Source organism: Arthrobacter sp. ISL-5 (genome assembly GCF_018613835.1).
Lineage (GTDB): Bacteria > Actinomycetota > Actinomycetes > Actinomycetales > Micrococcaceae > Arthrobacter.
The window spans coordinates 1-54782 of the sequence record NZ_JAGGPM010000028.1; the positions used below are offsets into that span (position 1 = coordinate 1).

Sequence of the window (54782 nt, forward strand, 5' to 3'; positions counted from 1 at the left end):
CCGACCCGAAAATCCTCGCGCTCCCCGGACCAGCGTGGATCAACCAACCCAAGGAAATCACCGAACAGTTAGCCGCCTAACTCCCGTTGGTACCGTTCAGCTTGAAAAATTCCGGGTACCCACGGATGACATGGACAGGGCTGGGGGACGGACTCACTGGACCAGCTCAGGACATGGCATGGACGAGTCTTGGGGCTTCAGCCCTTCCCTTCTCCGCTGACGGCAACCAGCCAAGGCTATGGCTACATTCCTAGTGCTAGGAGCAGGCGGATGGGGCTAGAGGCAAGCCGAACAAAGCCGACGTTCGAGAAGACCGAACACTGGTCGTCGCCGCTCTCCCCCGAGTCAGTGTCGAATGCGATCTCCAGAGCCTTTGCGTCGGAGAAGGCAAGGATCCGGCAGAACGATGACCTCCTCGAGGTGCGAGTGGGATCCAACTGGCAGTACCGCCTATGGGGCAATCTCTTCTCCTGGAGCCGCAGGGAAGTGCCCGTGGCGTTGACAGTTCGGGTTCGAGCAGCGGGGGAAGGCGCCCACATTGATGCGCACGCCTTCGACACCTTTGGTTTCAGAGTGACCGACCATGCCTTCTTCGGGGCCGACAAAACTTTTGAGCACAGGCTCGACGTTCTCCCACACAAGGCAGCTGAGGCGGATGTTGCCAAGGACTGAGGCTTCCAGCGACTAAGGGAGGCTCAGGAATGCAGCCACGCTTCTCCTCATGATGCCCACCCATCAGCAGCTGATCGGACTCCTGGCCCGCGCCGACCCGGGGTTTCTCGCCGGCGACTTTGCCACGAGGTTCAGGAGCGCTTCCGGGCCGGAAGGCGAGACGGGGTCTTTCCGGTACTTCCCGGGCGGTTTCTGGGAGGTCAGCAACGACGGCGCCGGCCGCTTCCTCATGGCCCCGTGGGGCATGCGTGCTGAGCTGGAATCAGGTTATGTCGAGGAAGCCCCTGGCAGGGGCACACCGCCCCGCCGTCCTCCGTGGTCCCTCGTGCTGCCACGGTACTCGACATTTCTCGGCCGGGAACATGATGACTGGCAGCTGGACGCCAGCCGGCCGCTCGTGGAGGAACCCGGCGTACTGATCGCTGCGCTGACGAATCTGGAGGATCCCCAATTCAGGGGCACCCTGACAGTCAGTACGGAAACGTACACGATCGCTTCTGTCGACCTGGACTACATGCTGCAGACACTCGCCATCGGCCGTACCGAGCCCAACGATGACGACCTGGCCGTCTTGGGGGACATCAAGACCAGCATCACGGGCGGCGGTGGCTGACCCCGATTCAGAAGTGGAAGGTTGGGGCCGGTGGGTAGAGGACGTCTTCACGACTGTAGTGCCCCACGACGTCGAAAACTCGCTTCGCTGACATGGAGCGATCTAGGTCGACGTCTGCGACAACGATCCCTTCCTGATCGTAAAGAGGACCTGCTATGGCGCGGCCATCAAGTGGCTCGAAGATCGCCGCTCCACCTCGCCCGAGCGCCTGACCATCGTCTGGCAACTGAACGGGGAAGTCATCGGGAAACGCAGAGCGAGGGATGTATTGAGGGGCCGAGACCACGAACGCGCCGGATTCGATCGCTATGTGACTCATCGTGGAGATCCAGCCGTCAGAGTCATCGGCCGTCGGGGCCGCCCAGATCTGCACGCCTTGACGATAGATGGCATATCGAGCGAGAGGCATGCGGTTCTCCCAACAGATGAGGCCGCCAACCTTGCCGACTGGAGTCTCGATGACATTCAGGTCCTGTCCGTAACCGACGCCGTAGAATAGGCGTTCGTGCATCGTGGGCATCAACTTGCGATGTTTCCAGAGCAAACCCCCAGGACCAAGCAAGGTCATTGTGTTGTAGAGACTTCCAGGCCTAGCGGATTCCCGTTCGTTCACTCCAAGCACGCAGTAGATTTCGTGCTCGGCACATGCCTTGATGAAACGGTCGATTTGGGGGCCGGGGACGTCGACAGAGTTGGCCCAGAGACGGGTCCACATCTCATCAAATCCGTCGAAGCGGGCCGCTTGGTAGGCCCATTTCCCTGACGGGTACAGGGGGATGAACGTTTCAGGGAAAACCGCGAGTTTCACGCCCTGGCCTGCTGCCTCGCCCAGGAGACGGAGCGCCTTTGACACCGATGCCTCCGCATCGAGGATTACCGGGGTGGCCTGAATTGCAGCGATTCGCACAGTTCCTGTGGACATGACGCAACGTTGGCACCAACCCAGCTCCTCGTCAACACCCGAGCGTTTCATTGGTCAGCAAGCCGGCTAGGGGCCCTCGAGTACCTCCAGGCCGCTGGCGCGTATAGGCTCCGATAGCTCGGTCGCGTTCGTGGTGGCGAAATCGCGATAGCAATTGTTCATCAGGATGTGGGTCCTGTCTGCTTCTTTGTTGAGCTTCGCGACGCGCGGAACCCATTGCTCGAGCTCCTCGGAGCGTCCTCTACTACGGCGACTGGATGGCGCGCCACGAGCGCAGCCACCTCAGGCACATCGCGCGCAGTCTGAAGGAGCTCGCAGGCTAGCTGGGGTTGGACCAGCTTTGCAGCTCGACGAGGTTGCCCTCCGGATCGCTCACATAGCACCACGTGACCCGCCGTCCGTCGGCCGTCTGGAGCGTCACGGTCTCGCCGACGTCCGCCCCGCCGTTTTCGCGGACGGCTTCCCGGGCGGCGTTGACGTCGTCGACCACGAAGGCGATGTGGCCCCAGCCGGTGCGATTGGCAGCCGGCGTACCGCCCGCCACGTTCTCGCCGTAAGTATAGATCTCGAGCGTCGTCCGGTGTCACCGTGGCCGGGCAGTCGCATGTGGGCGCCGCGCAGGGTCGTCCCGGGCACGGCCGTGCCTCGCTCCAGATCGGAACCGCCGTAATCGCGCTCGGGCGGGAGGAGCTCGCAGCCGAAGACACGCCCATAGAAGTCGGCGAGTCGTCGCCAATCGGTGGCAATCACGTTGATGTGGCCGAACCGGGCGCCCGTGGGGAGCCTGTGTCATGACCTCGATGCTAGTACCTTGCGCAACCCTGCGGGAACGCAGCTCCACTGCGTCGTCTGCTTGATGGGGGCCCTAGTGGCAACGTTTTCCCAAGGTGCTAGGACTACCGATTTAACCCTTACGGGTGACTCCCAGAATCACCCAAGCCTTTGAACGATGACGGGCGTCCAATTCGTCCGATTATATTTGCGAAAGTCAAGCCCGAGCCCCGGGCTTGAGTGTTCGCCAGAGCGACGATGGGGGGCGATCTGCACCAGTGGGAACGCTATTGAGCGATTCCGAATCGCTAGGAAACTCTGTAGGCGCCGCCTACACGAAACTGAAGGGAAACTCACAATGACAACCATGACACGTAGGATTCTGACGACTGCGGCAGCCTTGGGACTGGCAGTCTTTTCTGCAGTACCGGCCGTGGCTTCCACGGAACAGACGCCGGAACTAAAGCTGAGCGGCGATCCTCATGTAACCGGGAGCAGCCCGCTGACACTGAAGGCTAAGAAAATCGCGTCGGGCACGCTTGAACTTGTCTGTTGGACTTTCACTTTCACGGGCGATCTATTGGACCCGGGCGAGGGGCTTACCATCACTCCGGACAATCTCGATCCGGGCGCCGGTCCGGGCTTCGAGAATGTGGGCACTGAACCAACCGTGACACGCACCCTGTGTGTCGACGACCCGACGTTCCTGCCGGAAATCGCGGACGGCAACAGCGCAGAACAATTCGTTGTGGGAGCTAGCCCTGGCAGCAGCACCTTCACCGTGGCGTCAGTGACCATGACGCTGACCTACGCGTAACCGATAGAACACATGAACACTTGACGCGACGGTACATGGAGGGTTCGAAACACGCCGCTCGCGACGTGAACGCGCCCAAGAGTGCTCTTAGTTCTGACCTTCAGGCGCTCTCGGAGGTCACCGGCAAAGCCAACCCAAGGCGGCACGAGTCGGGAGCTCAAGGGCGTCCCAGACCCGACCATGTGGATGGGCTCCTACTTGCGCTGAGTGCGCCCACGACGTGATAAGCACAGCCTATTGACCCAAAGAGAAACCGGTCGCCGGTTTGCATCAAGGGTCTGCCTCGAAAGTGCGACGTCGTGCAGCCCAGCGAAGCCCTCCGGGTGGCTGCCGCCCCGCTTTAGGCCGGCAGCGCGGCGGAGCCTAGTAGAAGGAAATGAGTATTAGGTATCTGCTTAGCTGAAGTAGGCTGAGGTATGGCCGATTTGTCGCCTCAGATGCCGCGAGCGGGCGTGGACTATCCGAGGACCTTCGCGCAGTTCCAGGACTGGTTCAGCTCCGACGAGGCCTGCTTCGAGTACTTGGCGAAGCTGCGCTGGCCGGACGGGTTCGTCTGCCCGCGGTGCGGCGGCCGCGAGTATTGGCGCACGGGCGCTGGGCTGTGGATGTGCAGGGCGTGCTCCCGCCGGACGTCGGTAACGGCCGGGACGATCTTCGACCGCACCCGCACCCCGCTGCGGACGTGGTTCGCTGCCGTGTGGTTCGTGACCGCACAGAAGAACGGCGTGTCCGCGCTTGGCCTGCAGCGGGTCTTGGGGATGAAGTCGTATGAGACGGCGTGGGCGTGGATGCACAAGCTCCGCCGAGCGATGGTGCGGCCTGACCGGGAGATGCTCTCCGGGCTGGTCGAGGTCGACGAGAGCTTCATCGGCGGGGTCCACCGAGGCCTGCCCGGCGTCGGCCCGGACATGATCTCGGTCCTGGTCGCCGCCGAGCACCTGGACCACAACCGGATCGGGCGCATCCGCCTCGAGCCCGGACCTACCGACCGCAGGCTCGCGCTGGTGAAGTTCGGCCAGCGCGTCGTTGCGCCCGGCTCGACGATCCGGACCGACGGGGCGAGGCAGCTGCGGCGCTTCGCCGACCTCGGCTACCAGCACGAGTACTTCACCCAGCTCGGCTCAGACATCCCCGCGCACGTGAACATGCCGGCAGTCCACATGGCCGCCTCCCAGCTCAAACGCTGGATCGACGGCACCCTCCATCAGGGCATCTCACGTGAACAGCTGGGCTACTACCTCGACGAGTTCACCTTCCGCTTCAACCGCCGCACCGCCAGAAGCCGCGGGCTGCTGTTCTACCGGCTCCTCCAGCAGGCCACCAACACCGACCCCGCACCGCTGAAAGACCTCGTCATCCCCCAGGACAGCGATCCCCGCCCGCTCCACGAGTGAAAGGACTCTGGGGTCTGTCAATTATTCGGTGTAACTGGGGTTGTTTCTTGTTCTAGTTCCTGCCGGCGGACAGGCGTCCGTCGAAGGTGATCTCGAAGGCGTTCAGGGCGGCCTTCCAGCGGTTGCTCCAGCGTTTTCGGCCCTTGCCGGTGGGGTCCAGGCTCATGATCGCCAGATAGACGCACTTCAGCGCGGCCTGTTCGGTGGGGAAGTGGCCTCGGGCGTTCACGGCTCGGCGGATCCGGGCGTTGATGCTCTCGATCGCGTTGGTTGTGCGGATCACTGTGCGGATCTCGTTGTCGAATTGCAGGAACGGAACGAACTCCGCCCACGCGTTGGTCCAGAGTCCGATGATCGCCGGGTACCGCTTCTCCCACTTGCCGGAGAACTCCGCAAACCGGTCCAGCGCGGCCGCCTCGCTCGGCGCGGTGTAGACCGGCTTGAGGTCCTTGGCGATCTGCGACCAGTCCTTCTTCGATGCATAGCGGAAGCTGTTGCGCAGCAGGTGAACGATGCGTGTCTGCACGACGGTCTGCGGCCACACCGTCGCGACCGCGTCCGGCAGGCCCTTGAGACCGTCGCAGACCACGATGCAGCAGTCGGCCACGCCGCGGTTCTTGATCTCGGTCAGCACCCGCAGCCAGTACTTCGCGCCCTCGCCGTCGCCGTGCTCGCCGGCCCACAGTCCGAGGATGTCCCGGGTCCCGTCCACGGTGACGGCCAGGGCGACGTAGATCGGGCGGTTCGCTACCTGGCCGTCGCGGATCTTCACGTTCACGCAGTCGATGAAGATCACCGGGTACACCGGGTCAAGCGGGGCGGTTCTGCCACTCTCCCATCCCCTCGAGCACCCGGTCGGTGATCGTGGAGATGGTCTGCTTGGACACCTCGGCGCCATAGACCTCGGCCAGGTGCGCGATCGCCATGGGTCAGGCCCTTGGCCGAGAGTGAGATCACCAGGTCGTCCACCCCGGTCAGCCGGCGCTGCCGCTTGGCCACGATCCGCGGCTCGAACGACCCGTCGCGGTCCCTGGGCACCGAGATCTCCACCGGCCCGGCCTCGGTCAGCAGCGTCTTGGACCGCCGGCCGTTGCGGGAGTTGCCGCCGTCGCGCCCGGCCGGATCGTGCTTGCCGTAGCCGAGATGATCGTCCAGTTCGCCATCCAGCGCCGACTCCATCACCAGCTTGGTCAGCTTCCGCAGCAGCCCGCCCTCCCCGGTCAGCTGCAGCCCCTCCGCCCGGGCGCGCTCCGTCAGCTGCCGAACCAGTTCCTCATCCACCGCATCGATCGCAGCGCCTGTCACATCCGTCACGGGTGTCTCCTTCTTCCTCAGGAGTTACACCAGAAAATGTACAGTCCCGGACTCTGGCGGCGCTGAGGAAGTCGGCCCTTCCAACGCTCCTGGCCAGGTCCTCCGGGGAGTGGTTCAAGAGGGGGAGGCCGCAGAATCGGTGAAAAATCGTACACTAAGGCCTTCGGGGTGGTTTGCGTAGGGGTCGGTAGCGCCCGGGGCCGCGGGTGTTGGGACGCCAGGTGTAGTCGCCGGTGAGGTTGATGTGTTCCCAGCCCAGGGGCGAGAGGTGCTGTTCGAGGCCGGGATCGGGGTGGGCCGTGGTGGCTCATTCGAGGTAGACGGTGTTCCACAGGACGATGGCGGCGGTGACGAGGTTGAGGCCGGAAGCCCGGTGGCGTTGGTGCTCGAAGGTGCGGTCGCGTATCTCGCCCTTGCGGTTGAGGAACACGGCTTGGGCGAGGGCGTTGCGGGCTTCTCCCTTGTTCAGCCCGGCGGTGACGCGGCGTCGTGTCGGTGGTCGCGGTGGAATACGTCCGAGTCCGCGTCTTCGCTCGTGTCGCTATGCCATGAGGACCGACCGACGCTTCCATCACACGCGGCGATTGCTCTGGTGGCGCGACCCGCTCTCGAGCCAACACGCGCAGCAACGACAACCACCAGAAGATGGCCCCGGCCGACCTTGTCGCCACGGCGCGCATGGTCCATAATCGTATCGATCGGTCAAACGTCTGTATAGTCGCAAACGTTCGAAGGAGGAGCAATGCGCGGATTCCACTGTGTAGATCCCTCGCACGATAGGATCGAGTTCACCGGCGCGGATGACGAAGAGCTGTTCCAAAGCATCAAGGCGCACACCGCCGACGCCCATCCTCAGCTCACTGACAGCCAGGTCAGGGAGATGATGGCAGGCGCGGCGTGGTGGAAGGAAATGGCAACATCTGGGAACAACGCTGGATCGTCGCCGTCCGCCTACGACAAGTAACGCGACCGGCCTCTAAGACTCCCAGCCCGCCAGAGCCGGCCGCGTCCCTCGCGACGACGCCAAACCACCCCGAACGCCTTAGCGTACGATTTTTTGCCGATTGTGCGGCTCCCCCAAGAGCCACCCAACGGACTCCAGCAGCGCGCCCGTACCGGCCTCGGACGAGTGAATGAGCCGAACAATTCCCCGCATGTACGGGCTACTTCAGCTAAGCAGATACCCAATAAATGAGTTCTACGAGTTCTCCGACGCGGTCCTCGGGGTAGTTCCGGGCAATGTCTGCCTGCGTGACGATACCGACCAGGTCATGTCCGTCGATGACTGGCAACCGGCGGACCTGGTGTTTTTCCTTCGGTTCAAACATGGATGCTTGTCAGATGCTAAGCAGGCTGATCATACTCAGAGTATGACCGGTGATGACCGGCCTGCACCTAGCTGACAAGAAAGAAGCGCGTCATGGGAATCCTCGGATTTCTCATTCTCGGCCTGATCGCGGGAGCCATCGCGAAGGCCATCCTTCCCGGACGGCAGGGCGGCGGGTGGCTGGTAACCCTGCTCCTGGGGGTTGTCGGAGCGATCCTCGGCGGGTGGATCGGCTCGCTCATCTTTGGCGGCGGCCTCGGAAGTTTCTTCAACCTCCGTACCTGGCTGCTGGCCATCCTGGGATCCGTCATCGCACTGGGAATCTTCGCCGCCACAACGGGCGGAAGGCGGGGATTTTTTTCCCGGCGGAGGATCTGAACGGGCCCACGGCGGTCCCTACAGCGAATGGCGCCGCGGCCACACCTCGCAATGGGGGCCACGGGTCAAGCAGTGGTTTTCTTCCGATCCATCAGCACGGCACGGTAGTGTCCAGAGCGCCGGCATTTACTAGGTCGAGTCGGCCGCGGCGCAGCTTGAACCGCTGGGTGTGCAGCCAGATGCCGAGGCCGTGCCTCTTCTCCGGTGATTTCTGCGCGGGCCAGAGGTGAAGGAAGAGGCTGCAGGTCTTTTTATCAAGCGCCCCGTCCGGCCAGGTAGATGCCGCCGAGCCCATTTCAAGAGGGCACTCCTCACGCGACGGTTTGGCCTGAAGCTCGACTAAGACCGCCGCTGTGCCATTCCAAGCCGGGCGAGACACGCAACGGTACGGCCCTCGTTCGTTGTGCTCCCACCCCGATGAGAATCCTTCAACGCGCTGCGAGCCGGTACGCCGACACGTGACTGCGAGATTCCGCGGAGAATTCATTCCGGTCCCAGTCTGCCCATCTGGATTCCAGCACGAATCCGGCCGGGCCATGAGATCGAGCTCGCTGGGCCAGATGTATCGGTGCGGTGTCCGCGATCCGGGCATCCCGGCCATCCGACAGCTCCGGGCCGAACCGCACATGGTGCGAGATGACGTACTGGTGGAGCAGGTCGTAGGTATCGACCAGGAGATACCCGGGCTCGCTCACCTCGACGGTTCCGCCATGTCCGGGTGGTAACGAACGCAATTGGGGCACCCAGAGTTCAACGACGAAGCACCCGCCAGGCGCAAGATGGCGGGCAGCATTTTGGAAGCAGCGGATTTGTTCTTCCTGCGTCAAGAGGTTAGAGATGGTGTTGAACACAAGGAATGCAAGGGAGAAGTTGTCACCCGCCCGGGCCTCGGTCATGTCACCCTGGAAGCTCCAAGGGCGGGAAGAACCTCCAGCTCTACTCCCCGAAGAACCCGGACAAGATCAACGACTTCGACAGCCATGAGAGGGTCAACTCTTGGAGCTTCCCGGGCGCCCATGGCATCCTCTGGGATCCGCGCACTAAGAACGAGGTTTCCAAAGGAGTGCTGTGGGTGCTCGGCGACGGCAGGCTCGTCGGATACAAGGTCAAGGGATCCGGCCAGAACACCGACCTCGACGTCTGGCGCGAAGTGGTCATCGACCACCCCGGCGCGAAGATGGGTCACGACCTCCAACCCGACTACACCAAGCGCGGTCACCTCCTGCTGACCGACAGCAAGGGCGTCTACCGCTACGACGTCAACAGCAACGACAAGGTCGTCGGCAAGCCGATCTGGGCCAAGGAACGGGTCAAGTCCATCGCCCGGCACCCCACCACCAAGGAGTACGTCTGGGTCGTCGGTTCACCCGACACCGGTGAGATGGGCACCAAGGTAAGCATCGGCAAGGACCTGGAGTCGCCGACCGACGAGCGCGGCTGGTCCGACGCGCGCTTCTACAAGGCCAGGATCTTCAGCGCCGCCTACGAGTGACTGTGTGCGCTGGTTCCGTGCCCGAAAGGCCCTGGACGGTCACGGCGATGACGTTCTGCTTCGACGTGAGTCATCCAAGCAACCCGAAGTGTCACCGATGTCCCGACTCACCGGTCCCGCGTCAACTGTGAACGATGTCCCGACTCATGTGTGAACTATGTCGTGAAACTAGACACCCTTAGCTCCACAATTTTTCTGCGTCTGGAATGGTTTCGGTCCGGTTCGCGGCTGCTGAGGTACTCCCGCTCCAGAAATAGGGGCCTGGTTGATTAGAGTACAGACCATGGACTCCTCCGCCGCCTCGCCCACTGGCCTCGTGAGGCGCAGCAGGCTTCGCTTCGTGATCATGGTCGTAACGGGAGTGGCGGCCGCGGTGGCCGCCGGTCTTTCGGGGCGCTGGATCGACGCTCCCGCAATCGGGTGGGCGGTGGCTTCGCTGACGTATGTCCTCTGGGTGTGGGCTGTGATCGGCAGGCTGGATCCCGCTGGGACACGCAAGCACGCCATTGCCGAGGATCCCGCCCGGGGTGTCACCGATCTGCTCATTCTTGCTGCCAACGTGGCCAGTCTCGCGGCAGTTGCCGCCGTTGTGGTCGACTCCCACCGTGGTGCCGCCGGCGCCGATGACGCGCTGGGTCGAGGCCTCTTGGCGCTGTCCTGCGTGGCGTTGTCGTGGATGCTGGTGCAGACGCTCTTCACCCTGCGCTATGCAGAGTTGTACTACGACCCGGAAAAGCACGGCCAGGAGCCCGGCGGAATCAGCTTCAACCAGGAGCGCCCGCCCCAGTACTCAGATTTCGCCTACTTGGCCACCAGCCTGGGCATGACTTACCAGGTCTCGGACACCAACCTTGAGAGCCACAGAATCCGTGCAGAGGCGCTGAAACACGGGCTCCTGTCCTACCTCTTTGGAACCGTAATCCTGGCCACCACCATCAACGTGGTGATCGGTCTGGCGAGCTAGTTCCTCAAGTCTTGTCGTCGCCTATCGGCGTTCGAATCCGGTTGGTCCCACAGACTGTGGTGAGCCGTGACATCTTCAGTGTTTGGGCCGTGCTCGGACGTGGATGCGTTCTCCCTGCTGGCCGAACAGAGTGAGAAACTCCACTGGCTCCTTATCCGCACTCGCGAACCAGTGCGGCGTACGGGTGTCGAATTCAGCAACCTCACCGGGGGACATCACGAAGTCCTCTTGGCCCAGGACAAGCCGCAAGCGTCCGTTGAGGACGTAAATCCAGTCGTATCCTTCGTGAACCTGCAAATCGGGCACGCGCGCGCGGCTGCTGCCCGGGAGCACCATCTTGAATGCCTGCATTCCCCCCGGGCGCCGGGTAAGAGGAAGGATCGTGCCCCAGGCGTGCACCACGGGTTTGATGTGAATGCGGGGATCCCCGGTGGCCGGGGCGTCGATGAGCTCCTCCAGCGGAAGCCTGTACAGTCTGGCGATCGGCAGGAGTAGCTCAAGAGTGGGTCGGCGCTGCCCGGATTCCAGGCGCGAGAGGGTGCTCACCGAAATCCCTGTGGCGGCGGACGCGTCGGCCAGAGTCAGGTGCCGCTGCGTTCGAAGGGCCCGCATCCGCGGCCCCACCGCATCAAGGCGTTTTCCGAGCTCATCGTCCATGCCTCCATGTTGCCATAACGGCAAAATTCTTTGCCGATCCTCCACGCTGTGCCGAACTATGGAAGCAACGGCAGCAAGGCCGTTGTACGGGCGGAGGAATTGGGTATGGCAAGCGAAATAAGTCGAAAATACGAGGTTGTGGTTGTGGGCGGTGGCGCTGCCGGGCTGAGTGCGGCGGTGACTCTAAGCAGGGCGCTACGATCAACCCTCGTCGTTGACGCCGGAGAACCGAGAAACGCCCCCGCGGCCGGCGTGCACGGATTCCTGTCCAGGGACGGAGTGAGCCCCGGGGAACTCCTTGTCGAGGGCAGGAAGGAAGTACGACGCTACGGGGGAACAGTCACAAGCGGGGAAGTCGTCGCCGCCCGCACCTCCGCTCACGGGTTCGACGTCGTTTTACGAGATGGGCGGACGGTGGCAGCCAGGCGCCTGCTGATAGCCACCGGGTTGTCCGATGAGCTTCCAAGGGTCGAAGGGCTCAGGGAACGATGGGGCCGTGACGTGTTGCACTGCCCGTATTGCCACGGGTGGGAGGTCCGGCACCGGGCAATCGGAGTGCTGGCGTCCGGGCCAATGGCCGTTCATCAGGCGCTGCTGTTCCGGCAGTGGAGCGCCAACATCACACTGTTCCTCAACGACGCAGTAGAGCCATCGGAAGAGGAATGGGAGCAGTTGTCCGCACGATCCATCGCCGTCGTTATGGGCAGCGTTCTGTCGCTGGAAGTCACCGATGATGCAGTGACTGGGGTTGCCTTGTCCTCCGGCAAGGTGCTGCCGGTGGAGGCTGTAGTGGTGGGCCCAAGGTTTGAGGCGCGCTCAGCACTGCTGGAATCACTCGGAGTTGAAACTGTGGAGCACCCGCTGGGTATAGGGAAGCGTGTCGAAACCAACGCCCAGGGTGCCACATCCGTGGCCGGTGTGTGGGCGGCAGGGAACGTCTCCGACCTGACGGCGCAGGTCATGGCTTCCGCTGCCGCGGGGGTGGCAGCAGGCGCGGCCATCAATGCCGATCTCATCAGCGAAGATACGCGGAGGGCTGTCTCCGCCGCGGTAGGCCCGTTTACAGCGGAAATCGAAGCACGTGTCAGCGAGAAGATACTCGGAAACAGGCGCCACGGACTCGATGCCGCGTTCACGGGTCGGATAGAGGGCCGTGAAGCAGGGTAGCCGTACAGTTACCGCGAAGGTGCCGTTGCATCTAGCAGCCGGCGGTTAGTTCGTCTTCCAGCTCTTCGTCGGATTCGATCCGGCGCAGGGAGGACAGCCGCTCGGCAATGCGGGCAAGCACCGACGCCTCCTCAGCCGGCAAGGCCGCGGTCCGTGCGGCAGCCGCCCAATCGAGCGGACCGGCGCCGACCAGGAACAGCACCCTGTCCCGGTCGTGGAGCACATCCACAATGTCCAGGAACCGGTGCCAGGCAGCAGCAGAACCGGTGGCGGCCGGCACGGCCGGGGACGGGACGCCATCGATCACCCACGAGGGAAACTGTCCGGCAAGCGCCATGTGGTCGGCGTCAGTACGGGGCCTGGCACACAACTCGGCGAAGCTGACCCAGAGTACGTCCGGATCGGCGCTCCTGACAGTCAGCGGCCCCGAGGGGAGGGCCAGCACCTGCTGCTGCGGGGGCGAGGGCCGGAAAAGTCCGTAGGCGCCCAGCTGCCGTTCGGTTCCCGGGGAGATGATCAGCCCGCGCTGGAATTCGGTCATGACGCTAGAGCCAGCCTTTCTTCTTGAAAATCACGTACATCAGGCCGGCGGTTCCGGCCATGAGGAGCATCGCCATGGGATATCCGTAAACCCAGTGCAGCTCCGGCATGTGGTCAAAGTTCATGCCGTAGATGCCGGCAACGAAGGAGGGCGCGAAGAAAATGGCCGCCCACGACGAAATCTTCTTCACCTGTTCGTTCTGTTTGGCGCTCGCTTCGTTTTGCCGGTTGGCGGTCAGCGTGCCGTCCAGCGTGAGAGCGTTCTGCAGGAGGTCACGGAACGAGTTGGCGCGGGAGATGACCCGCTGCACGTGGTCCTCCACGTCCCGGAGGCTGTGCTGGAGGTCCTCCTCCACTTCATACTTCTCGAAGCCCTGCTTGAGTTGCTGCATCATGGCGGGAAGCGGATGGATGGCCCGCTGGAACTGGATGACTTCGCGGGCAAGTTCGTAGATGCGGCGGGACACCGTGGAATCGCCGGAGAACAGCTGGTCTTCGATTTCGTCGATGTCGTTTTCCAGCCCGGCGACCACCGGAGCGTAATCATCCACCACCTGGTCCAGAAGTGCGTAGAGCACAGCTTCAGGCCCGTGGCGGAGGAGGTCGGGGCGTGACTCCAGCCGGCGCCGGACCTGCCCCACGCCCGTCATTTCCGCGTGGCGCACGGTCACCACGAAGTTCATGCCCGTGAAGATGTGGAGCTCGCCGAACTCCACCGTTTCCGTGTCGTCGCGGTACCTGGCGGGCCTGAGGACAGTGAAGAGGTTGTGGCCATAGCGCTCCAGCTTGGGCCGCTGGTGCGCGGAGATGGCGTCCTCGACAGCTAGCTCGTGTAGGCCGAATTCCTCCGCGACGGCGGCCATCTCGGTTCCCGACGGCCGGTACAGCCCGATCCACGCCATGCCGCCGTGCTTGGCAAGCGTCTCAAACGTCTGCTCAAGGTTCTCCGGCTCGGCGCTGCGGACGCCGTCAACGTAAACGGCGTTGTCGATGATGGTCACAGTCTGCAGATCTCCGTCAGGGGGCTCAGGACGTCAGGGGCCATCAGGACATTGCGCCGATGATGACGCCGGCGGCTGTCATCGCAACCACATCGTGGCCGGAATCAATGAGCGTCACGGCTACCGGCCGGCCGGCGAAGCCGTTGTGGATGACGTGCCCGCCGGTGCGGAAGACGACCGCCAGGACCAGGGCAAACCACCCGCCGGCCACAGCGTTGTCCAGCCCCAGTTTGCCGATCAGCACAGCGAGCAGGACGGCGGTCAGTGCCGCGGCCACCATCATGGGCAGCCAGATGCCGGCTCCGCCCTCGGTGTTTTTGAGGTCCTCTTCGGTCTTGCCGATTGCTGCCATCCATCTGTTTCCCAGCACTGCGGGCAGGTACCAGACAAAGCCGATTGCCATGCTGGCGATGAAGGCAAGCAGCACGGCGAGCCAGTTGATCTGCGGTATGTAAGAGAGCCAATCCATCTTCGAATCCTATTCCCCAAGCAGGGTACCGGCCGCCGGATCAGCCGCCCGGCCGTGTCGGCAGGGCTGACGGCGCCTGGACTGAAGCACCCTGAACTGAAGCCCCCTGGACAAGGCGGCTGATCAGCGGTTCCGTCCGGTACTGGATGTGTGTGTGGAGCGCCAGCACGGTTTCGGTCCGGATGACCCCCTTGATCCGCAGAATCGAGCGCAGGGCGGCCTGGAGGTTGTGGGTATCCGTTGCCACCACGCGGCACCAGACGTCGCCGCGGCCGGAGATCTCGTGCACCTCGAGGACCTGGGGAAGGAGCCGCAGGGCACCCACCACACCGTCGAGTTCCCGGTGCGTTACCTCGATCGTCACGAAGGCGACCACGTCGTAGCCGACCGATTCGAGGTCGATCTCGCGGCCGCCGTCGTGCAGTACGCCCGAGCGAAGCATCCGCCGGACGCGCGACTGGGCCGTGTTCCGCGCGATGCCGAGCTTGTCGCTCAGCTCGCCGATCTGGATGCGCGGATCGCGGACCAGTTCGAGCAGGATCTTGAGGTCGGTGGGGTCCAGGCTGTTCAAATCATCACTCCGGTTCATATTTTGGGTCCAAGATTGACGGTTTTGATCAATTTTCCCACGAAACAAGGTGCTGGTACGCACTCCTGCCTCATTCTGTAGGTATCAATTTCCGTCCGCGGGGCAGCTCCCACAAGGGGCCGGCGACGCGGAACACAGGCAAGGGCACGGGCATGACCGTCTTTAGCGAACTTCGGATGCGTCCGGCCGTCGCCGGCCGCCGGGGTTGGAATGCGTCCAACACCTCACGGCTGGCGATGGCCGGCGTCGTCATCTTCACGCTTTTGGTGGGGGCAAACCTGGCGACGCCCCTCTACCCGCTGCTGCAGGCCCGGCTGGGCATCGGCTCCCTCGGCATCACGGTGGCTTTTTCCGCTTACGTCCTGGCTCTCGTCACCACCCTCGTGCTGGCCGGCCACTGGTCCGACCACATCGGACGCCGGGCGGCGCTGCTGCTCGCCGTCCTGACGGGGCTCGCGGGAGGCTTCGTTTTTGCGCATGCCGACAGCCTGCCCGCGTTGTGTGCAGGCCGCGCGCTCCAGGGCATCGCCGTGGCCCTTGCCACGGGTGCCAGCTCCGCCGCCCTGCGTGAGCTCTTGCCGGAACGGCCCGAGTGGGCCTCACGGTTCACCCTGCTGGCCTCTGCCGGGGGAGTGGCGGCCGGTCCGGCGATCGGGGGAGTGCTGTCCCTGCTGCCGGGACCCACATCCACGCCATACTTCATCCATTCCCTGGTCCTCCTTGCGCTGCTGGTCCCGCTCTACCTGCTCCGCGCCCGTCCCGCCATCAAGCCGGCCGTCGGCCCGCGCCCGCTAAAGGCCCTGGCGCCGCGCCGTCCGTCGGTGTCGCGCGAGGCGCGCGGGGCATTCTGGCTGGCGGCCGCCGTCGGATTCCTCAGCTTCACCGTTTTTGGTTTCTGCCTCTCCCTCGCGCCGGGGTACTTTGCCCGGATCGTCAGCGTTGATTCCCGTCCCCTCATCGGCGTGCTCTCCGGACTGACGCTCGGCGCCTCCGCGCTGAGCCAGCTGGTTGGCGTCCGCGGCAGGTTTGCCGTGCCGGCCGGCCTGGCGGTGCTGGGAGGCTCAGTGATGCTCATCGCCGCCGCGGCGGCCTGGACAAATCCTTGGCTGCTGATCGCTGCCAGCCTCGCGGCGGGCGTCGGCCAGGGCATCGCCTTCCGGACCGTCTTCAATGACGTCGCCGGGAAGGTGGAGGCGTCGCGCCATGCCCAGATCATCAGCACGGTTTACGTGATCACCTACCTGGGAAGCGCCGTTCCGGTTATCGGGCTGGGACTCGCGACGGCGGCCTATGGGCTCGAGGGGGCCGTGGCGGGTTTCGTCGTGCTCTGCGGCATCGCCGCAGGCGTGCTGGCGGCGGTGACGCTGCGCCAAAGCCTCCGCGCCGCGTGAGGCCCCGTCCGCCAACCAAGGGTCCCGGGAAAGGCCCGCGGCAATATCCGCAGAAAACCTGCGTTGCAAAGAACAGGCTGCAAAGAAAGTGTTGCAAACAAATCATTGCAAAGGTTTCTTTGCAAGCGTAGCCTTGCCGTATGGAAACCACTCCGCAGCCCGGCAGGAATGACGCCAGTGACGTCGAGGAATTCCCGTTCCCGGTGCGCAAGATGGACACCGCGTCCCTGAAGGCCCTCGCCCACCCGCTCCGGGTGCAGATCCTGGAGATGCTCTCCCGCTATGGTGCACAGACTGCCTGCGGCCTTGGTGAGCTCCTGGGGGAGTCCAGCGGTTCCACGAGCTATCACCTGCGCCAGTTGGCCAAACACGACTTTGTCCGTGAGGTTGAGGGCAAGGGGACCGCCAGGGAGCGATGGTGGGAAAGGCCCCGGGGCGCCCTGCAGGTCTCGTCCCCGGAACTGGCCAGCTCGCCTGCCACCGAGGAGGCCTCACGACTCGTCAGCCGCGAGTTTGAACATGGCCGCCAGGCGGTGCTGGCCGACTTCATGGCCCATGGCGTGGATGCCCTGGACAGCGACTGGCTTCACGCCGCGACCATCAACACCTCCAATGCGCGGATGAACGCCGAACAGCTGGGCCGGTACGCCCGTGCTGTCGAGGCCTTCGGGCACCGGCTGCTGGAGGAGATCCGCGACGAGGGCGAGCAGGACGACGCCCGGCCGGTCCAGATCCATTTCAATGCGTTCCCGATCCTTGGCGTTCCCGCCACGGCAGCGAGCCGCGGAGCACGCAAAGCAGCGAAAACTAACTCCACCAAGAGAACAAGTCCCGAAAGGAAAGAGCCATGAGCGTTCTATCGATCAGCCGGTCTGTCCCGGGCTCCGCCTCCCGGCGCGCGTCCTTCATCGAAGCCGCGGCCGTCCGCGTGGGATCGGGGCTGGTTGCCTGGGCGGAAAGCCGCCGCGCCCGCCCGGAGGAGACGGTGAGGCAGCTGGAGGCCGCCGCCCTGCGCCGCGACGAACTGAATGTGCTCCGGGCCGACATGCTGGGCACCGCCCACTCTGGCCTGCCGCCCCAGGGCTGAGTAGCCCTGGCGGCGTGCCTGGCCGGCCACGCGGCCCGGCCAGGCGGCCCGGCTAGTGCGGCCAGGCCGCTGGCCGGTTAGTCCTGTTCCGGCAGCGGCCCGTGGTTGCCCTGGATATGGTCGAACACGAGGGTTGTTTCGGTGTGGCCCACCACCGGGTCGGTCGCCAGATTGTCCAGGACCCAGTCGCGCAGGTCCTCCGTGGTGGCGACGGCGATGTGCAGCAGGTAGTCCACCGAGCCTGAAGTGTGGAACGTGGACAGCACGGCAGGCAGCTTGGGCACGCGGGCCGTGAAGCGGTCGATCTGCTCGCGGTCATGGGCGCGGAGCCGGACGGCGATCAGGGCCTGGACCGAGCGTCCGATCGCGGACAGGCTCAGCTTGGCCTCAAAGCCCTGGATGATGCCGCGTTCGGAGAGCGCGCGGGTGCGCATCAGTGCGGTGGAGGGGGCGATGCCCACCATTTCGGCCAGCTGCTTGTTGGAGATCCGGGCGTCGTCGACCAGGGCGGCCAGAAGCCGTTCGTCGATGGCGTCCAACGGCTCGTTGTTTCCCGCTCCAGATCGAATATTCTTCGCGATGCTGCTCACGGACCCTCCTTAAAGTGTTCTGTGTTCATCATAGTCGCCACTTTCCCGTCGATCCATTCATGAGCACTGTATCTATCCGAATATTTGCCAGATACTTGCGGCATTCAATGGCGAATAATTCACAAGGAGTACCGTGCTTTCTCTTGACTCGCTGGCAGTTCACGCCGGCCGGAACGGCCTCACGGACCAGGGCGTCCACGCCGTTCCGATCGACCTTTCCACCACCGCCCCGCTTCCCTCCGTCGCGGACGGAGGCCTTGCCTACGAGCACCTGGCAACCGGCGGCCCGCACGCGGAGGGACAGAGCACCGTTTACCAGCGGCTGTGGAATCCCACCGTGGCACGCTTCGAGGCCGGGGTGGCCCTTCTGGAAGGAGCCCCCGAGGCAGTGGCTTTCGCCACCGGCATGGCCGCCCTGAGCGCCGTGCTCCTGGCCGCCGTGGCGGGCGGAAAGAAGCACGTGGTGGCGGTTCGGCCCCTGTACGGCGGCAGCGACCATATCCTTGCGTCCGGTGTGTTGGGAACCGAGGTGACCTTCACGGACGCGGAAGGGGTGCACGCTGCGCTCCGGCCCGATACCGGACTGGTTGTGGTGGAGACTCCCGGAAACCCGAGCCTTGACCTGGTGGACATTTCGGTGCTCGTGGCCGCCGCGGACGGCGTGCCTGTGCTGGTGGACAACACCTTTGCCACGCCCGTCCTTCAGCGGCCGCTCGAGCACGGTGCCGCCCTGGTGCTGCACAGTGCCACCAAGTTCATGGGCGGCCACGGTGATGCCATGGGCGGGGTGGTGGCGGCGTCGCCGGAGTGGGCCAGCCGCCTTCGCCAGGTAAGGGCTATCACCGGCGGCATCCTGACGCCGCTGCCGGCCTACCTTCTGCACCGCGGGCTGGCCACGCTTCCTGTCCGCGTGCGCGCGCAGCAGGCCACCGCCCACAAGGTGGCCTCCGGGCTCGCCGGGCATGAACTGGTTCGCACCGTCCGCTACCCGGGCCTCCCCGAATGTGATCCGCACGGTCTGGTCGGCACCCAGATGTCAGGCCCGGGATCGCTGCTCGCGCTGGAGCTGCACAGTGCCGACCATGCGGGGCGCGTCCCTTCGGCTGTCCGGATGATCACCCACGCCGTGTCACTGGGCGGAATCGACACCCTCATCCAGCATCCGGCCGGCCTCACCCACCGCCCGGTGGCGGACGGCGCCAAGCCGCACGCCAGCCTTCTCCGCGTCTCCGTGGGGCTCGAAGACGCAACGGACATCCTCGAAGACCTCATCCAGGCAATCGAGGGAACGCGCTAGCCGCCTGCCGGGTTTTGCTGTCCTGCCGCGTTCGGCTGCCCAGCCGGGTTCCGCCGGCGTGCGGAGCGCGGGGGACGCGGGCCCGGTTCGCCCGCTGAGGCGGGATGCACGACGGCGGTGATCACCGCCGTCGTGCATCCCAGGGCAATCACGGTTACGGCCAGGGCCGTCCAGCCGAGCGACTGGAACACCAGTCCGCCGGCCCAGCCGATGATGCTGGACCCCAGGTAGTAGGCAAGGTTGTACAGTGACGCGGCCTGTGCGCGGCCGGAAACGGCGATGGCTCCTGTCCACCCCGCGCCGATGCTGTGGGCCGCAAAGAAGCCGCCGGTAAAGACCACGAGCCCGGCCAGGATCAGCACCAGGACCTGGGTGAGCGTCAGGGCAAGGCCTGCGGACATCAGCAGGATTCCGCCGAGCAGCACGTTCCGCCGGCCGAACCGCTGCGTCAGGCCGCCAGCCCAGCGGGAGGTCGCCGTCCCGGAAAGGTAGGCCAGGAAGATCAGGCTGATAACAGTGGCGGGGAGGCTGAACGGCTCCCCGGAGAGCCGGAATCCCAGATAGTTGTAGACCGCCACGAAGCCGCCCATCAGCAGGAACGCCTGCACGTAGAGGGCCAGCAGCCCCGGATTGCCGAGATGCCCGGCCAGTGTCCGGGCTGCTCCACGGAAGCCGCTGGCCTTGGCCGGGCTGAAGCCCCGGGCTTTGGGCACAAGCACCAGGAACAGCACTGCGGCGAGGGTGGCCAGGACGGATACCGCGAAGGCGGCGGCGCGCCATCCCCACAATTCCCCGACCGGACCGGCCACGAGCCTGCCGGCCAGGCCGCCCAAGGTTGTGCCGGCAACGTAGCTGCCCGCAGCCACCGCCGCATGAGCCCTGTTGATCTCCTCGTTCAGGTAGGCGATGGCGATCGCCGGGATGCCGCCCAGCGCCATGCCTTCGAGCATCCGGAGACCCAGCAGCATGGGAAACGAAGTGGCCAGCGGAACCATCAGGCCCAGCACGGTCGCGGCCGAGATTCCCCAGGCCATGGCCCGGACACGCCCGATCCGGTCCGCCAGGAAGGACCACGGGATAACGGTCACGGCCAGCCCCACGGTGGCCAAGGAAATGGTCAGCGCCGCTTCAGCGGCCGTGACCCGGAGTTCCGCCGCCATGACCGGCAAAACCGCCTGGGTCGAGTAGAGCTGCGCGAAGGTGGCCACGCCTGCGAAAGCGAGCCCGCCAAGGATCTTGCCATACGCCGGCGAACCTTTGGCGTGCCCTTCCCACCGCGCCTGGTCCGGGCGGCCGGGCATGGGCTCGCTTGACGCCGGCTTATTTGGCACTGTCTTGCGTGGCAGCGTCTGGCCGGACGTTGGCTTGGTGGGCGTTGGCATTTTTCCAGCGTAGATCTATGCTGACTGAGCATCCAATGCATGATTCAGCTAGAAATCATAGCAAAAACGGATGAATAGAGCCGGGGAGCCATGGACCTACAGCACAGGCAGCTCGTGCAGCTGTTGCCGATACTTCCGCTGCTTGCCGAGCTTGGCCGCACGCAGCACATCACGGAAACCGCCGAACTTCTCGGTGTTCCGCAGTCCACCGTGAGCCGGGCACTGGCCCGCGCCAGCGCCGTCGTGGGCACGGAGCTGCTCATCCGGGAAGGCAGGGGTGTCCGCCTGACGCCGGCGGCCAAGGCCCTGCTGCCGTACGTCGAATCTGCGCTCGCGGACTTCCGCACGGGCCTTGACCTGGTGCGGCATGAATCCGAAGTGGTCCGCGGCCGGATAGCCGTGACCTTCCAGCACACGTTCGGCGAGGCGACGCTGCCGCTGCTGATCAGCGCATTCCGGAGCCGCCACCAGCAGACGGAGTTCGACCTCAGCCAGGGCTCCCGCGACAGCTGCCTTGCCGAGCTGGCTTCCGGCCAGGCCGACTTTGCCCTGACCGCCCCGGTGGCGGCGGCCAGCCGGACCATCGGCTCGGCTGCCCTGTATCGGGAACCGCTGCGGCTCGTCGTGCATCACCGGCACCGGCTGGCCGGCCGCCAGAGTGCGGGCCTGGCCGACATCCGGAAAGATCCCTTTGTTGCCCTCGGGCCGGGATACGGACTGCGGTCCCTCACTGATGCGATGTTCCGGGAAGCGGGATTCCGGCCCCGGATCGCCTTCGAAAGCCAAGATTCCCACACGGTCCGCGGCCTGGTGTCCGCCGGGCTGGGGGTCAGTATCCTGCCGCCGGGCGGCGGCACCGGGCCGGGGAGCGACGCGACAGCCCGGGCCGGCGGCCTGGGCTGGGTGGAGATCCCGCTGGAATCTGAGCTCGCGTTCCGGGAGATCGGCATGGCCTGGCGCGAACGCCGAACCCCGCGCGACGCCGAGCCGGACCCGGTGCGGCTCTTCCGGGAGCTGGTGCTGGCGGACGGTCCAGCGCTACTGGCCGGGCTGGTCCGTGCACGTTCGGGACTCGACGCCCGGTGACGGGGCGTTCGCGGACGTGACTTTCGGGAATCTGGCCACGGCTCGCCGGCGCTAGCCTCCCAGGAGGCCGCTCATGGCATCCGCCACGGGGCCGGTCCTGGCCGTGCGCCAGCCGGTACCGGCCCACAGATTCAGGCGTTCAGCGTCCCCGGCGGCCGCCGCGGCCGCGCGGACGGGGGCCGTCAGGTGGTGGATGGCCGGGTATCCGTCCGGGGCGTCTTCATGGTCGCGCACGAAGTCGTTGACCAGGGCCCGAGCGTAGCGTCCCGTGAACGCGCGGGTCAGCGTCGTTTCCGTAAACCGTGCGGCTCCCAGGGCGTCCTTGTGCAACTGCCGGGCGCCGCTCTCGTCCGTCCGCAGGAGGGCAGTCCCCACCTGCGCCGCTTCCGCGCCGGCGGCGAGCACCGACGTCACGGCCGCCGCATCCGACACGGCACCGGCAGCTATGAGCGGAAGGCCGACGGCGGCACCCACCTCCCTGAGCAGCTCCGCCGTCGTGGACGGTGTCCCGGCCGGCCGGCGGTCTGCCAGGAAGGCGCCGTGGCGGGAGGCTGACGCCGTAGCGGTCGGCATCCGCGCGCAGGCTGAGCCGGTACTGCTCGAGCCGGTTCACATCGTCGGGGGAGGGGTGCAGCTGCGCGGGATCCGGAACGAAGACGTTCACGCCGAACCTGATGCCCGCCTCGCGTGCGGCCCGTATCTCCTCGCTCATCGCCGGGACAGTCTTGTACCCGGCCGCGAGGAAGCCGAGGCCGCCGGCGCGGTGAACTGCTGCAACGAAGCCGGGAGTCGATGTCCCGCCGGCCATGGGTGCCGCGATGATCCGGGTGCCAAACAGGGCATGGGGCATTGTCTGCTCCTTGAGACGACTCAGTAGGCTGTTCAGGTGACTAACTCTGACAACCTACCCGATGCGCAGTCTGTTCCTTCCGGGGGCGCCCTTCAATCCGGGACCACAGTTCCTTCCCACGACGTTGTGATCGGCCTGGACATCGGAGGAACCAAGACGCGAGGAGTCCGCTTCGAACACGGAGTACCCGTCGCCGACGAAAGCGTCGGAAGCTCGAACGTGCAGAATGTCAGCCGCGCAGAAGCGGCTGCACACCTGGCGGAGCTCTTCGCCAAAATAGGCCAGGGCCCCGTGTCCTACGTCTACGCCGGAGCCGGCGGCATCGACACGGACGAGGACGCGGCCGCCCTGGCCGCCCTCATCGAACCGCATGTTCCCGGGGCCAGGATCACCGTGGTCCATGATTCCCGCCTGCTGCTGGCCGCGGGCGGAGCAAGCAGCGGCGTGGCCGTCATCGCAGGCACGGGCTCGGCGGCGTGGGGGCGGAACGGGCGCGGTGAAGAAGCACGGGCCGGCGGCTGGGGCTACCTCCTCGGCGACGAAGGCAGCGGCTACTGGCTGGGCCGGGAGGCCGTCCGCCACAGCCTGCGCCGCATGAACCAGGGCCTGGAACCGGACCAACTGACCCGGGCGCTGCTTGAGTCCTGCGGGGTGGACGACCCCAACAAGCTGATCGCCCTGTTCCACTCCCCCTCCGCGGGCCGCCGTTACTGGGCGCAGCAGGCCAGGCTGGTGGTCGAGGCCGCGGATTCCGGCCACCTGATCAGCCGGCAGCTCGTTGACCAGGCAGGCCATGACCTCGCTGACATGGCGGCGCAGGTACTGCGGCAGCTCGGGCTCGACGGCCCGGTCATCCTCGGCAGCGGGCTGGGCATGAACGTCGTCCGGCTCCAGGACGCATTCCGGAACCGGCTCGCAGCGGCCGGTGTCACGGACGTCCGGGTGCTCGACCAGGATCCCGTCTTCGGTGTCCTGCAGCTCGTGGGCGAACAGGGCTGACGGTCCTGCTTCCCGGCCAACCGTGCAGCGGAGGGCTCAGGACCGGGTCCGGGGCCTGAGCTGCACGCCGGGCAGGGGCGGCGCGGGGATCCTGCCGGCCTCGCGCCCAGCGTCCGGACCATGGCCGCGGACCAGCCCGAACCGGGCACCCGCGGCGGCGTCGTCGGGCAGCGATGCCTGGGCTTCCCAGTCGGCCCGCGCCTGCGCCACCTCCTCATGGGTCCTGCCCACGAAGTTCCACCACATGAGCAGCTCCTCCTGGAGGGGCTCACCGCCAATCAGGAGGAAGCGGGTATCCGGCAGCCCGTCCACGTGGAGCGCCTCACGCCCCTCGCCCAGGTAGCCCAGCGGGCCGGGACCGATGTCCTGGCCATCCACCGTCAGGCCGCCGTCGAGCACCAGGACGGCATGCTCGAACTCCGGATTAAGCGGCAACGCCGCGGCACCGTGGCACCGGACCTCCACGCCCACGATCGGTGTGTACATCGTTGCCGGCGACGAGCCGCCGGCAAAACTCCCCACCATCACCGTTGCGGCGAAACCGGGACCGTGGACCGTGGGCAGGTCACGGTGCTGTTCGAAGGCCGGAGGCCGGTTTCTTTCGGCGTCGGGCAGTGCCACCCAGAGCTGAAGGCCGCGCTGCACCGGAAGCTGCGCACCGCCGTCGTCCGCTCCGCCGCTTTGAGCCCCGCCACCGTGGTGGTCGGCTGCAGCCACTGCCGCCGGCAGGACGGCGAACTCGGAGTGTGCAACTCCGTAGCCGGCCGTCATGATGTTGAGTTCGCCCGGGCGGACGATCACGTCGCTGCCCACGCTGTCCCGGTGCCGTACTTGCCCGGCCAGCGGCCAGGTAACAGTCTGCAGGCCGGTGTGCGGATGCGGCAGCACGGACATCGGCGTCCGGTCCGGGCCAAAGCTGTCCAGGAAACACCAGGCGCCGACGGTCGGCAGGCCGCGCTGCGGCAGGGTGCGCAGCACATTCATGCCGCGGATGCCGCCCAGCGGCACCTCGCGCGCCGGCCACAACTGCACGCAGGGGCCGGTTCCGGTGCCGGCGTCCGGGCCGGCCGGCGGGCACACTTCCTCCTGGGGGAGGACCTCGAGATTCGTCACAGTCCCACTGTAGGACCGCCGCCCGTGGCCGGCATAGGACCGGGTCTACGCTGGATCCATGAGCGTTCACTTCGACACCCGGCCTGCCGCCTACGCCGTCATCATCCGTGACGGCGCCATCCTGCTCGCGTACTGGAAGCAGGACGGCAAGGAAGGCTGGACGCTTCCCGGCGGCGGCCTGGACCTGGCCGAGCATCCGGTGGACGGCTGCACACGGGAAATCTTCGAGGAAACCGGCTACCACGCCGAGATCGGCCCCATGCTCGGGATCGACGTCGGCCATTGGCCGGCGGGCATCAGGCTGGACGGAATCGACAGGGACTTCCAGTCCCTCCGGCTGGTGTATGAGGCAACCGTGACCGGCGGGGAGCTCAGCCACGAGGTGAACGGCACCACTACCCACGCCGCGTGGATTCCGTTGAATGAGGTCGGCTCGCTCAACCGGGTTTCCCTGGTTGATGCGGCCCTGCGGCTGTTCCGTGAGCGCCCGGTCAACGGCAAACTGAGTGATTTCCGTTAGCTGGATTCCCGGGCCTGGTTCACGACCGGATTCCCTGGCATGATTTCCCCGGCGTGATTCCCTAGCCAGGCCGGCTGGGGCTGGCTATCCTAGGGAAGTCTCCGGATGTTTCGGTCCGGGGGGCTTCCATTCGGCATGAACTTCGCAGCGGGGAGGTGGACCTGATGATTGCAGCATTCCTGCGCGCAACGCGCACTCGCAAAAACTCCTTCATTACTCCTGCCCCGGTACTGCGCACCGCCTAAGCGGCATACAGCCGCAGCCTCCGCACCGCCATTCACTAAGCGCATCACCCCGTTGCGGAAGCAGGCCCGGCGCCCGGGGGCCCCACCCGAGGTTCACAGTGAAAAATCCTTCAGGCAATTCAGCAAGCCCAATTCAAGCGTCAACCGAAAAATCACGCCCGTCCACTGACCCCCGCACTGCCCCGGACGGGCTGCGGGGACCCGTCCGCTACGGCTTCACGGAGGCCGCCGCACTGTATTTCGCGGCCCATCCCGTTGACGGCGGGAACGTTCCGGCGCGCGTGGTGCGGGTAGACCGCAACCGCGTGGTGGCCGCCACCGCGGACGGCCTCATGCAGCTGCCCTACCCCTCGGCTGCCAAGCATCCGACGGCCTCGGCCGTCAGGCATCCGACGGCCGGCGCGGGGGAGCCTCCGGCGGCTCCGGCGGTGCCGTCGGCCGGCGACTGGGTCTGGCTCGGGCACAACCGGGCGGGCGAACCCGCCATCGTCGGGGTGCTGCCCCGAACTTCGGAGCTGAGCCGAAAGCGCGCCTACGAAGCCTCCTCCGAAGCCCAGGTCCTCGCCGCCAACATCGATGTGGTGGGCGTCGTGGTGCCGGTAGACCGCCCGCTGACCCACAACAGGCTGGAACGGACCCTCGTTGCCGCCTGGGACTCCGGGGCCACGCCCCTGGTGATCATCACGAAGGCGGACCTGGCGGACATCGCCGACGACGTCGTCGGGAAAGTGATCCTGCAGGCCGCCGGCGTCGACGTGGTGACCACGTCGGCAGAACAGGGCGACGGGTTGGACGAGCTGCTCGCGCATGTGCTGCCGGGCCGGACGCTCGTGCTGCTGGGCCCCTCCGGCGCCGGCAAGTCCACGCTCATCAACGCGCTCGCAGGCCACGACGTCCAGTCGACCGGGGACGTGCGGGCCGCCGACGGCAGGGGACGGCACACCACCACGTCACGGGAGCTCGTGCCGCTGCCCAACGGCGCCGTGCTCATGGACACGCCGGGCGTGCGCGGGTTCGGGCTCTTCGACGCGGACGAGGGCATGGGCGAGATTTTTGGCGACCTGGAGGAGCTCTTCGGGAAGTGCCGCTTTTCCGACTGTGCCCACGATCGGGAGCCGGGCTGCGCTGTCCGCGCCGCGCTGGATGACGAAACCCTCGATACCCGGCGGTGGGCCAGCTACCTGAAGCTGCAGCGCGAACTGGCGGCCCTGAACCGGCGCCATGATGCGGCGGCGCGGAGGGCGTACCAGCGGGAATGGCACCAGAAAGTGGTCGTGGCGGGACGGAGCCAGCGCGCGGCTGAAAGGTACGGTAACCGCTGACCCATCCGGACCGGCGTTGTCTCCGAATGATTACGGTATCCGTGCCGGCAGTTACTTTGCCGCAGGCACTGGTTACGCTTTGTCAAGACGTGCTTTACACCCAAAAATCAGCGTGCTTATGATCAGTTCGCTTGACCGTCCGATGTTGCCGCCCAACAGTTAGGTAAGCCCGGGAATGGCCGAAGCCATGATTGAGTTCCAGAGCGTCACCAAGCAGTACCAGAGCGGGCAGCCGGCGGTGGATGAGTTGAGCATGTCCATCGACCAAGGCTCCATCACGGTGTTCGTCGGACCATCAGGCTGCGGCAAGACAACCTCCCTGCGCATGATCAACCGGATGGTCGAGCCCACCTCCGGAACCATCACGGTCGGCGGCAGGGACGTCACCACGGTGCCGGCCGCCGAACTCCGGCGGTCCATGGGTTACGTCATGCAGTCATCCGGGCTCATGCCGCACCGCTCGGTCCTGGACAACATTGCCACGGTGCCGCGCCTGAACGGCGTGTCCAAGGCGGATGCACGCAAGCGTGCGGAGGAACTGCTCGACGTCGTGGGACTGGCCTCGGGGCTGGGAAAGCGGTACCCGTCCCAGCTCTCCGGCGGGCAGCAGCAGCGCGTCGGCGTGGCGCGGGCGCTTGCGGCCGATCCGCCGGTGCTCCTTATGGACGAGCCCTTCAGCGCAGTGGACCCGGTGGTGCGGGACGAACTCCAGCAGGAGCTCCTGCGGCTGCAGCGCGATCTTGCCAAGACGATTGTTTTTGTCACGCACGACATCGACGAAGCCACGGTCCTTGGGGACAAGGTGGCGGTCTTCGCCGTCGGCGGCAAACTGGCGCAGTACGCCACTCCGGAGGAGATCCTGCGCGCCCCGGCCAACGACTTCGTGGCCTCCTTCGTGGGCCGCGACCGCGGGTTCCGGCACCTTGCGTTCACCACTGCCGACGGCGTCGCCGTCCATCCGGTGCCGACAGTCACCAGGGACGGCGGCGCGGCCGGGCGTCCGGAGGCCGCAGACGGCTGGCGGCTTGTGGTGGACGCGGAAGCGCGGCCGCTGGGCTGGGAAGGCCCGGGCCCCGACTCCGAACTCATTCCTGGCGGTTCGCTGTTCCGGGCGGGAGACACCCTCCGGCGCGCCCTGGACTCCGCCCTGTCTTCGCCGTCCGGGCTGGGCGTCGCCGTGGATGATGCCGGCCGGGTCGCGGGCGTCGTCAGGGCGGCCGAAGTGCTGGCCGTCATCGAATCGGCCCGCCAGATCCGCCAGGGCGCGCTCTGATGGAGTGGTTCCTGGCGAACAGCGGAATGGTCTTTGAACGGGCCGGACAGCATCTGGTCCTGGCCCTGGTTCCGATGGTCCTGGGCCTGCTGATCTCCATTCCGCTGGCCCAGTTGTCACGGCGGCACCCCGCGCTCAGGTCCCTGGTGACCACCGTCAGTTCACTCCTGTACACCATTCCCTCGCTGGCGCTTTTCATCATCCTGCCGCCGCTGCTGGGGACCCGGATCTTGGACCCGATCAACGTCGTTGTTGCCCTGACCATCTATGCAGTGGCCCTCCTGGTTCGGGCGGCCATGGATGCCTTCGATTCCGTGGATGACGACCTCCGGCAGGCCGCGGTGGCCATGGGCTACAAGCCGGCGGCCCGTTTCCTGCAGATCGACCTGCCGCTGTCCCTGCCGGTGCTTTTTGCAGGCCTCCGCGTGGTTTCCGTGAGCAATATATCCCTGGTGAGCGTCGCCGCGCTGCTCGGGGTGGGAAATCTCGGCATTCTGTTCACGGACGGGCTGCAGCGGACCTTCGTCACCGAAGTGGTGGTGGGCATCGTCGCCATCCTGCTGCTGGCGCTGCTGATGGACGCGGTGCTGGTTCTGCTGGAGAGGCTGCTCACGCCGTGGACCCGGGTATCGGCCGGGTCGGCCAGGACTGATACGAAGTCGAGCGCCGAACTCATCGCCGAAACCAAGGTGCATGCAGGAGCTAGGCCATGAGCAACATCTTCACCGAGACCTTCGCCTGGCTCGCGGACCCCGAACACTGGACGGGGAGGTCCGGCATCGCCACGCGGCTGCTGGAACACCTGCAGTACAGCGGCCTGGTCCTTGTCATCGCCGCGGCCATCGCAGTTCCGGTGGGCCTCTACATCGGGCACACCGGCAGGGGACGGGTTGCCGCCGTGGCCGTTGCCGGCGCCCTGCGAGCCCTGCCCACGCTCGGACTCCTGGTGCTGTTTGCCCTGATCGCCGGAAGCGGCCTCATGCCGCCCGTGTGGGCGCTGGTGATCCTCACCGTCCCGCCGCTGCTCGCCGGCACCTACGCCGGCATCTCCAGCGTGGACCCCACGGTGGTGGATGCGGCGCGGGCCGTGGGCATGAAGGAACTGCAGATCCTCTTCGGCGTGGAGCTTCCCAACGGACTCCAGGTGATGTTCGGCGGCATCCGCACGGCCGTGCTCCAGGTGATCGCCACCGTGTCCGTCGTGGCCTACCTCCCGCTGGGCGGCCTCGGCCGCTACCTCTTCGACGGACTGGTCCTGCAGGACTTTCCGCGGATGCTGGCGGGCTCGCTGCTGATCGCGGGCCTGGCGATCGCCGTCGACCTCATCCTGGCCGCAGTACAGAGGCTGCTGGTTTCCCCCGGACTTTCCACCGGTTCCAAGGGCGGCCGCAAGGCCGCCACCGATCTCACGGCTGCCGCACCCGCGGCGGCCGCTGTTCAAGGAGGCACCCCATGAAGCACCCCATCCGCACGACCCTCACCCGCCGTGGCCTGGGCGGCCTCGCCGCAGGTGTCGGCATCGCCCTGACCCTGTCCGCCTGCGGCGGCGGCAATCCGCTCTCTTCCCCCACCACCACCGCAGGCAGCGCGACGGCGGGCGGCTCCCTCGTGGTCGGCTCTGCAGACTTCCCCGAGAGCCAGATCATCGCGGAGATCTACGCCGGCGCCCTGAACCAGGCCGGCATCACGGCCACCACAAAGCCCAACATCGGCTCCCGTGAGATCTACTTCAAGGCTGTCCAGGACGGTTCCGTTGACGTCGTTCCGGACTATTCCGGAAACCTGCTCTCCCATGTGGATGCCGAGGCTCCCGAAGTCGCCGCCGAGGAGATCTACAAGGCACTGCCGGACAAGCTTCCCCAGGGCCTCGGAGTGCTGGAACCGGCCAAGGCCGAGTCCAAGGACGCCATGGTGGTCACCAAGGCCACCGCCGAAAAGCACCAGCTGAAATCCATCGAGGACCTGGCCAAGGTCTGCAAGGACTTCACCATGGCAGCGCCGGCCACGTTCGAGACCCGGGCCTACGGGTTCCCCGGGCTGAAGAAGAACTACGGCTGCGAACTCAAGGCACTCAAGCCGTTCAGCGACGGCGGCGGCAACCTGACGCTCCAGGCCCTCCTGACGGACGACGTGCAGGTGGCAGACATCTACACCACCACCCCCTCCATCGCGGACAACGACCTGGTGGTGCTGGACGACCCCAAGAACAACTTCAAGGCGCAGCAGGTGCTGCCCCTCTACAACGAGGCCAAGATGACGGACAAGGCCAAAGAGGCGCTGAACAGCGTCTCCAAGATCCTGACCACTGAAGACCTTATCAACCTCAACCGCGCAGTCAGCGGCACCCAGAAGCAGAATGCAAAGGATGCCGCCGCGGCCTGGCTCAAGGACAAGGGCATCGTCAAGTAGCACCGGTTAGGGAGCGCAGTGCCTTAGGGAGCGCAGTGCCGCCCGGCACCGGAGCGCCCCCTGACCCATAACAAAAGCTCGACGGCGGCTGCCGGACTCCTCCGGAAACGGGAGTACCGGCAGCCGCCGTCGGCATCTGAGCGGGGCACCGGACTGCGCCGGTCCGCCGGCGCAGTGTGAGCCAAGTCTCCGCGGAAGTACATCCCGCATATGGCATATTTGATGAATGGCAGAATTCAAGCAGTCCACCAAGCTTCATAATGTCCTTTACGACATCCGTGGACCGATTCTTCAGGCCGCCCAGCAGATGGAGGCAGAGGGTCACCGCATCCTCAAACTGAACATCGGAAACCCGGCCCCCTTCGGTTTTGAAGCGCCGGACGCGATCCTGGTGGACATGATCCGCCACCTGCCTCATGCCCAGGGGTACAGCGACTCCCGCGGCATTTTCTCGGCCCGCACGGCCGTCTCGCAGTACTACCAGACGCGCGGCATCCAGAACATCCATGTGGACGACATCTACCTCGGCAACGGCGTCAGCGAGCTCATCACCATGTCGCTGATGGCGCTGCTCGAGGAGGGGGATGAAATCCTGATCCCCACGCCGGACTATCCGCTGTGGACCGCCTCGGTGGCGCTGGCCGGCGGCCGTCCGGTGCACTACCTCTGCGATGAGGAATCGGGCTGGCAGCCGGACCTCGACGATCTCGAAGCAAAGATCACGCCGCGCACCAAGGGCATCGTGGTCATCAACCCGAACAACCCCACCGGCGCCGTGTATCCGGAGGGCACGCTGCGCAAGATCGTGGCGCTGGCGGAAAAGCACGGCCTGGTCATCTTCGCCGACGAGATCTACGAGAAGATCCTGTACGAGGATGCCGTTCACGTGAACATGGCCGGCCTCACCGGCGACGATGTCCTGTGCCTGACGTTCAGCGGGCTGTCCAAGGCCTACCGCGTCTGCGGCTACCGCGCGGGCTGGATGGGCATTTCCGGGCCGAAGAAGGACGCCTCGGATTACCTCGAAGGCATCAACCTGCTCGCCAACATGCGGTTGTGCGCCAACGTTCCCGCGCAGCACGCCATCCAGACGGCGCTGGGCGGCTACCAAAGCATCAACGACCTGATCCTGCCCGGCGGCCGGCTGCTCGAGCAGCGGAACAAGGCCTACGACATGCTCAACGCCATTCCCGGCGTCAGCACCCAGCAGGCCAGGGGTGCCCTGTACCTGTTCCCGAAGCTCGATCCCGAGGTCTTCCACATCCGGGACGACGAAAAGTTCGTCCTGGACCTGCTGAAGGAGCAGAAAATCCTGGTGTCCCACGGCCGGGCCTTCAACTGGGTGCGGCCCGACCACTTCCGGATGGTGACCCTGCCGAACGTCAAGGACATCGAGGAAGCAATCGGACGCATGGGAGACTTCCTCAGCAGGTATCCGGGGAACTAGCCTGTTCCCACATACAACCTGTGGAAAGAGGTCCCCATGGCCGGCGTCGTGGAATTCGAGAAGTTCCCCTCCGGAACTTTGAAGGTGGGCAAGGGGTTCAGGCTTGCGGACGTCGATCCGGACTCGACGCCTGGCTACACGGGCAACAAAGCCGACGGCGAGGTCCTGCTCGACGACCTTGACGGCAAGCTGGCCGAATTGCAGGAGCAACTGTTCGCAGAGTCCAAATTCGGGGGCACCAAGAGGGTCCTGCTGGTCCTGCAGGGAATGGATACCGCAGGCAAGGGCGGGATCGTGAAGCACGTGCTGGGCGCCATGGATCCTCAGGGCGTCCAGTTCAAGTCCTTCAAGGCGCCCACGCCGGAAGAAAAGGCATACGACTTTCTCTGGCGGATCGAAAAGGAAGTGCCTGCGGCCGGCATGCTGGGTGTCTTCGACCGCTCCCACTACGAGGATGTCCTGATCCATCGCGTCCACGGGTGGGCCGACCCGAAGGAAATCCAGCGGCGCTACGACGCCATCAACGAGTTCGAGGCCCGGCAGACGGCAGTGGGCACCAGAGTCATCAAAGTCATGCTGAACATCAGCAATGATGAGCAGAGGGAGCGGCTGCTGGCGCGGCTGGACAAGCCGGAGAAGCACTGGAAATACAACACGGGGGACCTGAAGGAGCGCGCCTTCTGGGATGACTATGTGGCGGCGTATCAGGCTGCGTTCGATGCGACCAACACGGAACACGCCCCTTGGTACGTAGTGCCCGCGAACAAGAAGTGGTACGCCCGGATTGCGGTGCAGCAGTTGCTGCTCGAGGCGCTGATGGAGCTCAAGCTGGAGTGGCCCAAGGCTGAGTTCGACGTCGAGGCCGAGCGGCGTCTGGCCGAGAGGTCCTGAGCGGCGCCTGGCTGGTCCGCTTGCGCGGTGCCAGGCTGTCCTTGCGGGGCGTTAGCTGTCCTTGCGGGCAGCTGCGAGCCTCTTGCGGGCGCCCTCGAGCCACTCTTCACACCGCTTGGCCATTGCCTCGCCCCGCTCCCAAAGTGCCAGTGAGTCTTCGAGGCTGGTCCCGCCTGCTTCGAGCTTGGACACGACGCCCACCAGCTGTTCCCTGGCTTCTTCGTAGCTGAGGGACTCGATGTCTGACTGGCCGGCGGAAGCCGCCGCGCTGGAGGGGTCGGTGCCGATGGAGTGGTCTGTCATGTTGGTCTGGCCTGTCGTGTCGGTGGGGTGGGTTCCGTTGGTCTGGCTGGTGCCGCTGGTTGGGTCGCTCACGGGGCTCCTTGGAACGTGGGGTCAGGCATCGGCGCATCGGGTCCGCCGGTGGACTCGGCGCCGAACCGCCCGCCGGCAACACGGATGGAGAGCCCGGTTCCGCGGGGAGCCTGCGAAGGATGGCGCACCACAGTGCCGCCCGCGCCGGCGGAAACCTTGCTGCCGGATAGCTGGACCACGGCGTAGCCACGGTCCAGGGTCTGCTGCGGTGACAGGGACCGGACCTGCGCCTGCAGATGGACCAGCTGATCGGCCGCTCGGGTGACGGCTGCGGTGATGGCTGCGGTGGAACGGCGGGTGAGCCGGTCCACCTCCTCGGCGCGTGCGGTGACCATGCCTTCCGGAGCCGCGAGCACGGGGCGGGAGCGCACCGCCGCAAGGCGATCGGTTTCCCGGGCCACGAGCTGCGTGACAGAGCGGCGCAGCTGGGCTTCGGCCTGCCGGACCCTGGCGAGTTCCTCCGAGACTTCGGGGACAATCCGCTTGGCGGCATCCGTGGGGGTGGACGCCCGGAGATCCGCCACGTCGTCGAGGATGGGGCGGTCGGCCTCGTGGCCGATGGCGCTGACAACGGGTGTACGCGCCGCGGCCACGGCGCGGATGAGTTCCTCGCTGCTGAAGGGCAGAAGGTCCTCCAGCGCCCCGCCGCCCCGGGCGATGACGATGACGTCGACGTCGGCGCGGGCGTCGAGTTCCCGGAGTGCCCCGACCACCTGCGAGACTGCCGTGTTTCCCTGGACTGCGACTTCGCGGATCTCGAATTCGACCGCGGGCCAGCGCAGGGCGGCGTTGCGGAGGACATCCTTCTTGGCATCGGAGTCGCGCCCGGTGATGAGGCCGATCCGGTGGGGGAGCAGCGGCAGACGCTTTTTCCGCGACTCGGCAAAGAGGCCTTCGGCGGCGAGGGCATGCCGCAGGCGCTCGATCCGTGCGAGGAGGTCGCCGAGGCCCACGGGGCGGATGTCCTTGACTGACATGTTCAGTCGCCCGGTCTTCAGCCAGAATTCGGCCTTGAGGAGGGCCACCACCCTGCTGCCGCGTTCAAGCGGCGTTTCCTGGCGGTCCAGGACGTTGGACCAGATTGACGCGGGCAGCGAAATTTCGGCATCCACGTCCCTGAGGGTGAGGAATGCGCTGCTGCCGCGCCGGTTCAGCTCAATGACCTGTCCCTCGACCCAGGCTGCCGGTGCCCGCTCGATGTGGGTCTTCAGTTTCTGGGAGAGCAACTGCAGCGGCCAGGGGTTGTCCGGCGTCGTTTCTGCCGCGGTGGCAGGCACCGTGGTGGGCCCGGCGGCCGGCACGGTGGCATTTTCAGCCATGTGCAGCCCCGATGGCGGTGATTGCCTGTTGCATGTGGCGGTCCTTTGCCTTCGCGGTGGGTTAACCAACTCTATCCATAGCTCTACCACCGGGCGGCGACATTTTTGATCGGGAGGCGGCGCCCCTAGGATGGCAGTGTCCCAACGACAAGCCAGGAACCCGACCAGCTAGGAATCCCTTGCGCTCTTTTGTTGCGGCCTTGGCCGTCATCCTTGGTCTGCTGTTGTCCGCCGTTGCCGTTCCGGCCATCTGGGTTGACCGCAACATCGTGCAGGAGGATGGCTTTGTGGCCCTCGCGGCACCACTGGGCAAGGACCCGGCCTTTCAGAAGGGGCTGGCGACCGCCGCGGTGGGGAGCATCGATGCGGGGGCCACGCTCCCCGGTCCGGTGGCCCAACTGGTGCGTCCGGTGCTGGAATCGGCGGCCGCATCGCTCACCGGCTTGCCGGAGTACCCGGCCGCCTGGGAAGAAACGCTGCGAAAGAGCCACCGCCTCAACTTCGTTGACCCGGCAACGCTGCCGCCCGAAGCGGACTCCGCCACCACCCTGACCCTTGATGTGGCCCCCCTCGTTGCGCTGGCGACACAGCAGATCTCCGACAAGGTGGGCGTCCCGCTGGAGGCTCCGAAGCAGACGCTTATTAATATCGGACAGTCCAGCCAGCGCCAGCTGATCGAACGCGTTTCCGCGTACTCACCGGTCGGTTACAGCCTTGCCTTCGGTGCCGGTGTGGCGTTTTTGCTGGCGCTCGTGACGGCCCGGCGCCGCTGGAAAGTGCTGGCAGTGATCGGCCTGGGCGGGCTGGGACTGGCCGGACTGTGGACGTTGGCATCCGGCTGGGCTTCGGACGCTGTGACAAGTACTGCCAGCGGAAACGAGATGGCGGACCTCTTCAAACGGGAGTTCGTGGCGGCGGCAGCCGGAGGGTTTGCGTCCTGGATCCTGGCCACGTCGGTGGCCGGCGCAATTCTCCTGGCGGCGGGGCTGCTCATCCGGGTCATCGGGCGCTCTGCACGCCGGGTGTGAGCCAGCTCTAACCCGCCCGGGCCGAAGTCCGTCAACCGGTAGCATGGAGAAATGACCTCCTCAGCAGTTTCCCTTTCGATGCCAACAGTCCCGCGCAGGCGGCGTTCGCCGGAGGAAGTGCTGGCGGCGGCGCCGGTGGCCGGCCCCAAGAAAGTTCTGCTGGCGGCTCCCCGCGGATACTGCGCCGGCGTGGACCGCGCCGTCATCGCCGTCGAGAAGGCGCTGGAGCACTACGGCCCGCCCGTCTACGTCCGCAAGCAGATTGTCCACAACGTGCACGTGGTCAGTTCGCTCGAGGAGCAGGGGGCCATCTTCGTCGATGAAACCGATGAGGTCCCGGAAGGCGCCCTGGTCATCTTCTCCGCCCACGGAGTGTCTCCGGCCGTCGTCCAGTCCGCGGAGGACCGCGGACTGCGCACCATCGACGCCACATGCCCCTTGGTGACCAAAGTCCACAAGGAAGCAGTCCGCTTTGCGAAGGACGACTTCGACATCCTGCTGATCGGCCATGACGGCCACGAGGAAGTGGAAGGCACCGCCGGAGAAGCGCCGGAGCACATCCAGATCATCAATGGCCCGCATGAAGTGGACAAAGTGACTGTCCGGGACCCGGAGAAGGTCATCTGGCTTTCCCAGACCACCCTCAGCGTCGACGAAACCATGGAAACTGTCCGGCTCCTTAAGGAGCGTTTCCCCACGCTCCAGGACCCGCCCAGCGATGACATCTGCTACGCCACCACCAACCGGCAGGTTGCCATCAAGAAGATCTCCCCGCAGGCGGACCTGGTAATCGTGGTCGGCTCCGCGAACTCGTCCAATTCCGTGCGCCTGGTGGAAGTGGCGCTCGAATACGGCGCCAAGGCCTCCTACCGCGTGGATTTCGCCAACGAGGTGGACGAAGCCTGGTTTGAGGGCGTCGCCACGGTGGGAGTCACCTCGGGAGCGTCCGTTCCGGAAGTTCTCGTCAAGGATGTCCTCCGTCTGCTGTCCGACTACGGCTACGACGCCGTGGAGGAAGTTGTCACCGCGGAAGAGGACCTGCTTTTCTCCCTGCCGAAGGAACTTCGTGCCACGCTCAAGAAGGCCGGGGACGTCTCACGGGCGCTCGGTGGCAGGCGTTCAAACTAGGTCCTGCCCCTAGGCTGCGTCTTCTTCCGCCTCCGCCTCCGGTTCTCCGCCTTCCCTGCCCTGGACTGTGGTGCCCTGGACTGAGCTTCCCTGCACGGCGCCCAGCTGACCCGTTGCCTGGTCCCTGGACTGAAGCTCGGGCGCCGAAACGGACCGCGGGGTGACCTGGACGGCCGGCGGCGTGACCAGCCCGGCGGCGTCCAGGGCATTCAGCTTCCGGGCCGTGGGGAGGACCCGGGCCTCCAAGGTGCCGACCATCGAGTTGTAGCGGTCCACGGAGGATTTCAGGGACGACCCCAGCTTGCTGACGTTTTCGCCGAGAGTCCCCATGCGTTCGTACAGTTGCCGGGCGAGCTCGAACAGTTCGCGGGCGCTGTCTGTGAGGACGTCCTGGCGCCAGGTGAACGCAACGGACTTGAGCACCGCCAGCAGGGTGCCGGGGGAGGCAAGCACCACGTTCTTGGAGAGTGCATGGTCCAGCAGGGCGGGATCGGCGGAGAGCGCGGCGGCGAGGATGGACTCGGCGGGCAGGAAACAGATGACAAGCTCCGGTGAGTTTCCCGAGATGTCCCAGTACTTCTTGCTGCTGAGGGCATCCACGTGGGCTTTGAGGGCCTTTGCGTGTGCGGCCATGAGATCCTGCTGGGAGGACTGGCTCAGCCCCGGCCGGTCGCCGGCCGGCTGGCCGAGCTCCTGCGCCTGGAGGTATGCGGACAGCGGCACCTTGGCGTCCACGACGAGCTGCTTGTCACCCGGAAGCTGAACCACGAGGTCCGGACGGACCGAGGCCTCAGCCCCGGAACTGTGGAGCTGCTCGTGGAAATCGACGTGGCGGAGCATGCCGGCGGCCTCCACCACCCGGCGCAACTGGACTTCGCCCCACTGGCCGCGTGCGCTGTTGGAGCGGAGCGCCGATTCGAGGGCGTGCGTGGAGCGCATCAGCTGTTCGTCCGAGAGCCTGGCCTCCTGCAGCTGCTGTGCCAGCTGCCCGTACTGTTCCAGCCGGTCCCGCTCCAGCAGGGAGACCTGCTGCTGCACGGCAGTCAGCTTTTCCGCCACCGGTGCCAGGGCCCGCAGCACACTGCCGTCCTGCTGGCGGGACTCACCCAGCTCCCGGTTTTGTGCTGCTAGAAGTCTCCGCTCCGCGTCGGCGGCGGCGAACTGGGCGCTCACGTCAGACAGCCGCGCCGAAACGCCGTCGAAGTCGGCTTCCAGGGCGGCACTCCGGCGGCGCAAGGCCGTGTAAGCGAAGGCAGCGCCTGCCAAGGCGCCCAGCAACAGCATCAGTAGGGCAAGAATGACTGCAAAAGGTTCCATGCCTTCACTGTGGCATGCAGGTGTGACATTTTTGCCGAAGGCAACGGCACCGCAGCTACGCGCGGGCCGCCGGGCTTGCTGTCCGGAGCCCGTCACCGGTCGAGGCGACCCTCGGGCGGCCGCATGGTTCCGGACCGATTACCGGTAGAATCAATGTCCGTGGCTCTTACTATTGGCATCGTCGGACTGCCCAACGTCGGCAAATCAACTCTTTTCAACGCACTGACCCGCAATCAGGTGCTGGCAGCGAACTACCCGTTCGCCACCATCGAACCGAATGTCGGCGTCGTGAACCTGCCGGATCCCCGCCTGGCGAAGCTGGCGGAAATCTTTGGTTCCCAGCGGCTGCTGCCGGCCCCGGTGTCCTTCGTGGACATCGCCGGCATCGTGAAAGGTGCGTCGGAGGGTGAAGGCCTGGGCAACAAGTTCCTCGCCAACATCCGCGAGGCCGAGGCCATCGCGCAGGTTGTCCGCGTGTTCGATGACCCCGATGTCATTCACGTCGACGGCAAGGTGGATCCCCGCTCGGATATGGAGACCATCAACACCGAGCTGATCCTGGCCGACCTGCAGACCATCGAAAATGCGATTCCCCGGATCGAAAAAGAAGTCAAGATCAAGAAGCGGGAAGCCGCCGAGCTGGCGGCCATCAAGGCGGCCCAGGCTGTCCTGGAACGTGGCGACACTATTTTCGCCTCGGTCAAGAGCGACAAACTGGAGATGGAGCACCTCAAGGAGCTCAGCCTCCTGACCGCCAAGCCCTTCATCTACGTCTTCAACGCGGACGAAGGGATCCTCGGCAGCCCGGAAAAGCAGGAGGAGCTGCGTGCCCTCGTGGCACCGGCGGACTGCATCTTCCTCGACGCCAAGCTGGAATCCGACCTCGTGGAGCTGGATGAGGAAGAAGCCCGCGAGATGCTGGAGATGAACGGGCAGGACGAATCCGGACTGGACCAGCTCGCCCGCGTCGGGTTCCACACCCTCGGGCTGCAGACCTACCTGACGGCCGGTCCCAAGGAAACCCGCGCGTGGACCATCCACCAAGGCGACACGGCGCCGCAGGCCGCCGGCGTCATCCACTCCGATTTCCAGCGCGGATTCATCAAGGCCGAAGTCGTCTCCTTCGACGACCTCATCGCTGCCGGTTCCATGGCCGAGGCGAAGTCCCGCGGCAAGGTCCGCATCGAAGGCAAGGAATATGTGATGGCCGACGGCGACGTCGTCGAATTTAGATTCAATGTGTAACCGAGTTCCGCTTCAATGTGAGCAAGTAGTCGAGCGAATTGCCGGTTAGCCCCGACGGGCGACATCTTGGCTCAGAATATTAGGCCAGGTTTCGACATCTCCTGGGGTGCGGGCGAGCGTCAGCGTTGCTTGCGGGAGCAGTGCGGCAAGGGATTCTGCGGTTGACAGCGGGTGGCCCGGATCATCGACCCACGCCAAGATTGTCGTCGGTACGTCGATTCGCGCGACGGCCTCAGGAGCAGGCAGATCGCTGAGTGCCGCGCCTCGAAACAACGACGGCAATAGGGCGTCGGCGACGTCGGGCACCGTCTCCGGCGCACCAATTGTGGCCGGCGGCGGTGTTGCTCCGCGCGTGGTGGCGAGGAATGCCTCGACACCGTCAGATTCGATAAGCGCCGCGGCAACTCGGTAGTTTGCAGCCTGTGCAGGTCGGGTTTCCCACGCGGTGGGTGGCACCATAAGCGTGAGCCCAGTAAAGCGGTCTGGCTCGCGGGAAGCGGCGTGCAAGAGTGTGCCGGTACCCATGGAGGGACCAACTCCGTGGACACGTTCGCCTGGGAACCAGTGATCGAGCAGTCGCAGGAGGTCTTCGGCGAGGCTTTGCCATTGATAGTCCTCGGGGACCTTCCGCCCCGTCGACCGGCCATGGCCGCGTGCGTCGTACCGCAGCAGTCGGGTTCCACTAAGCCCTCGACCGAGGTCGAGGTTGAGCACCCGGTCGTGCGCGCGGCTTGAAGTAAGGCCATGCAGTTGCACAATTGGGTGTCCACCTTCGTCGCTCAAAGCAACCGCAAGCTCGGCTCCGGGAACCTCGAAAGTGGGCATCAGGCTCCTCGGTTCGTGACTGGCCGCGTCACCTCGAGCGGCCGCGTTGAGCATTCAGGCTATCTGGGGCGATAGGATACTGCCATGCGGCTGACCAACGTCACGCACCTGCGCCTACCGTTCGGACGACTTTGGGGCTACGACGTCAGTGTGTCTGCGCTCGACCGGCGTCTTCCAGTGTCCTTTGACCAGCGGCTCCATGTGGGGGCAGGTGACCGCCCCGGCTCCTGGATGGCATTGTCTTTTCGGCTGCCTACACCAACTCGTCGTGAGTCAATTGCCGATGCCTGGCTGGCTGTCGTCGCCCGTCATGGCACACTGCGAACGGCATTCGTTCCTGGTGTGGATGGTGATCCGGAGCTTCACGAAATTGATATTGGTCCGGGAACCTGGGTCGAGCATCAGGTATCTCCTGGTCAGGCCGTCAATGACGCGGTGCGGGACATTCTCGATGCCGCATGTTCGCCATACCAACAGCCCTCACACCGGCTGTGCGTATTGGAGACTGCTGCTGGACTCACCGTCGTGATTGCGGCCGACCACGCCCACGTCGATATGTGGTCGATGCTGGTGATCGCGCGCGACCTGCTGTCGGCGCTCGATGGTGGGAGGGCGGGCCGTGAACCATTGCCGGGGCCAGCGCCCGCATTTGTTGAACACACGCAAGCACTGCTAGATCGGAATGCGGCCCCGGACCACGTGCGTCACCGATGGGAAGACATCATCGGGGACAGCGGCGGCGTAATGCCCCGATTCCCACTGCCCCTGGGTGCGCCCCATCCGCAGCGCGAGCGTGTAGAAGTGCGCGATGTGTTCGATCTCGACGACGGTGCCGCATTTGCTGCGCAGGCCCGCAACGACGGTGTCTCGACGCTCGCACTCGCTGTGGTTGCGATGACTGCGGTGACCCGCGAGTTGGCGGGAACCCCGCTGCGAGCCGTTTTTCCCGTGCACAGCCGCTTCGACGACAACTGGCATGACTCAGTCGGCTGGTTCATTACTAATTCGGTACTTGAGTCGGCGGTCGCCGAGCCGCACGCTGCGGCGGCCGCGGTAAAAGAGGCTGTGCAGCTTGGCTCGTGGCCGCTCGCGGACGTGCTGGCTCCATGGTGCGGCATGCCCGTAGCTCCGGGTATGTTCGCGATCTCCTGGCTGGACCTGCGCAGACTGCCGGTGCGAATCGACTCCGTCGGACTCGACGCCCATTATGTGAGCGCGACAATGGACACCGACAGCGTCATGCTTTGGTTCATCCTGGACGAGTCCGGTTTGCACTTGAGATGCCGTTATCCCGACACCGTTGAGGCTCGAGCCAACGTCGGCGGATGGCTTGATCTGCTGGTCGCTCGTTTGCAGGCGGATGCGCGATCCTCGGTTCGAGGACTGCTGCGGGTGGCGGGCCGGACCTTCAGGCTGGAACGGGCGACTCGCGATGATGTTGAGGCCATCGCCGCGCTGCTGTCTGATGATCAGTTCGGTCCCGATCGTGAGTGCGTCGAGCTCGAACGATACGAGGCGGCCTACAACGTGGTTGTTCGCGATAGTTCCAACTATCTGGGGGTTGTCCGCAATGGTGCCGATCGCATCGTTGCCACGATGCAATTGACCGTCATTCCAGGTCTTTCCCGGGGTGGTTCTTCCCGACTACAGATCGAGGGACTGCGAGTTGCGGCCGCGGAACGTTCACATGGCTTGGGCACCGCGATGCTTGAGTGGGCACACAATTTTGGGCGTGCGCGTGGGGCGCAACTGGCACAGGTGACCACCGACGAAGCACGGGAACGGGCTCGAGCCTTCTACACCCGACTCGGATATCGGACTGCCCACGTCGGGCTGAAACGGAGCATATAGGCACCTTCTCTGCGCGTCGTTGGTGAGTTTCGAGTAACTACGGGTCCAGCCCTACGACTGACGGCAGCTTGTGGACCTCAGCTCAGCACGCGGGCGGTCACGCCGGGCAGTTCGTTGAACCGCGGCTCCTGATCGGTGGTGACGAGGATCGGCCCAGTGGCCCGGGCAGTGGCGGCGATGGTCTGATCGTGCCCCAGCTGAGTGATTGAGAATTAACACTCAAAAGCCCCGATCCCTTGGATCGGGGCTTTGTTGTGATTGGCTTGCATAGCTGTCAACGTTGCACAGGGCAAGGAATCCTTACGACAATTCCTCCGCGGTTCCGGGTAGGTTGCATCTCGGTAACAACCTTTACTGAGGGACAACTTTCGGACCGCGGGGGCGGGGTTGGGGTCTAGGCTACATCTCATGTGAGACACGCCACATGCTCACTGGGGGGATTTGGCGGTCTGGCCGGCGCCTACAGCGGCGGTCTTTTCCACACTAAAAGAAACAAGGAGGCGGAATGCGCTTCGGTCGTATTTCCAAAGCAGTGGGCGTTGCAGCTGTTGCTGCTCTTGCCCTCAGCGCCTGCGCGGGCAACACCGGGACAACCCCGACCAGCGCCGCAGCCGGTAAGCAGGGTGGCAACGCCACCGTTGTTGAAGTCAACGCTTTCTCGTCGTTCAACCAGGGATCTGCCGACGGAAACAGCGACATCAACGGCAACATCAGCTACATCACCCGCTCGGGCTTCTACTACGTGGACGACAAACTCAACATTGTCCACAACGACAAGTTCGGCAAATACGAAAAGGTCTCAGATGATCCGCTGACGGTCAAATACACCGTCAATGAAGGCGTGAAGTGGTCCGACGGCGAAGCTATCGACGCCGGCGACCTCCTCCTCTCCTGGGCGGCCAACTCCGGTTACTACGACGACGCTGACGCCGACGCGAAGACCGGCACCACGTACTTCACCACCGCCGCCGACACCAGCGGGCTCAACCTGACCGAGTTCCCGGAAATCGGCGACGACGGCCGGTCCATCACCCTGAAGTACGCCAAGCCCTTCGCTGACTGGGAAATCGCCTTTGACATGGACATGCCGGCACACGTCGTGGCCAAGAAGGGCGGCCTGGCAGACGAGAAGGCACTGATCGACCTCCTCAAGAAGACTCCGCGCGGCGACTCCAAGGCACCGAAGGTCAACGCCGAACTCAAGAAGGTTGCGGACTTCTGGAACTCCGGCTTCGACTCCAAGACGCTGCCGAGCGATCCGTCCCTGTACCTCTCGAGCGGGCCCTACATCGTCAAGAGCATCGAGCAGGATGCGTCCATGACCCTCGTTAAGAACAAGGACTACACCTGGGGTCCCGAGGCCCACCTGGATGAAATCACCATCCGCTACATCGGCTCAGCACCGGCAGCGGTCCAGGCGCTCAAGAACGGCGAGGCGGACATCATCGCCCCGCAGCCCTCGGCCGACACCCTGGAACAGCTCAAGGCACTGGAGAGCCAAGGCGTAACCACCGAGAGCTACGGCGAACTTGCCTACGACCACCTGGACCTGAACTTCTCCGGCCCCTTCAAGGACAAGAAAGTCCGTGAAGCGTTCATGAAGACGGTCCCGCGCCAGGACATCGTGGACAAGATCGTCAAGAAGCTCGATCCGAATTCCAAGCCGCTGGATTCCGAGCTCTTCCTGCCCTCGCAGGCCAAGTACGCCGACGCCGTCAAGAACAACGGTTCCGCGAACTACGCTTCCGTTGACATCGCCGGCGCCAAGGAACTCCTCGCCGGAGCAACTCCGGAAATCAAGATCATGTACAACAAGGACAACCCCAACCGGGTCGACGCCTTCTCCCTGATCCGCGAATCGGCTGCCAAAGCCGGCTTCAAGATCGTCGACGGCGGCCTGGGAGCGTCCGACTGGAGCGGCACCCTGGGTGACGGCAGCTACGATGCCACCATCTTCGGCTGGATCAACTCCGGTGTCGGCGTGTCCGGCGTTCCGCAGATCTTCAAGAGCACCGGCGGCAGCAACTTCAACGGGTTCAAGAGCGCCGAAGCGGACAAGCTCATGGACGAGTTGATCGTCACCACGGACAAGGGCAAGCAGGATGAACTGACCGCCCAGATCGACAAGCTCATCTGGGACGAAGCCTATGGCGTTCCCCTGTTCCAGACGGTCGGCGTTGCCGCTATCAGCGACCGCTTCACCGGCGTGAAGTCCAGCCCCGGCCAGCGCGGAGTCTGGTGGAATGTTTGGGACTGGCAGGTCAAGTAAGCCTCCGGGCCCAAGCCTGACGGGCTAGTGCAGGCGCCGGGACCACATGCACCACGGTCCCGGCGCTTTCTAGCGCCAAGGCGACCACCCGCACTGGCCGATTAACGGGTCCGTGCGCGGTGGAGAACCATGACGGCGAGCTGACCGGGCGGATCCCCGGTCACCAAATCAGAGGTACTCACCATGTTGACCTATATCGTCCGGCGGCTCGTCACCGCAGCGCTCATCCTCCTGGGCGCATCCTTCCTCGTGTATCTCCTGACAGCGGCGTCAGGGGATCCACTGGCTGAACTCCGTGCCAGCAACGCTCCCAACCGGGAGCAGCTGATGGAGGCCCGCTCAAACCTGCTGGACCTTGATACGCCCGCTCCCATCCGGTATTTCAAATGGCTCGCCGGCGCCTCGCAGTGCCTGATCCCGTTCGCCGGTACCTGTGACCTCGGCCGGAATACGGCGAACCAGCCCATCACCGATGCCCTGGGCCACGCCCTGATCCAGACGCTGACACTCGTGACGGCCGCCACAGTCCTCGCCATCCTCGTCGGCATCACGCTCGGGATCATCACGGCCCTCCGCCAGTACAGCACCCTGGACTACGGCGTGACCTTCATGGCCTTTCTGTTCTTCTCGCTGCCGATCTTCTGGGTGGCTGTTCTCCTCAAGGAATTCGGGGCCATCGGGTTTAACAATTTTCTTCGGAACCCTGAAATTCCGTTGCCCGCAGCGATAGGCATCGGTGCGGTGTTGGGTATTGTCGCCGCCATCGTCGCCGGTGGCGAGCCCAAACGGAGGGTACTGACCGGAGGCATCGTATTTGCGGTGGTCACCGCCGTCCTCATCTATTTCTCGGTCACGCTCTGGTTCAAGACGCCGGGCCTGGGGCCTGTGGTCATCGCCATCGCCGGCGTCGGACTCGCCTACGCCGTCACCCTCCTCACAGCTGGCCTCAAGAACCGCAAGGCGCTGCAGTCAGCACTCCTCGCCGTGGGCGCCGGCGTAGTTGCGTACTTCGCCATCCAGCCGCTGCTCAATCAGGCAACGTTCCTCATGATCGTCCTCCTCGCGGTCGCAACCGTTCTCGTCGGCGTGGCAATCGGTTACTTCGTGGGCGGCTACGACCGCGGTCAGTCCATGCGGGCGGCCGGAATGACGTCGTTCCTTGTGGCCTTCCTGATCCTCCTGGACCGCTTCATGCAGGCCTGGCCCACGTATTTCGATAACAGCAGGGTCCGGGGGCGGCCCATCGCAACCATTGGCGCCACCACCCCCAACATCGAAGGCGACTTCTGGGTCTTGAGCCTGGACTCGTTCACCCACCTCATCCTGCCCACCTCGGCGCTGATCCTCATTTCACTGGCCGGCTACACACGCTTCACGCGCGCTTCCATGCTGGAAATCATGAACATGGACTACATCCGGACCGCGAGGGCCAAGGGGCTGTCCGAACGGACCGTCGTCATGAGGCACGCGTTCCGCAACGCCCTCATTCCGATAGCCACGATCGTCGCCTTCGACATCGGGGCCCTGATTGGCGGTGCCGTCATTACGGAACGGGTTTTCTCCGTCCGCGGCATGGGGTTCCTGTTTTTCGACGGCATCGAACATGTCGACCCCAATCCCGTCATGGGCGTGTTCGTATGCGTGGCCATCACGGCCATGGCATTTAACCTGATCGCGGACCTTGCCTACTCCGCGCTTGATCCACGAGTAAGGGTGAAAGCATGAGCCAGCCGAGTCAGCAGGATGAAATCGTGGCCGAGCAGGCGAGCCTCAAGCATCAGCCCGCGGCGGGAATTGAACCACTCATCGAAGCCAAGGGCCTCAGCCAGGGACAAATTGTCCGTAAAAGGTTCCTCGGCCACTCGGGCGCCATCGTGGGACTCATTGTTTTCGCACTGATCCTCGTCGCGGCATTTACCTCGGTGGGCTACGCCGGCATTCCAGGCTGGTGGAAATACGACCACGAGGAAGTGTCTCCGCTCGTGAACGACGGCGTGCCTACAGCGTCGCTTTTTCCGCTGGCCTGGGGGGAACACCCGTTCGGCCAGGACAGGATCGGACGTGACCTGTTCGCGATGACCATGCGGGGCGCCCAGCAGTCAATCACCATCATGGTGGTCATCGGGCTCATCGCAGGACTCATCGGCGTGATCGTGGGAGCCCTGTCCGGCTACTTCCGGGGCTGGACGGAAGCGATCCTGATGCGGCTGACCGATGTCATCATCATCGTTCCCGCCCTGCTCCTTGCCGCGGTGATGGGGCAGATTGCGGGCAACAGGGATGACGGAAACTGGTTCTCGGCGTTCACCAGCAATAACGCTGTTCTGGCGCTGGGGATCTTCCTCGGCCTGGTCAGCTGGGTGGGCCTGGCGCGGCTCATGCGGGGAGAATTCCTGAGCCTGCGTGAACGTGAGTTTGTGGACGCCGCCAGGATTTCCGGGGCGAGCAACGCGAGGATCATCTTCAAGCACATCCTGCCCAACGCTGTCGGTGTCCTGATCGTCAACGTGACGTTGACGATGTCAGCCGCGATCCTGACCGAGACGGCCCTGAGCTATCTGGGCGTTGGAGTTAAGTCCCCGGACACGTCCCTTGGCCTGCTTATTTCGCAAAACCAGGAAGCGTTTTCCACCCGACCCTGGCTGTTCTGGTACCCGGGCGTCTTCATCGTGCTTATCTGCCTGAGCATCAACTTCATCGGAGACGGGCTGCGAGATGCTTTTGATCCACGCCAGAAGAAGTTCAACGCCAGGAAGGCCAAGGACACGGGCAGCCCGATGGCTCCCGACAAGACGCCGGTGGCGGCGACGGACGGAACCGCGGCGGACGGAACGGCCGCCGGCGGGACCAGGGGAGCCTGACATGCTGCCCGAGCGACGCCGGTCGCTATGCCAGGGCCACGCCCCAAAAGCTGAGTGCGAGCAGAAACAGGGTGACCGACAGTTCCGCCCAGCGGTACCTCACCGTAATCGGAGTGGTTTCGGCGTTTCCCGCGTCGAGTGCCCCGGATTCGACCAGCTCCTGCCAGCGGACGCGCACCAGTTGCGCGGCCTGGCCGGAGTCGGTGCTCTTCAGGTCGCCGGGGCGCACGGAGTTGCCCGGACCGTACGTGCTGCCAGCCAGTCCCTGGAGATCTTCGGGGCGGGCGTGGCGGCCGCCCCAGATGCCGGGCGCCGGCGCCGCCCAGGCGCCGTAGCTTCTTGCCGGAGTGACCAGGGTCAGCGCATAGCGCGTATCCACATTCACCAGGGCTTCCCACGGCACAACTATGGACCGGAAGGGATTTTCGAGGCTGACCCCGGCGTCGTGGACCACTACCGCCGGGCGCCAGAACAACAGCCAGCCCAGGTACGCGATAAGCAGCAGCGGACCCGCACCGATCAGGGCCCCGGCCCCTCCCGTTATGGCAATGCCGGCCAGGCCGACGCCTGCCACGAGCCAGGAAAGCCCGGCGAACCACTTGTTGGTGCGGGCTTTGAAAATTGCAGCGTTTTCGGCATGCGGCGCAGTGCTCATGCCCCCAATAATTCAGGATTCCCGGCCGCAGCACTAATCTCAGCTGCTCCGCTGGCCCGGGTGGAAGGAAAACCCCAACATGACTGACTACATCAGCCCAGAGCACGCCGGAGGCGCCGATTCCAGGCCGGATGAAAAAGGTGCGGTCGTGCTGGAAGTGCGCAACCTGAGCGTTGACTTCGGCGTGGACAAGAAGTGGGTGCCGGCCGCCGTCGGACTTAACTACGAAGTCCGCGCCGGCGAGGTGCTGGCCATCGTGGGGGAATCCGGGTCCGGCAAGAGCGCCAGTTCGATGGCGCTGCTGGGACTGCTGCCCAGCAACAGCCGGGTCTCCGGCAGCGTGAAGCTCTCCGGCAAGGAACTGCTCGGAGCGGACGCTGCCAACATCCGCAGCGTCCGCGGCAAGGACGTGGCCGTCATCTTCCAGGAGCCCATGACGGCGCTCAACCCGGTCTACACGGTGGGGGCGCAGATCGTGGAAACAGTGCGCCTGCACAACGAGGTGTCGCCCGACGAGGCCCGCGAACGCGCACTGCGCATGCTGGATTTGGTGGAGCTGCCGGATCCGGAGAAGGCCTTCAGGTCCTACCCCCACCAGCTTTCCGGCGGCCAGCGCCAGCGCGCGATGATTGCCCAGTCGCTCTCCTGCGACCCCAAACTGCTGATCGCCGACGAGCCCACCACAGCCCTGGACGTGACCGTGCAGGCGGAAATCCTTGACCTCATGAGGAACCTGCGGAACAAGCTCGACAGCGCCATCGTCCTGATTACCCACGACATGGGCGTCGTGGCCGACCTCGCGGACCGGATCGCCGTCATGCGCAGGGGCCTGATCGTGGAAACCGGCACGGCCGAGCAGATTTTCCACAACCCACAGCATCCCTACACCCAGGCGCTCCTTGCCGCCGTCCCGCATCTGGGCCAGGGCGGGGCGGACGCCGAGGCGGAGGTGGACGTGACGGCCGCCCTTGCCGCCGCCACGCACGCCGAGCTCGAGTCGGTGGACCACGACGAACTGCTCCGGCGTGAACGCGAGAACGCAGCGGCGCTGGCCGCTGCCGAGGCTGCGCGGCCCGTAGGCGAGCCGGTCCTCGAACTGACGGACGTTGCCATCGAGTACCCGAAACAGGGGCGCGTGCCGGCATTCCGGGCCGTTGAGGGTGCGAACCTGACCATCTACCCCGGTCAAGTGGTGGGGCTCGTGGGGGAGTCAGGCTCCGGCAAGACCACCATCGGTCGTGCAGCCGTGGGACTGTTGCCGGTCGCGGCCGGATCGATGCGCGTCGTGGGGCAGGACATTTCCGCGGCCAAGAAAAACGGAAAGCAGCTCCACCAGGTCCGGCGGCACATCGGAATGGTGTTCCAGGACCCCTCCTCGTCGCTGAATCCGCGCCTGCCCATCGGAGAAAGCATCGGCGAGCCCATGTACCTGGCCGGGGTGGCGAAGGGCGGTGACCTGCAGAAGCGGATTGAGGCCCTGCTGGACCAGGTGGAGCTGCCGCGTGATTACCGGAACAGGTATCCGCACGAGTTGTCCGGCGGGCAAAAGCAGCGCGTGGGCATTGCGCGGGCACTCTCACTCAAGCCCAAGCTGATGGTGGCCGATGAGCCCACGTCGGCGCTTGATGTGTCGGTGCAGGCCAAGGTGCTGGAGCTGTTCCAGAACCTCCAGCAGGAGCTCGGGTTCGCCTGCCTGTTCGTGACCCACGACCTCGCGGTGGTGGATGTCCTGGCGGACCACATCTGCGTCATGCAGCGCGGCCGCATCGTGGAGCAGGGAACCCGGGACCAGATCCTGCGGAACCCGCAGGAACCCTACACCCAGCGCCTCTTGGCCGCCGTACCGCTGCCGGACCCGGAAAAGCAGCGCGAACGCCGCGAACTCCGGGCGCAGCTGCTGGCCGCCGGCGGAGAGTAACCGGCGCCACCTTTCGGCGTATGGTACCAGCCAGTAACTTGTGACTTGAAATCCGCCCCGGCGAAGGATGGGACCCGGGTCACGGTTTGGCAACGGAGTACTACTATTTGGACTACTCGCGGGTAGGCTTCCTGCTTATGTAGCCCATCTTCCGAACCATCGAAGAGCCGCTGCGCACCCACAAAGTGGGGAACAGGGCCAGCCGGGAGAAGAAGGTCCGGGAACTGCTGGACCAGGTGGCGCTGCCGCAGTCCACAATGCAGCGGTACCCGAACGAGCTCTCCGGCGGCCAGCGCCAGCGTGTGGCCATTGCGCGCGCGCTTGCACTGGACCCGGAGGTGATCATCTGCGACGAGGCAGTTTCGGCGCTGGACGTGCTGGTCCAGGCGCAGGTGCTGAACCTGCTCGCGGACCTGCAGTCCAACCTCGGCCTCACCTACCTGTTCATCACCCACGACCTCGCCGTGGTCCGGCAGATCGCCGATCACGTCTGCGTCATGGAGAAGGGAAAACTGGTGGAAACCGGCTCAACGGATGACGTCTTCGACTCGCCGCAGCAGGACTACACCAAGGCGCTGCTCAATGCGATTCCCGGTGCCCAGCTGATGCTGCCACCGGAAGTTGCGACCGCGTAGTCCGCCAGACTGAAAGCAAAAGAGCCGGTGCCCACCGAAAGGCGGGCACCGGCTCTCTTGCTGTCCGGGTTTCTGTGCTGTCCGGGCTTCGCCCTATTCGAGCCCGAGGCCCAGCGCCGCGAGCCTGCTGCCCAGCAGCTTCCCCAGGGCGCGGTGACCGGAGTCGTTCATGTGGACCGCGTCCGCGAGCTTGTCCTCGAGGCCGTACCGCGTCAGCCAGTCGCCGACGCTGACAAACGGAATGCCGTGGTCCGCAGCCACCGTCCCCAGCAGGGCATCCACCTCGGTGCGCCGGCCGCCGCCGTGGTCAGCACCCTTGGCCAGTGTGCCCACCATGGCGAGCTTTGCACCCGGATACCTCTGCTTGATGGTTTTGATCAGGCGTTCAGCGTTCGCGACGATCTGTTCGTCACTTGCGCCTTGCTTGGCGTCATTTCCGCCGCCCTCGATGACCACCAGCGGGGGAAAGCCGTAGGGCAGGTGCCAGTCACCCCGCTGAAGGGCGTCGATGTAGTTGCCCGTCGTGCCGTAGGAGGCGACATATCCGGTGCCTCCCCTGCCGCAGAAGAACACTTCGTAGCCGATGCCGGCGAGGGCGCGGCGCGGCCAGCTACGGGCAGGTTCGGACTGCGAATCACCGATCAACAGGGCCGTGCGCCCGATGTTGTCCACGATCACCTCATCCCGCCCGTTGGCGGGATTCCGGTAGAGGGCGCCGTCGGGAAGGGTGGCTGGATCGGCCGCGGCGGCCAGGTCACCAGGCACCGAAGAGCCGGCAGCCACAGCCTCACCCGGAGCGGCGACCGGGGCTACGGCGGCAGCCTGGGAGGACGAGGCGCCGGCCACCGCGCCGGACGCGGGCTCCGGGGAAGTTCCGCAGCCGGCCAGCAACATGCTGGCGGCAATCATCGGGCCAATCAGGACGGCCCGCGTCGCGGCTTGTAGCATCCTGGGACTCCTGGCCTGTTCGAAAGTGTTCCAGCAATAGTGGTGCATCACTTCCGGAAAAGCCAGTGATTTTGCTCACATGACGCCCCTGCGGATTCACGATTCGGTAACGGGGCGGGGAGCGGCGTACTTACGGTTTTTAGGCCAATAAAAGGCAGAGCGTCTAGACTTGCAGTAGGAGCCCTGTGTTAAGGGTCTGATCTTCGTGCGTTCCGGTTGGAAATGTCGCGATACAACAGCTGACTTCACCACTGAATCGAGCAATAACGCATGTCTGAAACCACCACCAACACCGCGGTAGCCACTGCATCGCGCAGTGACCTGCGCAACGTCGCGATTGTGGCCCACGTTGACCACGGCAAGACCACCCTGGTCGACGCCATGCTCAGGCAGACCAACTCATTTGCCGCTCACAACCACCTCGAAGACCGGGTCATGGATTCCGGCGACCTTGAGCGTGAAAAGGGCATCACCATCCTCGCCAAAAACACCACGGTTGCCTACAACGGCCCGTCGTCCAACGGCGAAACCATCACCATCAACGTCATCGACACCCCCGGCCACGCCGACTTTGGCGGCGAGGTGGAGCGCGGCCTGTCCATGGTGGACGGCGTGGTACTCCTGGTTGACGCTTCCGAGGGCCCGCTGCCGCAGACCCGCTTCGTGCTCCGCAAGGCCCTCGCCGCACACCTGCCGGTCATCCTGCTGGTGAACAAGACGGACCGTCCCGACGCCCGCATCGAGGAAGTCGTCCACGAGTCCATGGACCTGCTCCTGGGCCTGGCCTCCGACCTCGCGGACGAAGTTCCGGACCTGGACCTGGACAAGATCCTCAACGTCCCCGTGGTCTATGCAGCCGCCAAGGTCGGCCGCGCATCCCTCGATCAGCCGGCCGACGGCACCGCTCCGGAAAACGAAGACCTGGAGCCGCTGTTCAAGGCGATCATCGAGCACGTCCCGGCTCCCACGTACAACCCGGGCGGTGTCCTGCAGGCGCACGTCACCAACCTGGACGCCTCCCCGTTCCTCGGCCGCCTCGCGCTGCTCCGTATCTACAACGGCACCCTGCGCAAGGGCCAGACCGTGGCCTGGGCCCGTGCCAACGGTGAGCTGAAGAACGTCAAGATCACCGAACTGCTGGCTACCAAGGCACTGGACCGCGTTCCCGCCGAGTCCGCCGGCCCGGGTGAAATTGTTGCGGTCGCCGGCATCGAGGAGATCACCATCGGTGAGACCCTGACCGACGCCGAGAACCCCCAGCCGCTACCACTGATCACCGTGGACGATCCCGCGATCTCCATGACCATCGGTATCAACACGTCCCCGCTTGCCGGCAAGGTCAAGGGCGCCAAGGTCACCGCCCGCCAGGTGAAGGACCGCCTGGACAAGGAACTGATCGGTAACGTCTCCATCAAGGTGCTCCCCACCGAGCGTCCTGACGCCTGGGAAGTTCAGGGCCGCGGCGAGCTCGCGCTGGCCATCCTCGTCGAGCAGATGCGCCGCGAAGGCTTCGAACTGACGGTCGGCAAGCCGCAGGTGGTCACCCGGACCATCGACGGTAAGATCCACGAGCCGATGGAACACATGACCATCGACGTGCCGGAAGAGTACCTCGGCGCGGTCACCCAGCTCATGGCTGCCCGCAAGGGCCGCATGACCAACATGGCGAACCACGGCACGGGCTGGTGCCGCATGGAGTTCATCGTCCCGGCCCGTGGCCTCATCGGCTTCCGCACCAAGTTCCTCACGGACACGCGCGGTGCGGGCATCGCGTCCTCCATCTCCGAGGGCTACGAGCCGTGGGCCGGCCCGATCGAGTATCGCACCAACGGTTCGATGATCGCTGACCGCGCCGGCGTTGTGACGCCGTTCGCCATGATCAACCTGCAGGAACGCGGCTCCTTCTTCGTGAAGCCCACCTCCGAGGTCTACGAGGGCATGATCGTGGGCGAGAACTCCCGCGCCGACGACATGGACGTCAACATCACCAAGGAAAAGAAGCTCACCAACATGCGTGCAGCTTCCTCCGACACCTTCGAGAACCTGACGCCGCCGCGCGACCTCACCCTCGAAGAGTCCCTCGAATTCGCCCGCGAAGACGAGTGCGTTGAGGTTACCCCGGAGTCCATCCGCATCCGCAAGTTGATCCTGGACACCAACGAGCGCGCCAAGGCCAACCGCGCCCGCGCCAAGGTCTGATCCCGGCGCGTTCCGGTCATCAACCTCGTGAACAATAGAGCTGCCGGCATGGCAGGCGGCATAGCCGCCGCCGTGCCGGCAGCTCTTTTTGTGGCCACCGCCGGAACGGCCCTGCACCGCCAGCAGTGGTTGCTGTCCGGCGTCATTCTTCCCTGGGGCGCGGTGGCGGCTCTGGTCCTGCTCGGCTCGGTCCAGCTGCTGCTCGGGGCGGCCTTCAGGTCCGTGATCCCGACGGCGGTCTGCGGGGTCCTCTGCTATGTCCTGGCCGGCTGGTGGTCGGCTATGGCGCCCGGAAAGCGGCTGATCGCCGGTGACCTCGCCGGAAACGTCTGGGTTTTCGGGATCGCCGGCGTCACAGTGCTCATGCTGGTGTGGGCCAGGCGGTACCGCCGCCGGGCCCGTAGGAAGGCTCTAGCTGCCGAAAGTGTCCCGGCCCCTGCCGGCGGGACGTCCTAGTCCGCCGTCGGATCCCGGTGGTGGGCAATCATGAGTGAGGTGGCCTCGCCGTCGTCGTCCGCGGGGAGCGCCCTGTATTCGTCGAGGACCGCCCGGAGCCTGCCCAGCATTTCCTCCCGCCGTGCGGCGTTGAACTTCACGCCGAGCCGCCAGACCTCAATGTCCTCCGGGGGAAGATCCCGGATTTCCTGCAGGAACGTCTCGATCAGGATGGGCGAAACGTTGACCACCGGCGTGCTCCAAGACTTGCGGCTGGCAATGTAGGGCACTTCGGTGGCCCCGCGCCGCCCCTTCCGGCGTTCCTCCGCGAGCAGGAACCCGGTCCGCACCAGCGTACGGACGTGGTGCAGGCTGGAGGCGGGATTGAGGTCCAGGAGTTCGGCGATTTCCTTGTTGGTGCGGGACTGGTGCAGGCACAGCCGGAGAATCCTGAGCCTCAGCGGAGAACTGAGCGCGCGGCCCTTAGCCACCAGGTCTGCGTCGTCGCTCTCCAGCGGTGTCATAGACGCAAGTGTAGCCAGCAATAAGTGATTGACATACATCAATCGCTGCCGGAAACTGTTGCCGTGATTGCCGACTCCACAGCAGCAGGTACAGCCGCCACGTCGCTGTGGCGGGACCGCAACTTCACGACTTTCTGGACCGGGCAGGCCGTGAGCCAGCTCGGCGCCCAGCTGGGACAGCTGGCCTTTCCGGTGCTGGCAGTTTCCGTGCTTCAGGCTTCCGAATTCGAGGTGGGCGTCCTGAACGCCGCCGGCCTGGCG

At 65.2% G+C, this 54782-nt stretch carries 54 protein-coding genes and 5 pseudogenes (1 of these 59 running past the window's edge); 36 read left to right on the top strand and 23 right to left on the bottom strand.

Annotation, left to right across the window (positions count from 1 at the left end; all coding sequences use genetic code 11):
* Positions 1-270 precede the first annotated feature (270 nt).
* Positions 271-672, top strand: coding sequence for a hypothetical protein (locus J7I89_RS14885; protein WP_214971809.1), 402 nt, complete (start codon positions 271-273; stop codon positions 670-672).
* 49 nt (positions 673-721) lie between these two features.
* Positions 722-1285 (top strand): hypothetical protein, encoded by a 564-nt coding sequence (locus J7I89_RS14890; RefSeq protein WP_214971811.1) that lies wholly within the window; start codon positions 722-724, stop codon positions 1283-1285.
* Positions 1286-1292: 7 nt separating this feature from the next.
* Here J7I89_RS14890 and J7I89_RS14895 read toward each other — a convergent pair whose 3' ends face one another.
* The 3 genes and pseudogenes from J7I89_RS14895 to J7I89_RS25255 all read right to left on the bottom strand — a co-directional run bounded on the left by J7I89_RS14895 (position 1293) and on the right by J7I89_RS25255 (position 2751).
* Positions 1293-2207, bottom strand: a complete 915-nt coding sequence (locus J7I89_RS14895; protein ID WP_214971813.1) for a carbon-nitrogen hydrolase family protein — start codon at positions 2205-2207, stop codon at positions 1293-1295.
* A gap of 66 nt (positions 2208-2273) precedes the next feature.
* Positions 2274-2432: pseudogene (locus J7I89_RS25960) on the bottom strand (hypothetical protein); the annotation flags it as partial.
* A 94-nt stretch (positions 2433-2526) separates the two neighbouring features.
* Complete coding sequence (locus J7I89_RS25255; protein WP_214971814.1) at positions 2527-2751, bottom strand: VOC family protein; 225 nt, start codon at positions 2749-2751, stop codon at positions 2527-2529.
* Between the two features lie 585 nt (positions 2752-3336).
* Here J7I89_RS25255 and J7I89_RS14910 point away from each other — a divergent pair.
* Both J7I89_RS14910 and J7I89_RS14915 read left to right on the top strand, forming a co-directional pair.
* Positions 3337-3795 carry a hypothetical protein gene (locus J7I89_RS14910; RefSeq protein ID WP_214971817.1) on the top strand — a complete coding sequence of 153 codons (459 nt, stop codon included), beginning with the start codon at positions 3337-3339 and terminating at the stop codon, positions 3793-3795.
* 416 nt (positions 3796-4211) lie between these two features.
* Positions 4212-5189: an IS1595 family transposase gene (locus J7I89_RS14915; RefSeq protein ID WP_214971820.1), complete on the top strand. Its 978-nt coding sequence runs from the start codon at positions 4212-4214 to the stop codon at positions 5187-5189.
* Between the two features lie 52 nt (positions 5190-5241).
* Here J7I89_RS14915 and J7I89_RS14920 read toward each other — a convergent pair.
* Both J7I89_RS14920 and J7I89_RS14925 read right to left on the bottom strand, forming a co-directional pair.
* Positions 5242-6503: pseudogene (locus J7I89_RS14920) on the bottom strand (IS256 family transposase).
* A 154-nt stretch (positions 6504-6657) separates the two neighbouring features.
* Positions 6658-6993 (bottom strand): annotated as a pseudogene (locus J7I89_RS14925) (Tn3 family transposase); the annotation flags it as partial.
* Between the two features lie 252 nt (positions 6994-7245).
* Between J7I89_RS14925 and J7I89_RS14930 the strand changes: the two are divergent.
* Positions 7246-7467, top strand: a complete 222-nt coding sequence (locus tag J7I89_RS14930) for a hypothetical protein (protein ID WP_214971823.1) — start codon at positions 7246-7248, stop codon at positions 7465-7467.
* 208 nt (positions 7468-7675) lie between these two features.
* Here the strand turns inward: J7I89_RS14930 and J7I89_RS14935 are convergent.
* Positions 7676-7816, bottom strand: a pseudogene (locus J7I89_RS14935) (CBS domain-containing protein); the annotation flags it as partial.
* Between the two features lie 107 nt (positions 7817-7923).
* Here J7I89_RS14935 and J7I89_RS14940 point away from each other — a divergent pair.
* The 4 genes from J7I89_RS14940 to J7I89_RS14955 all read left to right on the top strand — a co-directional run bounded on the left by J7I89_RS14940 (position 7924) and on the right by J7I89_RS14955 (position 10664).
* Positions 7924-8208, top strand: a complete 285-nt coding sequence (locus J7I89_RS14940) for a GlsB/YeaQ/YmgE family stress response membrane protein (protein ID WP_214971825.1) — start codon at positions 7924-7926, stop codon at positions 8206-8208.
* A 536-nt stretch (positions 8209-8744) separates the two neighbouring features.
* Positions 8745-8933 (top strand): hypothetical protein, encoded by a 189-nt coding sequence (locus J7I89_RS14945; protein ID WP_214971828.1) that lies wholly within the window; start codon positions 8745-8747, stop codon positions 8931-8933.
* Between the two features lie 131 nt (positions 8934-9064).
* The gene (locus tag J7I89_RS14950; RefSeq protein ID WP_214971832.1) at positions 9065-9700 is read left to right on the top strand and encodes a hypothetical protein; all 636 of its coding nucleotides are present in this window, start codon (positions 9065-9067) and stop codon (positions 9698-9700) included.
* A 283-nt stretch (positions 9701-9983) separates the two neighbouring features.
* The gene (locus J7I89_RS14955; protein ID WP_214971835.1) at positions 9984-10664 is read left to right on the top strand and encodes a DUF1345 domain-containing protein; all 681 of its coding nucleotides are present in this window, start codon (positions 9984-9986) and stop codon (positions 10662-10664) included.
* Between the two features lie 75 nt (positions 10665-10739).
* Here J7I89_RS14955 and J7I89_RS14960 read toward each other — a convergent pair whose 3' ends face one another.
* On the bottom strand, positions 10740-11321 hold the full coding sequence (locus J7I89_RS14960; RefSeq protein ID WP_214971838.1) for a helix-turn-helix domain-containing protein: 582 nt from the start codon (positions 11319-11321) through the stop codon (positions 10740-10742).
* A 105-nt stretch (positions 11322-11426) separates the two neighbouring features.
* Here J7I89_RS14960 and J7I89_RS14965 point away from each other — a divergent pair, with 105 nt between their 5' ends.
* A complete protein-coding gene (locus J7I89_RS14965) occupies positions 11427-12488 on the top strand; it encodes an NAD(P)/FAD-dependent oxidoreductase (protein WP_214971842.1) in 1062 nt (353 codons plus the stop codon).
* Between the two features lie 31 nt (positions 12489-12519).
* Here J7I89_RS14965 and zapE read toward each other — a convergent pair whose 3' ends face one another.
* The 4 genes from zapE to J7I89_RS14985 are packed head-to-tail and all read right to left on the bottom strand — an operon-like array spanning position 12520 to position 15087.
* On the bottom strand, positions 12520-13029 hold the full coding sequence (gene zapE / locus J7I89_RS14970) for an AFG1/ZapE family ATPase (RefSeq protein ID WP_214971844.1): 510 nt from the start codon (positions 13027-13029) through the stop codon (positions 12520-12522).
* Between the two features lie 4 nt (positions 13030-13033).
* Positions 13034-14029: a magnesium/cobalt transporter CorA gene (gene corA, locus J7I89_RS14975; RefSeq protein WP_214971846.1), complete on the bottom strand. Its 996-nt coding sequence runs from the start codon at positions 14027-14029 to the stop codon at positions 13034-13036.
* Between the two features lie 43 nt (positions 14030-14072).
* On the bottom strand, positions 14073-14498 hold the full coding sequence (locus J7I89_RS14980; protein WP_214971848.1) for a DUF1761 domain-containing protein: 426 nt from the start codon (positions 14496-14498) through the stop codon (positions 14073-14075).
* Between the two features lie 40 nt (positions 14499-14538).
* Positions 14539-15087 (bottom strand): Lrp/AsnC family transcriptional regulator, encoded by a 549-nt coding sequence (locus J7I89_RS14985; protein WP_251045377.1) that lies wholly within the window; start codon positions 15085-15087, stop codon positions 14539-14541.
* A gap of 152 nt (positions 15088-15239) precedes the next feature.
* On the opposite strand from J7I89_RS14985, the gene J7I89_RS14990 reads away from it, so the two are divergent.
* The 3 genes from J7I89_RS14990 (at position 15240) to J7I89_RS15000 (ending at position 17565) form a co-directional block, all read left to right on the top strand.
* Positions 15240-16478, top strand: coding sequence for an MFS transporter (locus J7I89_RS14990; RefSeq protein WP_214971851.1), 1239 nt, complete (start codon positions 15240-15242; stop codon positions 16476-16478).
* Between the two features lie 140 nt (positions 16479-16618).
* Complete coding sequence (locus J7I89_RS14995) at positions 16619-17329, top strand: helix-turn-helix domain-containing protein (RefSeq protein ID WP_214971854.1); 711 nt, start codon at positions 16619-16621, stop codon at positions 17327-17329.
* Complete coding sequence (locus J7I89_RS15000; RefSeq protein ID WP_214971857.1) at positions 17326-17565, top strand: 2-nitropropane dioxygenase; 240 nt, start codon at positions 17326-17328, stop codon at positions 17563-17565. Before J7I89_RS14995 ends, J7I89_RS15000 begins: the two co-directional genes overlap by 4 nt.
* Positions 17566-17642: 77 nt before the next feature.
* Here J7I89_RS15000 and J7I89_RS15005 read toward each other — a convergent pair whose 3' ends face one another.
* Complete coding sequence (locus tag J7I89_RS15005; RefSeq protein WP_214971859.1) at positions 17643-18155, bottom strand: Lrp/AsnC family transcriptional regulator; 513 nt, start codon at positions 18153-18155, stop codon at positions 17643-17645.
* Between the two features lie 133 nt (positions 18156-18288).
* Between J7I89_RS15005 and J7I89_RS15010 the strand changes: the two genes are divergently transcribed.
* Positions 18289-19452 (top strand): PLP-dependent aspartate aminotransferase family protein, encoded by a 1164-nt coding sequence (locus tag J7I89_RS15010; protein ID WP_214971862.1) that lies wholly within the window; start codon positions 18289-18291, stop codon positions 19450-19452.
* Here J7I89_RS15010 and J7I89_RS15015 read toward each other — a convergent pair.
* Complete coding sequence (locus J7I89_RS15015; RefSeq protein WP_214972109.1) at positions 19449-20753, bottom strand: MFS transporter; 1305 nt, start codon at positions 20751-20753, stop codon at positions 19449-19451. The genes J7I89_RS15010 and J7I89_RS15015 overlap by 4 nt on opposite strands.
* A 171-nt stretch (positions 20754-20924) precedes the next feature.
* Between J7I89_RS15015 and J7I89_RS15020 the strand changes: the two genes are divergently transcribed.
* On the top strand, positions 20925-21920 hold the full coding sequence (locus J7I89_RS15020; RefSeq protein WP_214971864.1) for a LysR family transcriptional regulator: 996 nt from the start codon (positions 20925-20927) through the stop codon (positions 21918-21920).
* A 51-nt stretch (positions 21921-21971) separates the two neighbouring features.
* On the opposite strand, the gene J7I89_RS15025 is transcribed toward J7I89_RS15020, so the two are convergent.
* Positions 21972-22493, bottom strand: a complete 522-nt coding sequence (locus J7I89_RS15025; RefSeq protein ID WP_308159925.1) for a nitronate monooxygenase — start codon at positions 22491-22493, stop codon at positions 21972-21974.
* Positions 22494-22602: 109 nt separating this feature from the next.
* Positions 22603-22770: pseudogene (locus J7I89_RS25795) on the bottom strand (nitronate monooxygenase); the annotation flags it as partial.
* A gap of 36 nt (positions 22771-22806) precedes the next feature.
* On the opposite strand from J7I89_RS25795, the gene J7I89_RS15030 reads away from it, so the two are divergent.
* Positions 22807-23769, top strand: a complete 963-nt coding sequence (locus tag J7I89_RS15030) for a BadF/BadG/BcrA/BcrD ATPase family protein (RefSeq protein WP_214971865.1) — start codon at positions 22807-22809, stop codon at positions 23767-23769.
* 36 nt (positions 23770-23805) lie between these two features.
* On the opposite strand, the gene J7I89_RS15035 is transcribed toward J7I89_RS15030, so the two are convergent.
* Entirely contained in the window at positions 23806-24882 is a 1077-nt protein-coding gene (locus J7I89_RS15035) for a pirin family protein (protein WP_214971866.1), read from the bottom strand.
* A 58-nt stretch (positions 24883-24940) separates the two neighbouring features.
* On the opposite strand from J7I89_RS15035, the gene J7I89_RS15040 reads away from it, so the two are divergent.
* From J7I89_RS15040 to J7I89_RS15075, 8 genes are all read left to right on the top strand, one after another.
* The gene (locus tag J7I89_RS15040) at positions 24941-25402 is read left to right on the top strand and encodes an NUDIX hydrolase (RefSeq protein WP_214971867.1); all 462 of its coding nucleotides are present in this window, start codon (positions 24941-24943) and stop codon (positions 25400-25402) included.
* A 343-nt stretch (positions 25403-25745) separates the two neighbouring features.
* On the top strand, positions 25746-26969 hold the full coding sequence (gene rsgA, locus J7I89_RS15045) for a ribosome small subunit-dependent GTPase A (protein ID WP_214971868.1): 1224 nt from the start codon (positions 25746-25748) through the stop codon (positions 26967-26969).
* A gap of 175 nt (positions 26970-27144) precedes the next feature.
* A complete protein-coding gene (locus J7I89_RS15050) occupies positions 27145-28242 on the top strand; it encodes an ABC transporter ATP-binding protein (protein WP_285290227.1) in 1098 nt (365 codons plus the stop codon).
* Positions 28242-28955, top strand: coding sequence for an ABC transporter permease (locus tag J7I89_RS15055; RefSeq protein ID WP_214971869.1), 714 nt, complete (start codon positions 28242-28244; stop codon positions 28953-28955). The genes J7I89_RS15050 and J7I89_RS15055 overlap by 1 nt, the downstream gene beginning before the upstream one ends.
* The gene (locus tag J7I89_RS15060; RefSeq protein ID WP_214971870.1) at positions 28952-29698 is read left to right on the top strand and encodes an ABC transporter permease; all 747 of its coding nucleotides are present in this window, start codon (positions 28952-28954) and stop codon (positions 29696-29698) included. The genes J7I89_RS15055 and J7I89_RS15060 overlap by 4 nt, the downstream gene beginning before the upstream one ends.
* Positions 29695-30651, top strand: coding sequence for an ABC transporter substrate-binding protein (locus J7I89_RS15065; RefSeq protein ID WP_214971872.1), 957 nt, complete (start codon positions 29695-29697; stop codon positions 30649-30651). Before J7I89_RS15060 ends, J7I89_RS15065 begins: the two co-directional genes overlap by 4 nt.
* A 226-nt stretch (positions 30652-30877) precedes the next feature.
* The gene (locus J7I89_RS15070) at positions 30878-32098 is read left to right on the top strand and encodes a pyridoxal phosphate-dependent aminotransferase (RefSeq protein ID WP_214971875.1); all 1221 of its coding nucleotides are present in this window, start codon (positions 30878-30880) and stop codon (positions 32096-32098) included.
* Between the two features lie 36 nt (positions 32099-32134).
* The gene (locus J7I89_RS15075; protein WP_214971877.1) at positions 32135-32989 is read left to right on the top strand and encodes a polyphosphate kinase 2 family protein; all 855 of its coding nucleotides are present in this window, start codon (positions 32135-32137) and stop codon (positions 32987-32989) included.
* Positions 32990-33040: 51 nt separating this feature from the next.
* Here the strand turns inward: J7I89_RS15075 and J7I89_RS15080 are convergent, their stop codons facing one another.
* Together J7I89_RS15080 and xseA are read right to left on the bottom strand one after the other, a co-directional pair.
* Positions 33041-33292, bottom strand: coding sequence for an exodeoxyribonuclease VII small subunit (locus J7I89_RS15080; RefSeq protein WP_214972112.1), 252 nt, complete (start codon positions 33290-33292; stop codon positions 33041-33043).
* Between the two features lie 68 nt (positions 33293-33360).
* Complete coding sequence (gene xseA, locus J7I89_RS15085; RefSeq protein ID WP_214971878.1) at positions 33361-34683, bottom strand: exodeoxyribonuclease VII large subunit; 1323 nt, start codon at positions 34681-34683, stop codon at positions 33361-33363.
* A gap of 179 nt (positions 34684-34862) precedes the next feature.
* Here xseA and J7I89_RS15090 point away from each other — a divergent pair, with 179 nt between their 5' ends.
* Both J7I89_RS15090 and J7I89_RS15095 read left to right on the top strand, forming a co-directional pair.
* A complete protein-coding gene (locus J7I89_RS15090; protein ID WP_214971879.1) occupies positions 34863-35711 on the top strand; it encodes a hypothetical protein in 849 nt (282 codons plus the stop codon).
* A gap of 51 nt (positions 35712-35762) precedes the next feature.
* A complete protein-coding gene (locus tag J7I89_RS15095; RefSeq protein WP_056636064.1) occupies positions 35763-36839 on the top strand; it encodes a 4-hydroxy-3-methylbut-2-enyl diphosphate reductase in 1077 nt (358 codons plus the stop codon).
* Positions 36840-36848: 9 nt separating this feature from the next.
* Here the strand turns inward: J7I89_RS15095 and J7I89_RS15100 are convergent, their stop codons facing one another.
* A complete protein-coding gene (locus J7I89_RS15100; protein ID WP_251045378.1) occupies positions 36849-38156 on the bottom strand; it encodes a DNA recombination protein RmuC in 1308 nt (435 codons plus the stop codon).
* A gap of 159 nt (positions 38157-38315) precedes the next feature.
* On the opposite strand from J7I89_RS15100, the gene ychF reads away from it, so the two are divergent.
* The gene (gene ychF, locus J7I89_RS15105; RefSeq protein WP_104136879.1) at positions 38316-39401 is read left to right on the top strand and encodes a redox-regulated ATPase YchF; all 1086 of its coding nucleotides are present in this window, start codon (positions 38316-38318) and stop codon (positions 39399-39401) included.
* A gap of 45 nt (positions 39402-39446) precedes the next feature.
* On the opposite strand, the gene J7I89_RS15110 is transcribed toward ychF, so the two are convergent.
* Positions 39447-40226 (bottom strand): alpha/beta fold hydrolase, encoded by a 780-nt coding sequence (locus J7I89_RS15110; protein ID WP_214971880.1) that lies wholly within the window; start codon positions 40224-40226, stop codon positions 39447-39449.
* An 84-nt stretch (positions 40227-40310) separates the two neighbouring features.
* On the opposite strand from J7I89_RS15110, the gene J7I89_RS15115 reads away from it, so the two are divergent.
* The 4 genes from J7I89_RS15115 (at position 40311) to J7I89_RS15130 (ending at position 47207) form a co-directional block, all read left to right on the top strand.
* The gene (locus J7I89_RS15115) at positions 40311-42077 is read left to right on the top strand and encodes a GNAT family N-acetyltransferase (RefSeq protein WP_214971881.1); all 1767 of its coding nucleotides are present in this window, start codon (positions 40311-40313) and stop codon (positions 42075-42077) included.
* A gap of 505 nt (positions 42078-42582) precedes the next feature.
* On the top strand, positions 42583-44346 hold the full coding sequence (locus J7I89_RS15120; RefSeq protein WP_214971883.1) for an ABC transporter family substrate-binding protein: 1764 nt from the start codon (positions 42583-42585) through the stop codon (positions 44344-44346).
* Positions 44347-44529: 183 nt separating this feature from the next.
* A complete protein-coding gene (locus tag J7I89_RS15125; RefSeq protein WP_214971886.1) occupies positions 44530-46071 on the top strand; it encodes an ABC transporter permease in 1542 nt (513 codons plus the stop codon).
* Positions 46068-47207 carry an ABC transporter permease gene (locus J7I89_RS15130; RefSeq protein WP_214971888.1) on the top strand — a complete coding sequence of 380 codons (1140 nt, stop codon included), beginning with the start codon at positions 46068-46070 and terminating at the stop codon, positions 47205-47207. Before J7I89_RS15125 ends, J7I89_RS15130 begins: the two co-directional genes overlap by 4 nt.
* A gap of 25 nt (positions 47208-47232) precedes the next feature.
* Here the strand turns inward: J7I89_RS15130 and J7I89_RS15135 are convergent, their stop codons facing one another.
* Complete coding sequence (locus J7I89_RS15135; RefSeq protein WP_214971890.1) at positions 47233-47862, bottom strand: PH domain-containing protein; 630 nt, start codon at positions 47860-47862, stop codon at positions 47233-47235.
* Positions 47863-47941: 79 nt separating this feature from the next.
* On the opposite strand from J7I89_RS15135, the gene J7I89_RS15140 reads away from it, so the two are divergent.
* Together J7I89_RS15140 and J7I89_RS15145 are read left to right on the top strand one after the other, a co-directional pair.
* Positions 47942-49780: an ABC transporter ATP-binding protein gene (locus J7I89_RS15140; RefSeq protein WP_214971892.1), complete on the top strand. Its 1839-nt coding sequence runs from the start codon at positions 47942-47944 to the stop codon at positions 49778-49780.
* 185 nt (positions 49781-49965) lie between these two features.
* Positions 49966-50415: an ATP-binding cassette domain-containing protein gene (locus J7I89_RS15145; RefSeq protein ID WP_374102018.1), complete on the top strand. Its 450-nt coding sequence runs from the start codon at positions 49966-49968 to the stop codon at positions 50413-50415.
* Between the two features lie 93 nt (positions 50416-50508).
* Here J7I89_RS15145 and J7I89_RS15150 read toward each other — a convergent pair whose 3' ends face one another.
* A complete protein-coding gene (locus J7I89_RS15150) occupies positions 50509-51363 on the bottom strand; it encodes an SGNH/GDSL hydrolase family protein (protein WP_214971901.1) in 855 nt (284 codons plus the stop codon).
* Between the two features lie 270 nt (positions 51364-51633).
* Between J7I89_RS15150 and typA the strand changes: the two genes are divergently transcribed.
* Both typA and J7I89_RS15160 read left to right on the top strand, forming a co-directional pair.
* A complete protein-coding gene (gene typA, locus J7I89_RS15155; RefSeq protein ID WP_214971904.1) occupies positions 51634-53562 on the top strand; it encodes a translational GTPase TypA in 1929 nt (642 codons plus the stop codon).
* A gap of 48 nt (positions 53563-53610) precedes the next feature.
* Positions 53611-54018: a hypothetical protein gene (locus J7I89_RS15160; protein WP_214971907.1), complete on the top strand. Its 408-nt coding sequence runs from the start codon at positions 53611-53613 to the stop codon at positions 54016-54018.
* Here J7I89_RS15160 and J7I89_RS15165 read toward each other — a convergent pair.
* Positions 54015-54521 carry a helix-turn-helix domain-containing protein gene (locus J7I89_RS15165; RefSeq protein ID WP_214971910.1) on the bottom strand — a complete coding sequence of 169 codons (507 nt, stop codon included), beginning with the start codon at positions 54519-54521 and terminating at the stop codon, positions 54015-54017. The two genes, J7I89_RS15160 and J7I89_RS15165, sit on opposite strands and share 4 nt — an antisense overlap.
* 24 nt (positions 54522-54545) lie before the next feature.
* On the opposite strand from J7I89_RS15165, the gene J7I89_RS15170 reads away from it, so the two are divergent.
* Positions 54546-54782, top strand: the beginning of a protein-coding gene (locus J7I89_RS15170; protein ID WP_308159926.1) for an MFS transporter. The gene runs 1077 nt beyond the window's last position; only the first 237 of its 1314 coding nucleotides appear in the window; it begins with the start codon at positions 54546-54548; its stop codon lies beyond the right edge, outside the window.

Excerpts from the sequence above, each read along its gene's own strand:
- J7I89_RS14885 (WP_214971809.1), top strand. The coding sequence starts at position 271 with ATGGGGCTAGAGGCAAGCCGAACAAAGCCGACGTTCGAGAAGACCGAA.
- J7I89_RS14890 (WP_214971811.1), top strand. The coding sequence starts at position 722 with ATGATGCCCACCCATCAGCAGCTGATCGGACTCCTGGCCCGCGCCGAC.
- J7I89_RS14895 (WP_214971813.1), bottom strand. The coding sequence starts at position 2,207 with ATGTCCACAGGAACTGTGCGAATCGCTGCAATTCAGGCCACCCCGGTA.
- J7I89_RS14910 (WP_214971817.1), top strand. The coding sequence starts at position 3,337 with ATGACAACCATGACACGTAGGATTCTGACGACTGCGGCAGCCTTGGGA.
- J7I89_RS14915 (WP_214971820.1), top strand. The coding sequence starts at position 4,212 with ATGGCCGATTTGTCGCCTCAGATGCCGCGAGCGGGCGTGGACTATCCG.
- J7I89_RS14930 (WP_214971823.1), top strand. The coding sequence starts at position 7,246 with ATGCGCGGATTCCACTGTGTAGATCCCTCGCACGATAGGATCGAGTTC.
- J7I89_RS14940 (WP_214971825.1), top strand. The coding sequence starts at position 7,924 with ATGGGAATCCTCGGATTTCTCATTCTCGGCCTGATCGCGGGAGCCATC.
- J7I89_RS14945 (WP_214971828.1), top strand. The coding sequence starts at position 8,745 with ATGAGATCGAGCTCGCTGGGCCAGATGTATCGGTGCGGTGTCCGCGAT.
- J7I89_RS14950 (WP_214971832.1), top strand. The coding sequence starts at position 9,065 with ATGCAAGGGAGAAGTTGTCACCCGCCCGGGCCTCGGTCATGTCACCCT.
- J7I89_RS14955 (WP_214971835.1), top strand. The coding sequence starts at position 9,984 with ATGGACTCCTCCGCCGCCTCGCCCACTGGCCTCGTGAGGCGCAGCAGG.
- J7I89_RS14960 (WP_214971838.1), bottom strand. The coding sequence starts at position 11,321 with ATGGACGATGAGCTCGGAAAACGCCTTGATGCGGTGGGGCCGCGGATG.
- J7I89_RS14965 (WP_214971842.1), top strand. The coding sequence starts at position 11,427 with ATGGCAAGCGAAATAAGTCGAAAATACGAGGTTGTGGTTGTGGGCGGT.
- zapE (WP_214971844.1), bottom strand. The coding sequence starts at position 13,029 with ATGACCGAATTCCAGCGCGGGCTGATCATCTCCCCGGGAACCGAACGG.
- J7I89_RS14980 (WP_214971848.1), bottom strand. The coding sequence starts at position 14,498 with ATGGATTGGCTCTCTTACATACCGCAGATCAACTGGCTCGCCGTGCTG.
- J7I89_RS14985 (WP_251045377.1), bottom strand. The coding sequence starts at position 15,087 with ATGAACCGGAGTGATGATTTGAACAGCCTGGACCCCACCGACCTCAAG.
- J7I89_RS14990 (WP_214971851.1), top strand. The coding sequence starts at position 15,240 with ATGACCGTCTTTAGCGAACTTCGGATGCGTCCGGCCGTCGCCGGCCGC.
- J7I89_RS14995 (WP_214971854.1), top strand. The coding sequence starts at position 16,619 with ATGGAAACCACTCCGCAGCCCGGCAGGAATGACGCCAGTGACGTCGAG.
- J7I89_RS15000 (WP_214971857.1), top strand. The coding sequence starts at position 17,326 with ATGAGCGTTCTATCGATCAGCCGGTCTGTCCCGGGCTCCGCCTCCCGG.
- J7I89_RS15015 (WP_214972109.1), bottom strand. The coding sequence starts at position 20,753 with ATGCCCGGCCGCCCGGACCAGGCGCGGTGGGAAGGGCACGCCAAAGGT.
- J7I89_RS15020 (WP_214971864.1), top strand. The coding sequence starts at position 20,925 with ATGGACCTACAGCACAGGCAGCTCGTGCAGCTGTTGCCGATACTTCCG.
- J7I89_RS15025 (WP_308159925.1), bottom strand. The coding sequence starts at position 22,493 with ATGCCGACCGCTACGGCGTCAGCCTCCCGCCACGGCGCCTTCCTGGCA.
- J7I89_RS15040 (WP_214971867.1), top strand. The coding sequence starts at position 24,941 with ATGAGCGTTCACTTCGACACCCGGCCTGCCGCCTACGCCGTCATCATC.
- J7I89_RS15050 (WP_285290227.1), top strand. The coding sequence starts at position 27,145 with ATGGCCGAAGCCATGATTGAGTTCCAGAGCGTCACCAAGCAGTACCAG.
- J7I89_RS15055 (WP_214971869.1), top strand. The coding sequence starts at position 28,242 with ATGGAGTGGTTCCTGGCGAACAGCGGAATGGTCTTTGAACGGGCCGGA.
- J7I89_RS15060 (WP_214971870.1), top strand. The coding sequence starts at position 28,952 with ATGAGCAACATCTTCACCGAGACCTTCGCCTGGCTCGCGGACCCCGAA.
- J7I89_RS15065 (WP_214971872.1), top strand. The coding sequence starts at position 29,695 with ATGAAGCACCCCATCCGCACGACCCTCACCCGCCGTGGCCTGGGCGGC.
- J7I89_RS15070 (WP_214971875.1), top strand. The coding sequence starts at position 30,878 with ATGGCAGAATTCAAGCAGTCCACCAAGCTTCATAATGTCCTTTACGAC.
- J7I89_RS15075 (WP_214971877.1), top strand. The coding sequence starts at position 32,135 with ATGGCCGGCGTCGTGGAATTCGAGAAGTTCCCCTCCGGAACTTTGAAG.
- J7I89_RS15080 (WP_214972112.1), bottom strand. The coding sequence starts at position 33,292 with ATGACAGACCACTCCATCGGCACCGACCCCTCCAGCGCGGCGGCTTCC.
- xseA (WP_214971878.1), bottom strand. The coding sequence starts at position 34,683 with ATGGCTGAAAATGCCACCGTGCCGGCCGCCGGGCCCACCACGGTGCCT.
- J7I89_RS15095 (WP_056636064.1), top strand. The coding sequence starts at position 35,763 with ATGACCTCCTCAGCAGTTTCCCTTTCGATGCCAACAGTCCCGCGCAGG.
- J7I89_RS15100 (WP_251045378.1), bottom strand. The coding sequence starts at position 38,156 with ATGGAACCTTTTGCAGTCATTCTTGCCCTACTGATGCTGTTGCTGGGC.
- J7I89_RS15110 (WP_214971880.1), bottom strand. The coding sequence starts at position 40,226 with ATGCCCACTTTCGAGGTTCCCGGAGCCGAGCTTGCGGTTGCTTTGAGC.
- J7I89_RS15115 (WP_214971881.1), top strand. The coding sequence starts at position 40,311 with ATGCGGCTGACCAACGTCACGCACCTGCGCCTACCGTTCGGACGACTT.
- J7I89_RS15120 (WP_214971883.1), top strand. The coding sequence starts at position 42,583 with ATGCGCTTCGGTCGTATTTCCAAAGCAGTGGGCGTTGCAGCTGTTGCT.
- J7I89_RS15125 (WP_214971886.1), top strand. The coding sequence starts at position 44,530 with ATGTTGACCTATATCGTCCGGCGGCTCGTCACCGCAGCGCTCATCCTC.
- J7I89_RS15130 (WP_214971888.1), top strand. The coding sequence starts at position 46,068 with ATGAGCCAGCCGAGTCAGCAGGATGAAATCGTGGCCGAGCAGGCGAGC.
- J7I89_RS15135 (WP_214971890.1), bottom strand. The coding sequence starts at position 47,862 with ATGAGCACTGCGCCGCATGCCGAAAACGCTGCAATTTTCAAAGCCCGC.
- J7I89_RS15140 (WP_214971892.1), top strand. The coding sequence starts at position 47,942 with ATGACTGACTACATCAGCCCAGAGCACGCCGGAGGCGCCGATTCCAGG.
- J7I89_RS15150 (WP_214971901.1), bottom strand. The coding sequence starts at position 51,363 with ATGCTACAAGCCGCGACGCGGGCCGTCCTGATTGGCCCGATGATTGCC.
- typA (WP_214971904.1), top strand. The coding sequence starts at position 51,634 with ATGTCTGAAACCACCACCAACACCGCGGTAGCCACTGCATCGCGCAGT.
- J7I89_RS15160 (WP_214971907.1), top strand. The coding sequence starts at position 53,611 with ATGGCAGGCGGCATAGCCGCCGCCGTGCCGGCAGCTCTTTTTGTGGCC.
- J7I89_RS15165 (WP_214971910.1), bottom strand. The coding sequence starts at position 54,521 with ATGACACCGCTGGAGAGCGACGACGCAGACCTGGTGGCTAAGGGCCGC.